Genomic DNA, 49,424 nt, shown 5'->3' with positions numbered 1-49,424 from the left:
TTCAAACCCTTTATGCTGTCCTTGGAGGCGCTGAAATATCCGGCCGTCTCCGACGAGCTATGGATTCAACACCTCCGGACCCATCAATTAGAAGTGCTGGCGCTGAGCCGCGGCGGAATTGAGGAATCACGTTTAGAGGACTATGTGGTTAGCGGCCTGGTTGATTTCGATGATATTTCCTATGACGACCATGCCGATCTGCTCTATGATCTGGCCGCACAGACAGTGGAACATTTTAAAACCTATCTTTCCGAGGAAGACACGCGCAAGGTGCTTCGCTGCTATCAGCGTGATATCGCGCGGTTTATACACTCGCAGATGCTAACCCATTACTGGGAGGATGTGGCCGGGTACGAAGTGATCATCAGCAAAGGCTATACCGAGCTTAAGGAAAGCGCCTATACATATTCCATAACGGAGCCGCCCCTTGATTACCATGTGTCTCCCTCAGATAAGAGCAACATGGCGAAATATCTCTTCAATGGTTTCACCCGGTGCCTCTATCCCGTGCAAAAGTTCGCCTCGGAGGCGGAACGTAAGCTGGCCGTGATCCTCGACAGGGATACCATCAAATGGTTCAAACCCGCCAAGGGCCAGTTTCAAATTTTTTATCGTGTTGGCGCCGATCACCTCGAATATCAGCCGGATTTTGTGGCCGAGACGTCGGAAACGATTTTCATGCTCGAACCAAAAGCCAAGAACCAGATGGAAGATGCCATCGTTTTGGCTAAAAAGAAGATTGCCGTTGCGTGGTGCGCCAACGCATCGAACCATGCCCTCAGTAACGGAGGCAAACCCTGGCGTTATCTGCTCATTCCTCATGATGAGATCGCGGAAAACATCACTTTGGATGGCTTAGCTAAGAGATTTTGTCATTCCTCGCGGTGTTTGTTATGAGATTACCAGCGACGCCGATAGTTTTTTTATAATTTCCAGAAAAAGCCGGTGATGTTTTCTAAAAGGAAAATTTTTCCGGTAGATAATATAAAAATGTCTCTCCATGGAACAGGCGGCGATGTCCACCGGCATGAGCAAACCTTGCTCCAGCTCACGCTTGATGGCAAAAACAGAAAGAATCGAAATGCCGAGACCGGCCAAGATGGCTTCCTTCACGGCCTCGGTGCTTCCCATTTCACAAATCACGCTAAACTGGGACAGGCGATTGCCGCCCTGCTGCTGGAGGAAGCCTTCAAAAATAGCCCTCGTTGCGGAACCATGCTCCCGGATGACAAAGGCTTCCTGAGCAAGCTCGGCAATGGTCACGGACGGTTGCCCGGCAAGCCGATGCTGCGGGGGAACGGCCAGCACGAGTTTATCCCGGCAAAGTCGCACCGATTCAATTTTTTTATTTGCTGTCTCCTTCCCGATGAAACCGATCTCGGCCTGATTGTTAAGCACCATCTGTAAAACTTCTTCGCTGTCATGCATCTGGATATGTACTTTTATCTCCGGATGCGCGGGCAGCATATATGTCAGCAATTGGGGAAGAATATAGGTCGCCGGCGTCGTGCTGGCGGCGATGTAGATATGACCGGAATCCTGATTTTTCAGTCGTTCCACGCGCTCTCGGGCTTCGTCCCGCAGTCGCGCTGCCCGCTTGGCATAGCCGTAAAGAACCTGCCCTTCCGGCGTCAGGGTAATTCCGGCGCTGCTCCGCTGAACAAGCTTCGTTCCTGCCGCGTCTTCCATGTTTTGAATATGTTTGGTCAGGGCAGACTGCGAGAGAAAGAGACTAACCGACGCTTTGGTATAGTTGCCCACTTCAACCAGGGCAATGAGACTTTCCAATTGCTGGAGGGTGATGTTCTTGAAATTATTCATTGGATACCGTACTCCTTGAGTTTATTTTGCCGGGTGCGGCGGTTGATGCCGGAGGCCCGGGTGCGATCGTCACCGGTCTCCTGCAGGGTCTTTGAAATCGGCGCCTTTCCCCTCGCCGCCAGACTGATGCCCGTGGTCATCCATGTGTGGAGTATATGAAGCAAGCTGTGCGCTGTCAAGTAAAAGGGTTTTCCTGCTTGACACAGGTCGCCGGTTGCAGATATGTGGAACAGGGTTGATAATTAAGACTATGGGAATAATCGCGCTCAATGATATTTCGGTAAGCTTTGGCGGGCCGCTGCTTTTAGACGGCGCTACCCTGCAGATTGATGCCGGCGAGCGAATCGGGCTGTCAGGCCGCAACGGCGCCGGTAAATCCACGCTCCTGAGGCTGATCCGCGGCGATATCGTTCCCGATCAGGGCGCGATCATCAGGGCCGTCAATCTCCGCGTCGCCATGCTGCCCCAAGAGGTCCCCGACGACCTGCCCGGAACGGTCTATGATGTAGTGGCCTCGGGCAGTCAGGAGCATCTGGATCTGCTCCGGGAATACCGCACCCTGACCAACCAGATGACCCAGACAAGCGATGTCGGCCTGCTCAAAAAGCTCGCCGAGATTCAACACCGGCTGGAGACATCCGGCGCCTGGCGCTACCACCAGCGGGTCGAGGCGGTAATGGCAAGGACGGAACTGGATGCCAACGCCCTCTTCCAATTCCTGTCGGCCGGATTGAAGCGCCGCGTTTTTCTGGCCAAGGCGCTCGTCAACGAACCGGACCTCCTGCTGTTGGATGAGCCAACGAATCACCTCGATATCAATGCTATTTTATGGCTTGAAGACTTTCTGCTGAAGTATGACGGGACAATCATCTTCGTAACCCATGACCGGGCCTTTCTCCAGAAATTGGCCACCCGCATCGTGGAGATTGACCGGGGCCACCTGCTGTCCTTTGCCTGCGATTACGCTACATACTTAGAACGCCGCCAGGCCATGCTGGAGGCGGAAGAAAAGCAGCGGCACGATTTCGATAAAAAGCTGAATCAGGAGGAGGCCTGGATCAGGCGCGGCGTCAAGGCCCGCCGTACCCGGGATGAAGGTCGCGTGCGGGCTCTCCTGCAGATGCGTAAAGAACGGGCCGGCCGGAGGGACCAGGATGGCAGCGTCAGACTGGTAATCCAACAAGCCGAGCGTAGTGGCAAGCTCGTTGCGGACGTCGAAGAAATCAGCTTCTCCTATGACGACCGTAAGATCGTTGCTCAGTTCTCCACCAACATCATCCGGGGGGACCGGGTAGGGATAATTGGCCCCAACGGTTCGGGCAAAACCACCCTTATCAAGCTTCTGCTCGGCGAGCTGGCGCCACAGCAGGGCAATATCCGCTTAGGCGCCCGCCTCAATATCGCCTACTTCGATCAACTGCGGAACAAACTTGATGAGAAGCTGACCATAAAAGAGAATATCGCCGGCGACAGCGACCAGGTCTTTGTCGGCGGCACACCGCGCCATGTCATCGCCTACCTCAAGGATTTTCTCTTCTCGCCCGCTCAGATCATGGCCACCGTCAAGAGCCTCTCGGGCGGCGAACGCAACCGCCTGCTTTTGGCGAAGCTCTTCAGCGTCCCCTCGAATGTCCTGGTTCTGGATGAGCCTACCAACGACCTCGATGCCGAAACCATGGAACTGCTGGAAGACAGGCTCCTGGAATACGGCGGCACCGTCCTTTTGGTCAGTCACGACCGGGCCTTTCTCAATAACATGGTCACCTCGACGATTGTCTTTGAGGGCGAGGGCCGTCTTCAGGAATACGTGGGCGGCTACGACGACTGGCTCCGCCAGCGGTCCGCCGCAGCCTGGCCATCCCAGACCTCGCTGAAACCGGGGAGTAAAAAACAACCCCGACCACCCCGGGAGAAGCGCAAACTTTCCTATAAGGAGACGCACGAACTGGAAGGGTTGCCACAGAAAATAGCCGCGTTGGAAAAGGACATCCAGAACCTGACGGCCACCTTAAATTCCCCTGATTTCTACGTCAAGAATGACGTCCTGAAAATAAAGGCCGCCAATGAACAATTAGCAGCGTTGACAAGGGAGCTCGATGAGACCTACCGGCGCTGGGGTGATCTGGAGGAACTGGCCGCGAAATTTGACCGTTAGTAAGTTAGAGATTGCTGCATATCGCAAGGAAAATGCGAAAGTTCAATTGCGCAACGCGAAACAATAAATTCAGCATTCAGCAGTTAGCGGTCAGCCGGGAAAAACAAATTTGGTTGTTTTTTGCCAATCGCTAACGACTTGAAAATGGAGGAAACAGAATGAAAGGTGTGCTTCCGGTTTATAAGGATTCGTTCTTTTGCGGATTTAACAGGGAAGACGGATTAAGGCTTCGGATGATGTATGAACCCGGGCTGGTCTATTGTGATGTGAACCTCGACAACCGCTTTGAGGGTTATACGGATGTTTTGCACGGTGGGATGATTTTCGGCATTCTGGATGTCATTATCTGGTATGTAATCTTTATGGAAACGAAAAAGATCAGCATGACAAGACAAACTAAGATGGAATTTTTTAAACCTGTAATGTGCGGCAGTCCTTACATTGCCAAGGGCCGGTTTCTAAGAATTGAGGACAGGGATATCCATGCAACGGCATGGCTGGAAAACGATCAGGGCGAGGTTTGTGCCAGGATAGACGCCCTCTTCAGAGAGGCTAAAGATTTACCTATAGAACATTTCATCAATAAATTTGACTTCAGCCACGCATCGCCGGAGATTAAGGAATATTTTCTGTCACTATTCGGATAATACAACTTTAGTGGTCTCATTCGCCGATTCGCCAGCTCTCCGATTCGAATTTTTTCCTCAGTTGTCCGAATCAATCTGTCAATCCCTCTCTTCCACTGAAAAAACAACCGGCAGTTTTTGCCCGCGTTCCGCTGGCCGGTGATCGCTACGTTAGCCTAAAAAATTTATTGACTCTATGTATAACGAAGGTATAATAATTATACTATGGAATTTGAATTTAATCCGATAAAAAGTAACAGCAATAAGGAAAAACATGGGATTGACTTTTGTGAAGCTCAAACCCTGTGGAATGATCCTGATCTAATTGAGATTCCGGTTATAACCAGCGATGAACCAAGATTTCTGGTAATCGGCAATATTTCAGGGAAGTACTGGTCAGGCGTTATTACTTATCGGTCTGAAAAGATAAGAATTATTTCGGTGCGGCGATCCAGAAAAGAGGAGGTTGATATATATGAAGGCTCGTGAGTTTGACAAAAAATTTGATGAGGGCGGGGATATTTCCGAGCATCTTGATATGTCAAAGGCAAGACGGCCGGAGCAGGGACAGAAAAGGGTGAATGTAGATTTTCCCGTGTGGATGATTCAATTACTGGATAAAGAAGCAAGGCGTTTGGGTGTACCCAGACAATCTATTATCAAATTTTGGGTAGCAGAGCGTCTTGAAAAGGCGTCTTGAATAATAAAATCTCTAACTAATCACTCCACCTGACCGCCCAAAAGCGCGTGGCAGGTGAGCTTTGTGTTCATTTTGTAATCAAATAACAAGGAGGGGACAGTATGAAAAAAATCAAAATTGAGAGTTATTCGGCTTTTTTATATCCAATGCCGATGGTATTGGCAGGCTCTGTTGTTGAGGGGAAAGTAAATTTCATGGCTGTAGGCTGGGTTTCAAGAGTCAATTCCAAGCCGCCTTTGTTTGCGATAGCATTAGGACCGCATCATACAAATAAAGGCATTGAAGAAAACAAAGAATTCAGTATCAATATTCCCGATGTTTCGTTAATTGAGAAAACCGATTATTGCGGACTGGCTTCCGGAGGTAAAACAGATAAATCCGAATTTTTCAATGTTTTCTACGGTGATTTAGGCAAAGCGCCACTGATTGAAGAATGTCCGGTTTGTATGTCATTTTCTTTATATGATACAGTCAAACTGCCGTCTAACACGCTATACATAGGGGAGCCTAAAGAGGTTTTTACAGAAGAAAAATATATGACGGATAATATGTTGGATATTAAAAAAGTAAATCCGTTCACACTGACAATGCCGGACAATCATTACTGGTCTGTCGGTGAAAATCTCGGCAAGGCATGGAATATCGGAAAGAGTTTAAAAAAATAAAGGTTTCGGAAGATGATAACCAGTCAATCAAGCGGACACGGCTATCTCCGTGCCGCTTATCTCGCTGTTATGCTTCAATCGCGATCACGGAAGGGACGCCTTAGAAATGGTAGGCTTCAGGCAGCGGGCCGCTGAGGGCCTTCAAGTAGGGGACTCATTCAGAACCTCACGAATCTTTACAGATGATGACGTTATTCGTTTCGCCAAGATATCGCGAGACTATAACCCGGTTCATTTCGATGCCCGCTTTGCTAAAGCGCTGAATCTCCCAGCACCGATTTGCCATGGACTGCTAACGGCAAGCATGGTTACCGAGATTGGCGGGCAGATTGGATGGCTGGGGTCTGCCATGAATTTCCGATTCAAAGGACCTGTGTATGTCGGTGAAACGATCACATGCAGTTGGGTAATCACGACTATAGGTCAAAATGGTCGAGCCAAAGCATCCGTCACAATTACCAAAGAAGATGGTGCTACCGTGATTGAAGCAGAGATCAGCGGTATTGTGCCTGGAGTTGAAGAGCGTAAGGTCCTAAGTCAAATGCTGTCGGAGGGGGATCCAACAAATGGGTTAACCGATTTAGCGGTATATTAGCATTTATGTATTCCCTAATTGGCCAGAATTAGGTAGCAGTTTAATCTTCTGGTTCCTTATCTGTTTCTCCAAGACTTGCCCCGATCTTATCGTAAAGATTTTTCCGGCTTATACCTAAAAGCCGGGCAGCTCTGCTTTTATTACCTTTAACAGAACTCAAGACGCTTTGAATATATTCATCTTCCATCCGGGCAAGCGTTAGTATCCTGCCTTCTGACTGTGGTTTCTCAGTATCTATTATGCATGACACCTCATTTTTAAGTCCTTCGGAAAGATCATCTGCAACTATCTCCTCACGATGGCTGCTTATCAGGACAGATCTCTCAACGACATTGGCAAGCTCCCGGACATTGCCAGGCCATTCGTATGCTGTAAGTATATCTATCGCCCCTTGGGAAAACCGTTTTTTCCTGCCCCCTTTGGTAAATTTATTAACAAAATAGTTAATCAGCAGGGGAATATCCTCTCTTTTCTCCCTCAGGGGCGGAAGATTGATAACAAAGGTGTTTATCCTGAAAAAGAGATCCTTACGAAACTTGCCTTCCTCGACTTCTCTTTTGAGTCCCTTATTGGTTGCAAATATGAAGCGGACATCCACCTTTGTCTCCTTTGTGTCTCCCAGTTTTCTGAATACACCCGTCTCAAGTGCCCGTAAAACCTTTGCCTGGATGCTCACGCCCATATCGCCCACTTCGTCTACAAAAAAGGTGCCATGATTAGCTATTTCGAGAAGGCCAAGCTTGTCACTATCTGCCCCTGTAAATGCCCCTTTTTTACGCCCGAAGAGCTCGCTCTCAAGCATGGTCTCCTGTAATGCGCTTGAGTTTATGGAAACAAATGGTTGGCGAGATCGTGGACTTAGGTCGTGTATGGCCCTTGCAACAAGTTCTTTTCCTGTGCCCGTTTCACCCAGGACGAGCACAGGGGCATTAGAAAGGGCCACCAGCGAGACGAGATTCCTTACCTTTTCCATTTCCTTGCTTGTCCCGACAAAGTCGTCGTGAATCCCCATCCTGTGGAGATGTTCTTCCAGCACGATAGTTTTTACCTGCAGCATCTTTTTTTCATACGCCCTTGAAATTACGCTGGAAAGCTCCGACATTTTACATGGCTTGGTCAGATAATCATAGGCGCCGAGTTTCATGGATCGAATGGCTGTGGCTACTGATGCAAAGCCGGTAAGCATTATCACTTCTGTAGTGGGTTCCATCTGCTTAAGTTTCAAAAGCAGTTCGACACCATCAGTGTCGGGAAGCCGTATATCGAGAACCACAACATCAATGTTCTCTTTCTTCAATACAGAAAGGGCCTCCCGCGCACTGGACGCAGTAAATATTTTCATTCCCTCTTCGGTTAAATGCACCGTAAAGGCATCAACAAGCCTTGTTTCATCGTCTACAATCAGAACACGGATCATCTTTGTTCATCCTTCTAAATTTTTAGTGCCGGGAAAGAAATGGTGAATGTTGTTCTGTATCCGGGCTTACTTTTTGCCTTGACAGTCCCTCCCATGTCGTTCACAAGATCATAACACAGGAAAAGACCGAGCCCTGTACCTTTTTTAGGCTCTTTTGTTGTAAAAAATGGTTCAAAAATCCTATCAATGATCGAAGCAGGGATACCCGTTCCATTGTCATCTATCTCAACAACCACCAGATTGTTGGCCAGTTTTGTCCGCAGCCATATTGTCGCATCTGTTCTCCCTTCGGTAGCATCCATTGCATTGTGTATGATATTTACAAAAACCTGTCGGAGGGCATTTCTGTCACCCATAATAAAAGGTAAAGGCGAAGACACTTCCATAATAAATCTTATATTCGATTTATCCGTATTCATGAGTTCAAGAATAGTGCTGAGAAGCTGATTGACGTCTATCCTGGTGATTTCCAGGCCTTCTTTTTGAAACAGGCTGAGGATATCAGTGGTTACATTTTTGCATCGGAAGGCTTCTTCCTCAATTACTTTAAGATACCCCTTAAGTTTTTGTAATTCAGATTGTTTTGTCGCTGGCCCCCGAAGCGACGTAAAACAGTTGCCGGCAAGTTCAGAGTAAGCCACCAGTGTGCCAAGAGGGTTGTTCAACTCGTGGGCAATGCTGGCAGCAAGCTTTCCGATAGCAGACATCTTTGCTTCCTGCATCAATTTTGCCTGCGTCTTCACTCGGTCCGTTGTTTCCTCAATAATACAGAGAAGCCCTTCAATTTCTCCGTTTTTCCCCTTTAAAGGAACCCCTTGAAAATCAATGAAGATGTTTCTGTCACCCCTGTAATTCATAAAAGGGAAATTCGATAACTGGAAGGGTTCACCACGCAATCCCCCCTCGATATGTCGGGCAAGACCGCATTGTATCGTGTATTGGTTTCTAAGCCAATTGAATCCGATGAGTTTTTCTTCAGCCTTCAAACCCAGGCCTGAAAGAGAGGCAAGGGCAGGATTTATACTGGTGAACATGCCATCTTTGTTAAGGGTAAAAATAGCAACGGGGGCATTATCAATAATGGCCTTATTGAACTCGTTGAGAATACGCAGATCGTTTTCCGCCTTTTGCTTTTCGGTAATCCGACGGTCCATCTCAACCAGCTCCTGTAAGAGCTGCTGTTTTGTTTTTCTCCTGTTATCCATCATCGGCAATAATTGACCATAGAATCATGTAATTTTGCAATCAATATATTATTATATGTGGCTATTTTCAATACACCCCCCTGACCGTTTTGAATACATCGTGTATTCACTTTATACAGCAAAACGTCCTGACCGGAAACCAGAAAACGCTTGGAACATGGTCTATTATTAGGAAAAATCATTTTGGCATCATAATTGCTCAATTAAACATAAGAGTTAATATTAATCCCAAAAAGGAGGGACGCCCCATGTCAACAGGAAGAACATTTTCTACAATACGAACGTTGCTAAACAGAAATGCAATGTTATATCCGGACAAGATCGCAATGAAAGAAGTGGAAGGAGATAGAACTTTAACCTATCAGGCGATGAAGGATAGGGCAAACAGGGTGGGAAATGCATTGTATGAAATAGGGGCAAGAAAAGGTGACCGTGTGGCTATACTTAGCCAGAACAGCTTAGAATACATGGAATCGGCAATTAACATACCGAATGCAGGGCTTATCTTCGTTGTATGTAATTTCAGGCTGGCGCCGCCGGAAATAGCTGCCGTGCTTGCTGATGCAGAGCCAACGATACTCTTAGTTCAGCAACAGTTTGTTGAAATTGTAGAGAAGATAATAGAGTTTATCCCTTCAATTAGACACTTTATATATTTTTGTATACAAGCGGCACAACAGGACTTCCTAAAGGGGTCATGCAAACCCACGCGAACTTTTATCATGCTGGCCGCGTATGTTCTAAAAACAATGATTTAACCATGGATGACCGTATGTTCATTATCTGTCCCATGTACCACATTACTGCTCACTACACCTTTTTCGGGAGTTTCTACACGGCATGTCCGGCTTATATCTTTGCGCGGTGGGACGTGAACCTCTTCTTATCAAACACCGAAAAAGAAAAATTAACAGCCGGCATGTTTGCAACACCCATGGTAATGATGATGCTCGATTCCCCCGATTACAAAAAGTACGATGTTTCAAGCTGGAGAACCCTCTGGTTTGCCGGCGCGGGCATTATACCGTCTGTTTACAAACAGTTTATAGATACCTTCGGCAATATCTTAGGCGAACACCATGGAACCACAGAATCAACGGGTGTTACGACAAACCTCTCGATCCGGGATATCAAAGAAGCCTTCGAGAGGGGGGATTACAATATCCTTGAATCCTGCGGCAGAGCAAGCTACGACATGGAAGTTCTCGTCGTTGACGAAAATAATAAAGCGGTTCCGAATGGTGGTGTTGGTGAGATGATCATACGGGGGCCCGGCATGTCTCTCGGCTACTGGCGAAAGGAAGCAGCAACTAGGAAGGCTTTTGAAGGAGAATGGTTTCATACGGAGGATGTGTGTTCCATTGATGAAAAAGGATACATCAGGGTCATAGACCGGCTAAAAGATATGATCATTACCGGTGGAGAGAATGTTTATCCTGCGGAAGTGGAAAAGGTTCTGCACACCCATCCGGCTGTCAAGGAGTCATGTGTAATAGGCGCACACCATCCCGTATGGGGGGAAGCAGTTGCGGCCATTATTGTTCTTAAGAATGGAAACGAAGTGGAACTTAATGAATTCACTAATTTCTGCAAAGGGAAGATTGCAGGATATAAGGTGCCGAAGATAGTTCATATCGTTCCTGAGTTGCCCCGTAATGCCGCCGGCAAGATTCTGAAAAGGGAACTGAGGGAGCAGTATGCGAACGCGAAATAGCAGCAACGATAGGTAATGCTTACAGAGAAACTCGAAAATCTTCAGGAGGGTAAATGTCATCACCAGAAGAAAGATGGGCAAGCGGTGCCCCTGTGCCTGTTGCCAGCCACTAAAATTGACTTGCAACCATATAATAGTGATTCTAAACATTACACACTAAGGAGATATACATGGAACTAAACCGGGAGCAATTGGACATTAGAAAGGCAGCACGTGAATTTGCCGAAGGAGAGTTCAGGGAAAGGGCAAAGGAATTTGATGAGAAAGAGGATTTTGATTTATCTATATGGAAAAAGGCCTGTGAAAACGGTTTTGTGGGCACGTTTATAAAAGAGGAGTATGACGGAGCAGGTTTGGGATATTTTGAACACTCTTTAATATCAGAGGAATTCTGGCGGGTTGACCCGGGATGTGGACAGGCCGTTCTTTCCTGTACCTTTGGTTCTGAAATGATACAGGCCTTTGGCAGTGAAGAGCTGAAAAAGAAATATCTGCCACCCCTTGCAAATGGAGAGGCCATTATGGGGTTCGGTATCACCGAAGCGGATGCAGGCAGCGATGCAGCAGGCATCAAAACACGGGCTGAAAAGCAGGGTGACAAGTATATCATCAACGGGTCAAAGATGTTCACCACAAACGGGTCTCTGGCAAATTATCTCCTTCTCCTCTGTCTCACCGACCCTGACGAAAAGAATACGCATAAAAGACATAGCGCAATACTTATAGATACGAATCAGCCAGGATATGAGGCAACGAAGATACACGGGAAACTGGGTATCAGGGCATCAAATACAACAGAAATAAGCCTGAGCAACGTCGAAGCGCCACTAACAAACCTCGTGGGAAAGCAAGGGCAGGGTTTTTACCAGCTTATGGATTTTTTTAACAAGACACGAAATCACGTTGCAGCTCAGGGTGTTGGTGTTGCTCAGGGGGCGCTCGAACTGGCCATATCCCACGTAAAGAAGAGGAAGGCCTTCGGGGGGACACTTTCCCGCTTGCAGGGAATACAGTTTATGCTTGCAGAGATGGCAACAAGGATTGAGGCTGCCCGAGGCCTTTACTGGAGAGCAGCACATTCGGTGGATAAAGGGAAACCCGACCCGATGCTAATCTCCATGGCAAAATGGAATGCAGGGGATACAGCGGTATATGTAACAAATCAGGCCTTGCAGCTCCATGGCGGATACGGATATATAAGTGAGTATGATATACAGAGGTTTTACAGAGATGCAAAGATCGTCGAAATCTATGAAGGTTCGAAAGAGGTTGAAAAAGCCATAATTGGAGCAGAATTGTTAAAAAAAGTATGGTGAACTAAGTAGGGATTACAAAAAATCTTGACCTTTGCAAAATTGTAGTTTGCCCATTATTTGCTGAAAAATTGTCTATTTTTTTAGATTTTCCCTTGGTATATAAGTTGCGGAATATTATGATTAGTGCAAATAGAGAGGTGCAAACAGTATGGTTAATCAGACCCAGACCAGGGTATTAACCTGCATCCAGTGCGGGAAATGTACGGGCAGTTGTCCGGAAGCAGGAAAAACTCCCTTCAATACCCGCCTGCTCATGAGAAAAAAACAATTTGAGCGCGTGGTTGAGGAATCGCTTCCCTGGTACTGCACGTCATGCGGCGCTTGTACCCTTAGATGTCCACGGGATGTAAAACCTTCGGAAGTCATTATCGAAATGAGGTCTGCTTTGGTGGAAAACGGAGCGATCCCGGCAACTATCCAGAAAGCCCTTGAAAACACTTATGTGCAGAAGAACCCCTGGGGTCGTTCGCGAGCAAAGAGAGGAGCTTGGTTCGATAAACTCGATATTGCAGTCCCCCATATCAGCGAAACGGATTCGAAGATACTGCTTTTTACCTGTTGCATCCAGGCCTATGATCCCCGCTGCATGGTTATACCGCAAAACGTGGCGAAGATACTTAACAAAGGCGGCATAGAGTTCGGTGTGCTTGGTGAAGAAGAGGCTTGCTGCGGAAATGAGATACGCAGGATCGGGGAAACGGGTCTTTTTGAAGAACTCCAGGAAGAGAACAAGGCTGCCTTGGAAGAATATGGCGTCAAGGAGATTATTGCGCTCTCCCCGCACTGCATGAATGCGCTCAAAAAGGAGTATGGCGACCTGGGCATCAGGATTGTCCATTACACGGAAGTGTTGGCGGCAATGATCAAGGCAGGCTCTCTGGCGCCCAATGGATCGTTCGGTAAAAAAGTTATCTATCATGACCCCTGTTTCCTTGGGAAACAAAACGGCATCTTTGACGAACCACGATATATACTCAATTCGATAGAGGGGCTTAGCCTCCTGGAATTTCAGAGGAACAGGGAGAACTCCATATGCTGCGAAGGCGGTGGCGGCAGGATGTTTTTTGAGGTGGAGGCTGCCTATCAGAGAAACGCCGAGGTGCGAGTTCTTGAGGCAGTGGAAAAAGGAGCTGAAGTGATTGCCACGAGCTGCCCTTTTTGCCTTATGACCCTGGAAGACCCGGCAACGGAAAAAGGGATCGCGGTGAAAGAGCTGTCCGAGATTTTAATGGAGGTATTATAAAATGAATATGTTGGTTTTCACGAAAAGAGTGCCGGCAACACAGGAAGAGGAACTCCGCATTATTGACGACGGGAAGGTGGTTGATCTATCGAAAGTGCCCTTCAAAGTAAATGACTGGGACAACTACTCGGTTGAAGAGGCTGTCCGTATCGTTGAAAAGACGGGCGGCACGGTGACCGCGGTCTCCATCGGGGATGCCGAGTCCGACGAGGTCTTGCGCAGGGCTATCGCCATGGGCGCCAATGATGGCTTTCTAATTGAGACGGGCGATGTCCTCCACGATCCTGGTACACGGGCAACCTTGATACGGAATTTCCTGAAAAAGGAAAGCGTTCCTTTTGATGCGATTTTTACGGGCGTACAGTCCGAGGATGATCAGTTCGGCGCTATGGGCGGTATTCTTGCCGCCAGGCTCGGACTTCCCTTCGTGTCCATGGTGATCGGCATTGATGCCGTGGAAAGCGGTCACTTCATCGTGAGAAGAGAGCTCGAAGGCGGCCTCCAGGAGCGGGTAAAGGTCATGCTTCCCTGCGTTATTTCTATTCAGACCGGAATCAATGAGCCGCGGTACGTCTCCATCATGGGAGTGCGGAAGGCCTCAAAAGTTGAGCGGAAAGTCTTCAAGGCGGCAGATTATCGGGAAAATGTGGTGAGCAAGATAGAGGCCGTAAAATGGATTTACCCGCCCAAGATGACCGGGGCAATAATGCTCTCCGGGGGCATTGAAGACGCCTGCAAAGAGCTTCTGGGAATTTTGAAGGAAAAGGGGGTGTACCAATGAGTTATGCACTCGTTGTAGCAGAGGTAAGACGCGGTGTCTTTGAAGAAAGGAATTTCGATGCTATTGGTCTGTGTGCCCTAATGGAAAAAGATATTTCTCTTCTCGTCGCTGACGGCGCCTACGCTATGAATGAAAAGTTGGTTAACGCCATCGTCAGGGTAAAAATAGAAGAAGCCCTCTTTCTGAACCCGTTAAACATGGTGGGCGTCCTGCAAACAATGATGGATTCCCGGGAAAAACCTGACGTCATAGTCTTTACGCATTCGTCTTCAGGGGCCGAGCTTGCATCGTACGTGGCCGGGTATTTCGACCTGCCCCTGATCACGGACGTGAACGGCTTTGACAAAGAAAGGAATGTTTTTTCTAAGAGTTACTATTCCGATAAAATTTTCGGGGAATTTAGAAATGCCGGGCCGGGGCCTTTTGTCATCACCGTCAGGAGCGGCAGTTTTAAAGAGCATGCCGTTGAAAAGTCGTCGTCCCCAGTTATTGAGACAATGGAAGGGTTGCCTGTTGCCGCAGGGAGAACCTTCCTGGAATACGTGGAGGAAGAAAAGGGAGAAATTGATATTACCAAGGCCAAATTTCTTCTTTCCGTGGGCCGGGGGATCGGGAACAAGGATGAAATACCGGACTATGAACAACTTGCCGATCTTTTAAAGGCAACGCTTTCCGGTTCACGGCCGGTGATTGATAAAATGTGGCTTCCCAAGCCACGCCAGGTCGGCACTTCGGGAAAAACCGTCAAGCCGAAAGTGTACCTCGCCATGGGTATCAGCGGCGCATTTCAGCATATTGCCGGCATGAAAGATTCCGATTGCATCATTGCCGTGAATAAAGACCCGGACGCACCAATTTTTCAGTACGCGCATTTCGGCATCATTGCCGATATCCACAAGGTAAGGGATAAACTGAGAGATATTGTTAAAGGTTAATATGGTATTGAATGATAACATGAAACACGTCCTTGTCGTTGGTGGAGGTATCGGCGGTATCACCGCAGCCCTTGAGCTGGCATCGTGCGGGGTCCACGTGACCATGCTGGAAGTTGGTCCATCCATTGGCGGCAGGATGATCCAGCTCGACAAAACCTTTCCCACGCTCGACTGCTCCACCTGCACCCTTTCACCAAAAATGTCCGAGGTTTCCTTAAATCCCAATATATCCCTATTTACCATGGCGAAACTGGTCGGTATGCAACGAAGCGGGAAGGGCTTCGATATCCGCATACAGAAGAAACCGCGCTTTGTGGACATGAAAAAATGCACTGCCTGCGGACTTTGTTCAGAGTCATGCATCATGAAAGGCCGGCTAAGCGACGAATTCAATCTGGGTTTGTCAAAGAGGGCGGCGATTTACTTGCCCTTTCCCCAAGCGGCGCCACAGAAATACCTTGTTGATGCTGAAGGCTGCCTCTTTCTCTCCAGGGGGAAATGCAAGCAACCCTGTCTCGATGCGTGCGAACCAAAGGCCATAAATTTTGATGAGCAAGAGGAAATTGTTGAGCTATACTTTGATGCTGTTGTGCTGGCACCAGGTTTTGACCTCTATGACGCCGCTGAAAAGAAGGAATACGGCTATGGCACGTTGGAAGGTGTTGTTACGGGCATCGAGTTCGAGCGGATCTGCTCGGTTACGGGACCGACAGGCGGCGATATTGTATTAAACGGAAAAGCCCCGCAACGATTCTATTTTATCCAGTGTGTCGGCTCCCGGGATCGACAAAGCGATGCCCGGTTCTGTTCCCGGGTATGCTGTATGTACACGGCCAAACATGCCAGTATCGTAAAGGACAGAATCAAAGGTGCAGAGATTTACGTATCCTACATAGACGTCAGGGCTTATGGCAAGGGCTACGAAGAGTTTTACAAAAGCACCCAGGAAAGTGGGGTCTTTTATATACGGGGGATTCCCGGAGAGATCACGAAGAGCGAAAATGGATTGCTGGTCAGGGTGGAGGACATGTTCAGCGGTGAAATGCGCGAGATTGAAGTGGATATTGTCATTCTTGCCAACGGGGTGAGGCCTCGCCCGGGGACCGAAGAACTCTGCAATATTATGGCTATAGAACAAGATGCATACGGTTTCATTAAAGTGGACTCGATGACGCCATCACGAACAAATGTGGACGGAATATTTGTCTGCGGGATGGCCTCGGGGCCGAAAGATATTCCCGATACCGTCGCCTCCGGCGGAGAAGCGGTGGCAAGCTGTATGGAGTATATAACTCAGTGAATAGTGAACTGTCATGAAAACCGGAATCTTTATCTGTCATTGCGGTCATAATATCAAACACACCGTTGATGTGCAGCAGTTGAGTGAACACTTCAAACAATGCCCCAATGTAACTGTATCAAAGGATTATGTTTTTTTGTGCTCCGAGCCCGGCCAGGAGCTGATCGGCAAAAACATTGCCGAAGAAGGGCTGGACCGCGTCATCATCGCCGCCTGCACACCTTCGCTGCACGGCGAACTGTTCCAGGATGTTTTGAAAAAATCAAATCTCAACCCCTTTCTCCTGCGAAGGGTCGGTATCCGGGAACATTGTTCCTGGATCGGGGATGATATTGAAAAAAATACGGAAAAGGCAAAGCGGCTGATTCTGGCAGGGTTTTATTCGGCGGCCCACTACGTTCCTCTTGAGGAGAAGATGGTAGCCGTCAAGAAGGCCGCCCTGATCATTGGTGGCGGTGTAGCAGGTTTAAGCGCGGCCCTGTTCCTGTCGCGAATGGGCATACAGGTCTATCTGGTAGAAAAAAAAGCTGAATTGGGCGGCCAGGTAAAGAACCTGAAAAATATCTGGCCTGCAGGAAAAGACGGCAAAAGCATCATCCTCGCAATGAGCGAAGAATTGGCCGCAAGAGATAACGTTGAGCTATTCACTTCAACGACCATCAGTGGCTTTGAGGGTTCCTTCGGCAACTATGCAGTGACGCTCGATACCCCGCAAGGCGAGCAAAAACTGACCGTAGGAGGAGTGATTGTCGCCATCGGGTTTTCACCCTTTGATCCAATCATCAAGCCGGAATTAAATTACGGGAAGGATGAAAGAATCATCACCACCCTGGAGTTCGAGCACGGCGGCGACACTTTGCAGCTTCCCGAAAAGCCGAGGGTGGCCATCCTCCATTGTGTCGGATCGCGTGATGAACAGATCGGGAAACCTTACTGCTCCAGAGTTTGCTGTATCAATGCGTTACGCGTCGGGGAAGCAATCAAGGATAAATATAGGGACTCATACGTGGAGTCCTTTTACTTGGATGTGCGGGCCCATTCCCGCGGCGGTGAGGAGTATTTCGAGGATACGCAAGAAAAGGGAGTGCTCTTTACGCGGGCAAATGTTGCGGAGATCAATCCGTCACCAACGGGCATTGTAATCCGTGGAGAGGATACGCTTTTTGGCGAGACTTTTGAGCGAGAGTTCGATCTGGTAGTGCTCTCCATCGGTATGTCTCCCCCCGTGGACAACCGGTTGATCGCCTCACTCCTCAAGATTACCCTTGATAAGGATAAATTCTTCCTGGAGGCCCATATCAAGCTTCGGCCCTTTGACACGGCGGTGAAAGGGATCTTTATCGCCGGGTCATGTTCGAGCCCCAAGGATGTGGAAGAATCGCTCAACCACGGCAGGGCGGCGGCGGTGAAACTTTTTGGCTTCCTGAATCTCGGCTATGCAGCGGTTGATCCCTTCATTTCCTGCGTTGATCCGAAGCGGTGCAGCGGCTGCCGGATGTGCGAGCAGGCCTGTGTTGCCAAGGCGATAACGTTTGACGAGACAACGCGGGTTGCCCGGGTGGAGGAAGCGGCCTGCACGGGGTGCGGCCTCTGCAACAGCACGTGCCCCTCATCGGCGATAAGTTTAAAAGGCTATGGGGACAGCATGATTGATGACGAGATAAGCGCCTTTACGGAGGCGGATAAGATTAACAGAGGAGGTAATTGCTAAACTCCCAATTCTGTCATTCCCGCGACTCTTTTGGGCGGGAATCCAGTTTGTAGCTGTATGAAATCATGGATGCCCGACAGAAACATTCGGGCATGACAAAACGTTTAGCAATTGGCTCGGAAGGAAGGCTATGGAAGATCAAACCCGGAATAACCCCGAGATCATCGGTTTCGCCTGTTCGCACTGCACTTTTAAGGCGTCCGAGATGGCCGGAAGCTTGAGAATGAAATACCCGGATGGGGTGAAGCTCATCCAGGTGCCCTGTTCCAGCAGGGTTGATCCGGCCTTCATTATCAAGGCCATAACTGAGGGGGCGGATGGCGTCTTTGTCGCCGGCTGCCACCCCGGAGACTGCCACTATATCAAAGGCAACTATTACACGCGCAGAAAGATAGCGGCCCTGAAAGAGATGTTCGACGCCTTCTCCATGAAGGATAGACTGAAGCTTTTCTGGGTAAGTGCGGCGGAAGCGCGGCGCTTTGTGGAGAAGGTAACGGTCATGCACGCAGAGCTAAAGGAAAAGAAAAATGCAGGCAAAAAAGCTTAAGAACGGTGCGGTAGAAGGCGCGCTCACGGAGTTTCTGAAGGATGAACAACACCTGGTCCTCGGTTTTGAAAAGGACAAGAATGGGGTAAGTCATCGGATATTCAAAAACAGCCTCGAACAATACTCCCTATTAAATCCGCTTTTCAGCGTAAGCGGCGCCTTGTTTCTGCGCCGTCTCTTTGCCAAAGGGGCGCAGATCATCCTTCTGCTGAGACCTTGCGAGATTCGGGCGTATGTGGAGCTGGTCAAACTTACCCAGATTGAACGCGAGGATATCATCGCTGTTTCCGTTGATTGTCCCGGCACGGTTTCCACAAAAGAGGAGATTGGCGCAATACCGACGGAGGCGCGTGAGCTTTTTACCTACATGCAGGAAACCGACAAAATGCGGTGGGCCTGCCAGGTCTGCCGGGAACCAAGAGGTATTGTGGGAGACGCCGGGATCAGAATTGATAAACGCGGGGCCTTCTGGGCCTTTTCTTACACGGAAAAAGGGGAGACCTTTCTTTCCCTGATGGAGGGCAACCTCGAAGAAGCTCCCAAAGAGATGCTTGTCGGCGAGAAGGAACCGCCTCCCCAGTTCCAGACCGATATGGACGATTTTGCGAAGGATTTTTCAAAGTGCATCATGTGCAAGAACTGCATGGCGATGTGCCCGGTATGCTACTGTATTGACTGTGTTTTTCATGGCGATGAATACCTGCCCAAAGGGGATGCGCTCTTGAACAAGGTTCTGCGGACCGGTTCCACCACTATGCCGCAGGGCAAAGAACTCTTCCAACTGATCCGGATGTTTCATGTTTCCCAAACCTGCGTGGGCTGCGGAGCCTGCGAAGAGGCCTGTCCACAGGGCATCCCCCTGACGAAATACTTCAAGGGCACCTCGGAGAGGCTCCAGGGCATGTTTTTTTATATGTCCGGGCAGAATTTCGATGACCCCATACCGTACCTTACCTTTCTTGAGGATGAGCTGAAAGATGCGGAAGATTGAGAGATTAAGTGAACCGGCCAATTTTTCTTCCTTTACACATTGGACGAGGATGGAATGAAAAACAATGACCAGAGCAGGGTCTTTGCTTTAACGGATTACGAGCGACAGGATTTCTCTGTCTGTCTGGGCTGTAAAATCTGCGCCTCAGTTTGTACGGTGAATGATCTTGCGGAAAATACCAACCCGCAGGAAATTCTCCAGCAGCTCTTTCTCGGCAATAACATTCTTGCCGATGATCCTCTCGTTCGTTACTGCACGGGGTGTTACCGCTGCACCGACGCCTGTCCGTGGAATATACGGATTCCGGAGGTTATCCGGGCGCTCCGGGAAGAGCTCGCCGCTGCGTCGCCCTTTGAAAAGGCCTTTAAGGACTCTGTTTCAATCTGGGGAAGGGTTTACGAACCATACGTGATTATCAAGGCGATCCCTTTCCTTCTTAAGGGAGGATACATAAAACACCTGTCTAAATGGCTGGAATATGCGGGCATTCATCTTCCCCACAACGTAAAGAGGACTAAATGAACTACGGTTATTACCCGGGCTGCTCCCTCACCGGCTCAGCCCGCAAACTGGATACAGGGCTACGCAAGGTCTTCGGGAAACAGGGGCATACCCTCAAGGAAATCCCGGACTGGAACTGCTGTGGCGCTTTTGAATACGGCGACAGAAAGGAATTGACGGAATTCTCAAAGAAGAACCTGGCCAAGGCCGCGGGTCTCTTCATTGAGATCGTCGCTCCCTGTCCCGCCTGCTACAAGAATCTGCGCGAGGCCGACGAGCAAAAAGAATTCATCATTTCCCACCCCCTCGACCTTTTCGATGATGCCTTCCTTTCTTCCCTAAAACCGGCGCGGGATCTGAAGGAGCAGGTCTTTACGCCATATTATGGCTGCATCCTCCTGCGCCCACGGGAAACGGCAATTCAGAGGAATACGGTCATGGAAGAGGTAATTAGCCGTTTCGGCGGTGAAGTGGCCGGTGAAAAGGTGAAAGACCGCTGCTGCGGCGGCAACCAGATTTTCATCAACAAGTCCGTCACGGAAAAGCTGTCCAAACTGATTCTGGAGAAGTCACAAGGAACGATCGTTGTCTTCTGCCCGCTCTGTCACATGGCGATGAAGACATTCTCGAACACGAGAAAGGTCATCTACTTCACGGACCTCCTCCTCTATATAATGGGAGAGAAACAAGCCTTATGAGCGTATTGATAATAGGCGGCGGCATCAGCGGCATCTCGGCGGCGAAGGTCGCCCTGAAGGCAAACCATACCGTCACCATCCTTGAGTCCTCGGCGGAACCCGGCGGTCTCATGGCCCGCATTGCCAATTGCCGCATCGGGTTCAAAACATTTTTTGACGAGATAAGGGATGATCCCCGTTTGACGGTGGTAAGGGAAGGGAAAATTGTCTCCGTCGCTAAAAAGGACAATCTTTTCATCGTGACTTTGGAAGATGGACGGACGCTCACTGCCGACAGGGTGATCATCGCCACCGGGCTTTTGCCCTACGATCCCGTTGAATACAAGGGTAAGAGGGTCATGACGAGCCTTGAATACGACGCGCTCATTGACCAGCGGCAAGGAGAGCTTCCCCGCGATTTCCACAAGATCGGTTTTTTTCTCTGCGTCGGGTCCCGTTCTCAGGAAAATCCCCTCTGCTCATCAGTATGTTGTTCCTATACGATCCGTGAAATCAAGTGGACGCTCCAGAGGGCAAAACCGGAGATGACCGTATTCTACAACGACCTCCGGCTGTTCGGCCAGGAATATTACATGGAGCAGGCTTACCGCGATGCAGGGGTGCGGTTTATCCGGGCCAATTCCCGGTATTTCGAGGAGGATGAGGACGGTGTGACGGTAAGGTATTACGCCGGCGGACAATTAAGAGAAGAGCGCTTCAGCTACGTTGTTCTGGCCATCGGACTCCGGCCCAACCCCGAGCTGGCAGAGTTGAGCAAGCTGTTCGGTTTTTCGTTGAATGCCCATGGATTTGTCAATGAAAAGGCGCCGCTTCAGACGGATGTCGAAGGTGTTTACGTCTCCGGCGGGGCCCTGGAGCCGATGAATATCAAGGATGCTATTCTCACGGGGTTTGGCGCCGGATTGATCGCTGTCAAAGGGCCGGAAATCCTCGCCAAAGCCGAACGGCAAGACGAGCGGCTTTACCGTGAAGATGAACCTGATTTTGCTCTTCCCGAGGGAGGATCCCCAACCTATCTCTTCTATCTGGGTACAGATAATCCCGGTTACGCCATATTCTCTGAATTCATCTCCGCAAAGTTTATTGAGGCAGCGAGAGCCCTAAGAAAAGCCGGTAAGACCGTCTACGTGTTGACGCGCAACATGGTTACCCCTTCTTACGGTGAGCTTGCCTATGAATTGGCAAGAAGGGAAGGTATCATCTTCATCCATCTTGAGGAGGATGAACGTTTTTTCTTTACTGGTAACCGGGTCTCTATTACGCGGGGAGACAGGGAACTGGTTATCAACGCCGACACAATCGTCCGCTTCGACGACTACGCCGAGCGCTTGCAGGGGAGGGAATTTCTCTCCCTCTACCGGTCCGAGCCCCAGCTCCGGTGGTCGCCCACAAAATGGGGAAGAAAGAAATACCATGCGGGATTTATCCGGCATCCCCGGGAGCTGCGCTGGGAGAAAAGGGAAATCCTCGGCGCCCTGGGCGAGATGCTCCTCGATAACGAAATGGATCGCGTATTGCCCCAGGTAAATGAGGAACGTTGCAGTGGCTGCGGCTCCTGCAAGGAGGCCTGTCCTGCCAGTGCAATAGAGATGGAAATGCAAGAACGGCAGATCGCGATCTTCGGCCCCCTGACACCCGCAGGTGTACCTGTTGCTCACGTCAAGGAAGACACCTGCACAGGCTGCGGCCTATGTGCATCCAACTGCCCAGCGGATGTAATCAGCTTTCCCTGAAAAGCATCTTCCGCCCAGGAGATTTACTTCTTCAATTCCCTCCTCAGGATATTTCCCTGCGGCGATTTAGAGCCAACAGCGATTAACTAATTGATATTGATTGATAATTATTAATTATTTTGTTGACGTGCAGCACATAAGATGCTAAGGCCCCTGCCATGCGAGAAGTTGATACGATTATTGCTGGCGGGACGATCCTGACTCTGGATGAGCAGGATACCAGGATTGTCAATGGCGCCCTGGCTATTGATGGTGACACCATCGTGCAAACAGGCAGCTCGGCGGCCATCAAGAGCCAGTTTGTCGGCCGCACGCTGCTGGAGGCTGAGAATTGTCTGGTAATGCCCGGTCTGGTAAACTGCCACACCCATGCTGCCATGACCTGTTTCAGGGGTGTAGCCGACGATCTGGAACTTATGATCTGGCTTAATAACTACATCTTCCCCCTCGAGGCCAAGCACATCAACCGGGAGATGGTCTACTGGGGAAGCCTGCTGGCCGCCGCGGAAATGATCAAGTCGGGAACGACAACCTTCTGCGACATGTACCTGTTTGAAGATGAAGTGGCGCGGGCGGCTAAGCAGGCCGGGATACGCTGCGTGCTGGGCGAAGGATTGCTGGATTTCCCTTCGCCCGCTGCGGCAACAACGACCGACGGGTTGGTCTGCACCCGCAAGCTCATTGAAAAGTGGGGAGACGAGCCGCTGATAAATATCATTGTGCACCCACACTCGCTTTATGCCTGCTCGCCCGCGGCGCTTACCGCTGCCAAAGAAATTGCCGACGAATATAATTTGCCCTATGCCCTGCATTTGCTGGAAAATAAGGCGGAAAGTGTGAAACTGCAACAAATGTTCGGCCAAAAGGCCCTGGCATTCCTGAAGAATACAGGATACCTGACGGATCGCTTCTTGGCTTATCACTGTGTCGTCATGGATGAGCATGATATTGAACTTTTTGCCGATCAGGGCTGCAAAGTGGTTCACACCCCGGAAAGCAACATGAAACTGGCCTCCGGCGTCGCCCCGGTGCCGGCGATGCTGGCCGCCGGCATTACGGTGGGGCTGGGCACCGACGGCTGCGCCAGCAATAATGATCTCGATATGTTTAGGGAAATGGACATGACGGCCAAGCTCCATAAGATAAACAGTCTGGACCCCACGGTCATGGATGCCAGAACGGTCCTCCGGATGGCCACTTGCGAGGGAGCCAGGGCCTTAGGTCTGGAGAAGATGGCAGGGACGCTTACGGCCGGGAAAAAAGCCGACCTCATCATTATCCCTTTGAACAAGCCTCATCTGACGCCGCTTTACAATGAATATTCGCACCTGGTATATGCCGCCGGCGGCGCCGATGTGGATACGGCCATGATCAACGGGAGGCTCGTTATGAAAAACCGTCATCTGCTCACGATTGATGAAAGAGAGGTCATGGCGCAGGTAAGGCAGATTGCCGAGCGCATCAAAAAAGATTTGCCAAAGTAACCAGATAATAATAAGCGAATAAAATATCTTGACGGTTTTTCCCGCCTGTGATTTGAAGGGATTAGAAAAGAGGATGACCAATGCAGCATAATCCGTGGATTGTCGTGAAAACGCAATCCGAAGCCGAGGAAGCCAGACAGGATATCGGCAGCTCGACCGTGATCTGTATGGACACGGAGTACGACTCCCTGCGCTACTTTCGTGAAAAACTATGCCTGATTCAGATAAGAGCAGACAGAAAAACCTATCTCTTTGATCCGCTCGGCAACCTGGACCTTTCCTTCCTGGGCCAGTACTTTGCCGCTCCTTCCCTGTTAAAGGTTGTGCATGCCGGGGACAATGACATCCGCATCCTGAAGCGGGATTATGGTTTTATCTTCAAAAACATTTTCGATACCTATCGGGCCGCCTCGCTTTTAGGCTCCAGCCATCTTTCTCTGGTGAACGTCGTGGGCCAGTATCTGGGCATTGAATTTGAGAAAAAGAAAAAGATGCAGCGTTCCCGCTGGGATTTACGTCCCTTGACGGAAGAACAACTGCATTATGCCGCTTTGGACACGGCCCATCTCCCGGATTTATACCACCGGCTGGAAGAGGAGCTGCAGCAGGCCGGGCTGGGCGATGAGGCGGCCCGAATTTTTGCGGACATGACCAAGATCAAGTGGCACAAAAAGGATCTCGATAACGACGGCTATAAAAAAATCGCGCGCTACTATACCTTAACGGACACCCAGAAAGAACGCTTAAAACACCTTTTCCGGTGGCGGTATGGGAAGGCCAAGGAAATTAACCGGGCAATCTTCATGATCTTATCGGATCAGGATCTGGTTTTGCTTTCCGCTCTGGAGGTAGATTCTGTCAATGAGCTGAAGGAGAGAGGCTTGTTGCCGGGTGAGAAGTTGCATCTTTTTGGCGCCGAACTGGTGGATTTATTGGGTGGGTATCGGGAAAATACCGGGCTCCTGTCTTGATGAAAGTTGTATCCGCCTCTCAAGGCCATGTTTAAAGCAGTTGTCTCATGGTTTGAATGATCTCCTCTTCTCGCGCACTATGTAGATTCTAAAACCTCTGGGGATGTAACTTTCTGAAAGTATCCCGTTACTGTGTAATACGCTGCACGATCAAAAAAATAGACAAGCCTTTCGCCAAGCTCAAACATGCGGTAGATGTCCAATGCCTTTTCCCAGACGCCGAAGGAATATGTAAACATCCAGATGTGTTTTTTCAACAGGCTCAGGGAGCTCATAATCTCCTCGAGGGGTATCCCGTCTTTGCGCCGGTGGGAACCAAGATCTGTATAAAACTTCTTGAACTCGCTCTCACTCTTTTCCCCTTTAAGCCATACCCCAAACTGACCTATGACGAACATAGCTCTTTGAAAAAGATCCTCTTTGTCAAATTGGTGATATCCTCTCGTGGTGGGATTCGTAAAGATATCATTAAGCCAGAGGCTCACAATTTTTTCTGAGTTTTGCTGGACTGCATTGATAAGCTCATCAGAAAGGAGGTTGCTCGGGTATATGATTTTGTTCTGTATAATCCCCTCGACAAACATTTCCAATGAATCATGCAAGTTCCAGAGGTCCTTTTTGAGTCCAATAAACTTTTCTATCGCCCTGACCTGTGAATCAAAGGCAAGCTTCGGAAGACTCATAACCGGGAAATACCTGCAGTCCGATGCATCATCACCTGGTTCCTCTTCCCCACCGATCTTCTCCGCCTCAAAACTGACAATGAGGAGGTCGCCGTAAAATGGATTTTTGTGAGTACTTACATCAATAAGCTGGACTATTTTCCCTTCCACGCCGGTTTCTTCCTTAAGCTCTCTCAGCGCAGCATCTTCAATGCTCTCACCAACCTCGGCAAAGCCGATGGGGAAACACCACATGCCTTTAAAGGGCTCCCTGGCCCTTTTTACCAGGAGAATTTCCCTGTTTAGGCCTGGCAGGATAACAGTTGCAACCGGCAAGGGATTTTCGTAAAAAACCTCTCTGCAATTTGAGCAGACCTGCCTTTCCTTACCATCAAGTGTATCGGTTTCGAGCGTCTTGCCGCACGTTGTGCAATAATTCTTTTTTTTCATTTTCTTGCCAGAAATATCCGGTCGTCCTTATTAAACCTCATGGTCCCTTTTCTTTTCAGTTCATTGAGAATTGTTGTCAAGACCCTTTCCGGGTCTACATCTCTCGATATGTATTCCCTCTTGAAATCTATATAATCGGCAAGGTCCTTCTTCTCGGGTCTGCTGAAGACGATGGCATTCCTGTAATCAATGTATTGGACATTCCGAAAGTGTGCCCTCAGGGCTTCCTCGCCGTTTTCGGCAGAAAAATTCCTGATCACTTGCCGCAGGTTTGTAAAATCGAAAAACCTTTCTCCCTCCTGAAGCATTGACTCACTGTGTGTTATGGCAAGAAAAATACCCGCGGGTCGTAAAACTCTCTTTGCTTCTTCTATCTCTTCGGGGAAAAAATACAGTGAATAGGCAGAGACAACAAGATCAAAGGAGCCGTCAGGCACATCTATGGGGCAGGGAAGGACACGTTTTTGAAACAGTGCGGTTTTCGATATTCCGCGAGCAGCCTTCAAAAAGGGGGTCTCGTTTTCGGCAAGGCAGTCAATGCCGCTTACAATATCGAATCCGCCCCGCAATCCCTCTTCGAACCATCCATAACCACACCCGAGATCGAGAACGTCTTTTATCCCGTCCCAAGCGATCATTTTAACCACTATTGACCGTATGTCATCCTTGTTCTCGGAGTGCCTCTTTATCATCTCGCCGATGGTTCTGTGGAAACCCGTGTCGGAATAACTGTGTATGATTTCCGTCATTTTCATATATATCGCAATCTTCCTTTTTATTAAAATTACCTCAGTCTATCCCTCACGATGCCTTGACCGGAGTCCTCTTTCCACATCCCTCATGTCGTCTTTCTTCTTCATATCCTCCCTTTTATCGTAAAGCTTTTTACCCTTGCCAACGCCGATCTCTACCTTGACCTTGCCGTTCTTGAAGTATAGTTTTAGTGGAAAAAGCGACATGCCCCTTTCCTGCGACTTGCCATACAGACGTTTTATCTCCCTTTTATGCAACAGCAATTTTCTCACCCGCAAAGGCTCATGATTGGCACGGTTACCGTGCGAATAGGGGCCGATATGCAGATCATAGAGAAAGACTTCCCCGCGCTGCACGAGGGCATAGCTGTCTTTTACATTCGCTTTCCCCGCGCGTAGCGCCTTCAATTCCGTACCAACCAGCACGATCCCTGCTTCATAGGTATCGTCAATAAAATAATTCAATCTCGCTAATTTATTCTGGCAGATGATCTTCTGAGCCACATCCTCTTTACCCAATCTGTTCCTTTTCTCCCCTTCAAAAATTAGTTACCCGCTTGCCATTCCCGGATATTACCTGACCTTGACAATCATATCAAGCTCATTTAGACCCTTACGACTTCATAATTGCCTTGAAAATTATCAAGTAATGTTTTAGTTCTCTACACAATTCTCACAAATTGTCCCGCCCATGCAGGACGGAATTCCGCAACTAGGTATTGCTAACCCCAACAAATAGGAGGAAATATGACGGAAATCATCAATGTAACGGCCAGAGAAATATTGGATTCAAGAGGAAATCCCACTGTCGAGGCTGAGGTGACGCTGACCTCCGGGGTAACCGGGCGGGCTGCTGTCCCCTCCGGCGCCTCGACGGGAGAACATGAAATGCTGGAGCTGAGGGACGGAAATAAGAGTCGCTTCCTGGGTAAAGGTGTGGAAAAGGCGGTAAACAATGTTAAGGAAAAGATCGGGCCAGAGATTATCGGCATGGATTGCCTTCGCCAGAAGGAAATTGATTATGCCATGATTAACCTGGACGGCACCGAAAACAAGGGCTCTCTCGGCGCCAATGCCATCCTCGGCGTATCCCTGGCCTGTGCCAGGGCGGCGGCAACGGTCATGGAAATGCCGCTTTACCGTTATATCGGCGGCATCATGGCCACAGATATTCCTGTGCCCATGATGAATATCTTGAACGGCGGCGCTCATGCCGATAACAACGTGGATATTCAGGAATTTATGGTGATGCCGGTAGGCGCTCCCAGCTTCCGGGAAGGTTTGAGGATGTGCGCCGAGGTTTTTCATAATTTGAAAGCGGTGCTCAAAGGCAAGGGGTGCAATACGTCGGTAGGCGATGAAGGCGGATTTGCTCCCAATCTAAAGTCAAATGAAGAGGCCCTCTCCGTGATCATGCAGGCCATTGAAAAAGCCAAATACCGGCCCGGCCAGGATATTTTCATCGCTCTGGACTCGGCGGCCAGCTCTTTCTATGTGGACGGCAAATATGTCATGGCCGCAGAAAAAAAACCTAATAAAACAGCCGAAGAGATGGTCAGCTTTTATCAGGGGCTCGTGAAAAAATATCCCATTATTTCCATAGAAGACGGACTGGCCGAAGATGACTGGGACGGTTGGAAACTGCTGACGGAGAAATTGGGCGGCAAGGTCCAGATCGTCGGCGATGACCTGTTCGTTACCAACCGGACCAGACTGGAGAAGGGCATCAAATCAGGGGTGGCCAATTCTATTCTCATCAAACTCAATCAGATCGGCACCCTGACGGAGACCTTGGAAACGATCCAGCGCGCTAAAGAAGCGGGGTACACCACCGTTGTCTCTCACCGTTCCGGAGAAACGGAAGATACCTCCATGGCCGACGTGGCGGTAGCGGCCAACTGCGGACAGATAAAAAGCGGTTCCGTATCCCGGAGCGAACGTCTGGCAAAATACAATCAGCTCCTGAGGATCGAAGAGGAGCTGGGCGAAATGGCCGTTTATCGCGGGAAAGCGGCATTCTACTCGATCTCAATGAAATAAGTAACAGGTGAGGGGCGTGGCTCGCCATGCCCCTTGCTCCCGCCTGATTTAATTTATGAGAATCTGGCCAAGTGACTCTGGAGAGTTGCCAAGCCTTCTTTGTCTATTACCGCGCCGATGCCTTCAGCTTGTTCTTCCGCACGTGAACTGGCCGGGCTTATAATCGCTTCCACCCGCAGGAATTTCAAGGCATTTGCATAAGTCACCCCGGACATGGACTCGGCCCGGACTATCTCGCCCCGAGCGTACATTTTTTCCGCCCATTCCCGCATGTAACTGAGCTGGTCTTTCTCTATTTCCAGTTCATGATGAAACTGCGAACAGACCTTAATTACCACCCGGTAAGATTCCAGATAGCTTCCCACAAGTCCGGAAAATATTGAAAGCCGTTCCCGGGCGCCCTCCCCCAATTCCCAGTCATCCTTTCCCTCGTCCATTTGCAACATACCGCAGCAACGCAGGTAAGCGAGAGATTCCTCTAATTCACCGTCATGATCGTCCCCCATCATGAACTCCAGCGAAAAAATTCTTTTTAAAAAAATGTAGTCATCTCTGACGAGTCGGAAGGATATTACTGCTTCCGGACAGGCGAGAATTGCTGTGGCCAGGAAGCTTAGGGAAATAAAATGGTGGATAATGTTATTTTTATAATATTCCATGCGTAAACGCTTGTCATCGGGGAGCAGATATGAATCCGCCGCCCCATTTCTTTCATCCGGATTTTCCTTACGGACCAGACAGGCCCACTCAATAAAGGTTTGTATGGCAGCAGCCAGGGCATTGTCCTTCATGACCAGCGAGGGGGCCATATTAACCCTTCTGTACTTTAAGTAATCATGGAAGGCGCTGAATGTCTCCGCCAGCACACTGCCTTTCGTCTCTCGGCCTCCATGGCAGAGGAGAGCAGACGCCACAATAGCAACCGGTGTCACCGTGGCAATCCTGTTGATCTCGGCAACCACCCGGTAACCGACATCTCGGTAAGTGGCCTGCTGCTCAGCCGCGGTCAATTCGGCAAAATTTTTCGTCTGCGCGGCAAAGTAAGACTTCAAAGAGATGGGGGCGCCAAAATTCACATAGACGCGACCGTAACGATGCATCATTATTCTCGTATGCTTTATTACATCCAGCGCCGATTCACTTTTTTTCGCCGCCCCGCTCAACTCCGCAAGATAGGAATGTTCCTCGATGATGCGATCATAACCGAGATAAACGGGAAGCAAGGCGATATCGTCACTGACATTATCCTGATAGGCGCGCAGGATCATGGAAATCATGCCATACTTGGGCATCACCATTTTTCCCGTGCGGCTTCTCCCCCCTTCCAGGAAAAACTCTATCGGCACGCCTTCTCTCAACAGGGTCTCCACATAAGTCGCAAAGACATCCGCATAAAGATCATCGCCCTGGAAGCGGCGACGCAAGAAAAAGGCGCCTGATTGTCGGAAGACGTATCCTAAAGGCCAGAAATTCATGTTGTCGCCGGCGGCAACATGGGGCAAGGGGATTTGATGCTGGTAAAAGATGTAGGATAGAATGAGATAATCTACGTGACTTCTGTGACAGGGAAGGATTACACAGGGCATCCGGCGGGTGATTTCCCGGATATTGGCTATACCGTCTTGATCTATGATGAAATCATCGTATATGTTACGCCACAGACGGCTTAAAGTCCTCTCCCAGATGCCGAGCCATCGCTCACTGTAGTCGGAGGCAATTTCCAGAAAACATTTTCGGGCCCTTTCCCGGCAGGTTTGCTCATCTCCATCTCCAACTCCGGCTAATCTTGCTATCGTTCGCTGCAACCCGGGGGCCGCCAGAACCATTTCCATCATTTCTTTTCTGGACTTCAAGTAAAATAAACCCCTTAGTGAGTTAGAGCATGCTTTCGACAGAAAGCATGCTCTTTAAGGAACTTATCCCGTTTATCGGGGTCAAGAATTACCATTATTTTCTAAGAATTCTTCGGGGAATCGCTCGCGCATGTATCTTTCCACATACTCCCGAATCTCGGCAGCCAGAGAAAAAGTCATAACCTTGTCCAGCAACTGCTTTGATTCTTGACGAGACGACCCCCTGATGATCTTTTTCATCCGCGGGATAGCGGATGGGGTCATACTCAATTCATCCAGTTCGAGGCCCAGCAGTATCATGGCATAGGACGGCTCACCGGCCATCTCACCACACATTGCCACCTTGATTCCCGCCTCGTGACCAGTTTTCACAACCTGCGACACAAGCCGCAAAACTGCCGGATGAAGGGGCTCATAAAGATAGGCAACACGCTCATTGACGCGGTCAATCGCCAGGGCATACTGGATCAAATCATTTGTTCCAATACTAAAAAAATCAACTTCCTTCGCCAGTTCGTCGGCAATAACAACCGCCGCCGGCACCTCTATCATGACTCCGATTTCTATGTCCTTACCAACGGGGACACCTGCCGCGTCAAGTTGGTCACACACTTCCTGAAAGGTCTGCTTCGCCTGACGAATCTCTTCCACACCGGAAATCATCGGGAAGAGCAACCTCGTCTTCCCGTAATAACTGGCCCGGGCTATGGCCCTCAGTTGCACTTTAAACAATTCGATTTCTTTCAGGCAGAAGCGGATGGCCCGGAGCCCCATTTGAGGATTCATTTCTCTGCCCAGCTTGGGATCGGAAAAAAATTTCTCCCCTCCCAAGTCGAATGTACGGATGGTTGTCCATGCCAAGCCGGGCACGCCGACAATAGATCGGTAGTGGGTAAAATGCTCCTCCTCGGTGGGCAATCGCTCTCGATTTATATAAATGAATTCAGTCCTGTAAAGACCGATGTTTTCCGCTCCGTGCTCCAGGGCGGAGGGCATTTCTTCGGTAAACTCAATATTACCCCCGATATCTACCCGGCAGTTATCCCGGGTGACAGCAGGCAAGCCGGCGTCACTGATGGAAATCGCCTTCACATCGGCATAATGTTTTTTCTTGCCTTCATATCTCTTTAATATTTCCGGATCAGGGTTCACAATCACCACCCCGGACGAACCGTCAATAATGAGATCATCGTTGGTCTTTACTTCCCGGGTTATCTTCTCCAGACCAACAACGGCGGGAATGCCCATTGACTGGGCGACAATCGCCGTGTGGGAAGTTCTCCCCCCAAAGTCGGTGGCAAAACCGAGAAATTTATCAATCTTGATTTGCGCAGTGTCGGCCGGAGAAAGCTCTTTGGCCACCAGAATCACCGCTTCGCCAATGTCCTTAGCAGTTTCCCGCTTTTCCCCCGCCAGATTTCTCAGGATCCCCTGGCCAACGAACTGAATATCGCTGATCCGCCCCCGCAGATAATCTTCTTCCATTTTATCAAATATTTCCCGATACTTATCTATCGTAATGCGGAGCGCCCATTCAGCATTGACGGACTGCTCGCGAATGTTTGCCACCGTCGTTTCGATAAACCGGCGGTCTTTCATGATCATGATGTGAACATCAATGATATACAGCGGCTCCATGCCGCCCAGATCACTAAGCTTATTTTTCAATTCCTGGAGCTGTATTTCTGTTTCCTTGAGAGCGGCCTTGAATCGCCTTATCTCCTGAGAGACAAGTGCCTTGTTTCTCAAATGATACAAGGGCACCTGCGTATCGAAACGATCGAAAAGATAAGCCTTGCCGATCACAATTCCGGGCGATACACCAACCCCTTTAATCACCATCGTCCGCTTGGCATCACGAGATTCCATCAATCTTCTCCGAATTTATCCTCAATCACTTTCCCCAAAGCCATGACGGCTTCCCGGGCATCCCTTCCTTCGGCCCGGATCGTAATCCTGCTGCCCTGGGGGCAGGCCATGGTCAAAACACTAAGCATGCTTTTGCCGTTAATCTGCTGACCATCCCTCTCAAAAAAAATCCTGGCTTTATATTGAGTGGATATACTTACTAATTTGGCAGCCGGACGGGCATGCAGTCCAAATTTATTTATTATCTCAAATGTTTTTATTTCTACCATATCAATAGGATAACATGAAACTGATAATAAACATCCCGTAGATTATCTTTACCTGGGATATCCCGTTCCTAATCCCCCAATAACAAAGAATAATCAAGGACAAAATAGCAACCGGCGCAAGAAACTCAAGCGGGCGCCCCAGCGAGGGGGTGTGGATAGAGTGGCTGATCAGGGCAGCTATTGCCGAAAGTCCCGATAAAGAAAGCCACCTTATCCGCCCCGTAAGCCAGGGAAGTTCCAGATACCTGATAAAATCTATCCCTTCTTTACCGCGACGATACCCTTCTATAAATCCCCGAACTCTCACCCAGAGATGGCCGGGATTATATATGAGAAGCAAAGCCAAAGGCGCCAGAAGATATTCCTGCAAAGCGAGCAGAACGCCAAATACAGCAGCCAATGGTTTCAAGGCGCCCCAGAAAAAGGAATCCCCTAAGGCCGCATAAGGCCCCATAAGTGCATTTTTTAAATTTACTGCCGCCGCACCGGTCTTGTCCGCTTCCATATTGTCCTCTTCCATACGGGCAACGGAACCAATAATGGGCGCGGATAAATAAGGATGGGTATTAAACAACTGCAAATGCCTCGTTAAGAGGGCGGCCAGACGTTCTTCATCGCCCGCCAGCCGCCTCGCCAGAGGCAGCAGGGAAAAGGCAAACCCCAAATTCTGCATGCCGCGATAATTAAACGAAGACTGGATAAAAAGGGAGCTTAAAAAAATTTTGCGCGCCACGCCGGCGCTTCCACGGGCCTGGCAAAATAAGGATATTTTCTCTGGTGGATGAATTCCATCGCCCGATGGTTGATTAGAAACCTGCACAATACTCACTATCACCTTTAGATTACTGCGGATTACCGCCTCTTTGCTGCGTTGGCGAGTTCATTAACATAATTATCCCGGGAAGTCAAAAATCAGGGTCTGAAACGGGCTAAAAACAGTCATTGGGAAATATAACTGGCGGCGAATATTTTCCCTTGACAGGCGCCCTGATATTTGTTAGTCAGCGCTCCGTTTTGACGTCTTCGTATCATCGGGGCCAAAAATAATAATAAACTGAAGGAGTTGATTTACCATGATTTGTCAAACCATCAAAGAAGGAAAGGACTGCAGCTTCATGACCAAGAAAGGTTGTGGATTCAATGGCGGAAGCTGTCATACTATTTTGGAGTTGTGCGGTGATTGTAGCAAGGTATTGGCTGTTCCCACCGGCAAGTACTGCCTGGTTTACCCCAACCCGGCCAGCAAATGGACGACCGGAAAATGCCCGACGGCTACGCACACCAAAAGCGCAATCATAGAGAGCACTCAGAAAATCAATCCGCTTAAGGCATCGAAGCGGGCCAACAAACATTAAAACAGAACACGCAAAGCTGAGAAAAAGCCGGTTAAAATCTATTTTAACCGGCTACACGATCTAACTCACGATTTTTCTGAGTTCCTGGAGACCTTCTTTAATCGCCGTCAGCAGTCTTTGCTCACTGCCTGCGGCCTCAACTTGTTCCTTAATTTCCGTCAAACGCTTTTTCGCGCCGCTGATCGTAAATTTTTCGCTATAGAGGAGCTCCTTGATGGCCATCAGCTCCTCTACGTCTTTTTTCCTGTAGAGCCGCTGATCGGACTTGGCCCTCATGGGTCTGATTGATTTGAATTCCGATTCCCAGTACCTTATTACATAAGGAGCCACACCGAGTAGCTTGCTTACCTCGCCAATGCGAAAATACGACTTCTCGGGAATTAAATCAACCATACTGCTAAAGAATAATTGCTAGCTTACTTCTAATTCAGCGCTTTGCGGAGCACCTGGCTGGCCTTGAAATTCAGCACTCGGCGGGAAGATATTTCTATCTCCTCTCCCGTCTGGGGATTCCTGCCGCGACGAGAATTCTTTTGCTTCACCACAAAATTACCAAAGCCAGAAATTTTTATCTTCTCACCCTGTGCCAGGCTATCCTTGATGATTTCAAATACCGACTCGACAATGGCCGTCGAATCCTTTTTGGAAAACCCCAATTTTTCGTTCACATTCTTAATGATATCAATTTTAGTCATTACCGTTCCTCCCCTTTTGTAAGTTAAAAATTACTCTTTTTATTAGTTCAACTATCCCCTGATACAGGCCCCTGTTGCCGAGATAACTCTTTCTACAATTCTGCTGTGTATGCCGGTAATTTCATCATCCGTCAACGTCTTTTCAGGGGAACGATAGGTGAACCTCAACCCTAAACTCCGCAGACCTTCTGAAACCCCCTTCCCTTCATATACATCAAAAATGCACACTTTTTCAAGCAATTCTTCACTTCCCTCGCGAACCAAGGACAGCACTCTATCCGCTTCGATCTGCTTGGTAACCAACAGAGCCACATCCCTGTTAATGGCAGGAAAACGGGAAACTTCCCGGAAGGAAATTTGACTGGAAAACACGTCTGTGATTACGTCCAGATCAACTTCCATGACGAAAGCGGTATTATTAAGATCGAAAGCCTCCAGAACATCGCCATGCAGTTCGCCCAGAAAACCGGCATATCTTGACCCAACCATAATCCCGCTGGACTTTCCCGGGTGGAGAAATGGCTCCTTGGTACCAGAGCTGAATTTAACAGCTCCGATTCTGAGAGCGGCCAGGATGCTTTCCGCGCATCCCTTCAGGTCGTAATAATCGGCAACTTTTTTTGACTGCCAGGAGTCTTCGTCCTGTATCCCCGTCAGCAGACAACCCAAGTGGTTCCTTTCGCGGGGAAGCTCGTCTTTCCCCTGGGCGATAAAAACCTTCCCTGTCTCAAATATCTTCAGATCACATGAGCTCAGACGTACGTTTCTTTTCATGGTTTCCAGGAGACCGCAAAGCAGGGTGGTGCGCATAACTGATTGATCTTCGGTAAGCGGGTTCTTAATGTGTACCAGACGTGACCGATCATCACCTTCCTCAATACCCAGACGGCGAATCCATTGCGGTGAAACAAAACTATAGGTAATGACTTCTGAATAGCCATTGCCCGTTAAATTCCCCTGGATCATGTCCTCAACGATTTTTCTTTTCCCCCGCCGGACCGGTTCAAGAGTAACTAACGGCAAGGTCGCCGGGATGGATTCGTATCCACGGATCCGGACGATCTCCTCAATCAAATCTATTTCCCGTTCAATGTCCCTGCGGAAAGTGGGAGGTGTGACCAGGTAGGCGTTTTCGGCCTGATCGTCTTTACGAACCTTCATCTCCAAGCTTTCCAGGGCTGTAACAATTTCATCGGCCTTGATCTCGGCGCCGACGATTTCGCCGACCCGCCTGACTCGCAGAGGAATGTTTGCTGCTGTCTTGACCTGACTCGGGTAACAATCAATAATGCCCCGGCAGATCGTCCCGGAGGATAGTTTGGCCATCAGACGGGCAGCGCGGTTTTGCGCCTTGATCACTCCTTCCGGATCAATGCCCCTTTCGAACCGGAAGGCGGCATCGGTACTCATGCCCAGCCATTTGGCCGACGTGCGTATGGAGGCGGGATCAAAATAAGCGCTCTCCAGAAGGACGGTTTCCGTATCATCATTAACTTCGGAATTAATGCCGCCCATGACGCCGCCGATGGCCACCGGCTTTACACCATCACAGATAAGCAGCATGTCGGGTTTGAGCTCCCGCTCTTTGCCGTCCAATGTGGTGAATATCTCCCCGGCCCTGGATCTTCTTACTACGATACGCCCCTCCGTCAGATAACGATAGTCGAAGGCATGGAGAGGCTGGCCCATCTCCAGCATCACAAAATTGGTGACATCAACTATATTGCTGATCGCCCGCATGCCTGACCCTTCCAGCCTGAGCCGCATCCAGAGAGGGGAAGGCTTAATCTCGATGTTCTTGACGATACGGGCGGAATAACGCGGGCAAAGATCCGGATCATCAACCGTAACTGACGTCAACTGCTCTACTTTCTCTCCATTCTCCGCCAGGGCAGTTTCGGGCAGTTTCAGTTTTTTACCCGTCAGAGCCGCGATCTCCCGTGCTATCCCTATAACGGAGAGACAATCGGGACGATTGGGCGTGATGCCGACGTTTAATATTATATCCTGCAAATCCAGTGCGCTGCTTAATTCCTCGCCCAGGGTCAAAGGCTTCTTATCCACTTCGGATGTGGCAAAACTACATCCGTCCAGACTTCCATCACCGGACGGACGCCACAGTATCATAACTCCAGAGGATTCGCTGCTAATACCCAGTTCCACTTCCGAACAGAGCATGCCGACAGAAAGCTCGCCCCTGATCCTGGTTTCCTTGATAGTTGCCCCGCCCTGAAGCAGGGCGCCTGTCTTGGCCAAAGGGACAATATCGCCTGACAGGATATTCGGCGCCCCGCAAACGACGGAATAAACATTCTCACCATCGGTAACATCGCACAGAGACAGTTTATCCGCATTTGGATGCTGTTTTTTGGCAAGAATTTTTGCCACCACCACGCCACTAAAGGCGGGCTGCCTCCTTTCGACGGCCTCCACCTCCAGCCCGGCCATGGTCAGCTTCTGGGCCAGAGTCTCCGGCGCTATATCAATATCAACGTAATCTTTGAGCCATCTGAGACTTACTTGCATAATTTAAAATTGCTCTAAAAATCTTTTATCATTCTCAAAAAACATTCTGATATCCGAGATACCGTACTTCAGCATAGCGATTCGTTCCAATCCCAGCCCAAAGGCAAAACCGGAAAATTCCTCGCTATCGTAACCCACATTCTGGAAAACTGCCGGGTCAACCATGCCCGACCCCAGAATTTCCAGCCAGCCGCCTTGACCGCAAACGCGACAACCCGTACCGCCGCACATGACGCACCGGATGTCCACCTCCGCGCTAGGTTCGGTGAAGGGGAAAAAACTGGGCCGGAATCGCAGCTCCGTGTCCCCCCCGAACATATCTTTCAAAAAGGCCGTAAGAAGCCCCTTCAGGTCGCTGAAGGTAATGCCTTTGTCAACCAGCAAACCCTCTATCTGATGAAACATGGGGGTATGGGAAATATCGGAATCACGGCGGTAGACCCGTCCGGGCGAAAGTATGCGCAGGGGGGGCCTTCTTTTTTCCATAGTCCTTACCTGCACGGGTGAGGTATGGGTGCGCAGGACAATATTTTCCTCAACATAGAAGGTATCCTGCATGTCCCGGGCGGGATGATTCCGAGGGATATTCAGCGCCTCGAAATTATAGTAATCCAGCTCAATTTCCGGCCCTTCTTCTATAGAAAACCCGAACCCGGTAAAGAAAGCGCAGGCCTCGTTAAGAACCTGAGTTATGGGATGGAGTCTTCCCGGTCTGACACCACGACCCGGCAGCGTAATATCAATTCCTTCCTGCAGGAGCAGTTTCGCTTTTGCTAAACGCGTCTTTTCCTGCAGGGCCGAATCTATCGCGGCGGTAAGTAAATCTTTAATCTCATTACAGCGCTTACCAAAGAAAGGGCGTTCCTTGGGGTCAACACTGCTGATGTCGCGCAGCATTGTTGTTAAAAGCCCCTTCCTGCCCAGGTACCTTATCCGAATAGCCTGTAGATCTTCTTCCGTGTCGGCTGCCGACAGTTCTGTTTCCGCCGCTCGTTGAAGATCAGAAAGCGCCTTCGTCATGCTGCCAACTCACCCTTGGCAATGTTGACGACAGCGGCAAATCCTTGCGGATCGTGGACAGCTAAATCCGCCAGAATTTTACGGTCGAGGGCCACGCAAGCCTTGTTCATCCCGTCTATCAAACGGCTGTAGGAAATATCGTAACCACGGGCAGCAGCATTAATCCTCGCAATCCACAGTTTGCGGAACTCCCGCTTGCGCACCCTTCTGTCACGATAGGCGTATTTCATGGCCCGGTCAACGGCTTCCGTAGCCGTTCTCAATAAACGACTGCGGGCGCCAAAAAAACCCTTGGCCATCTTAAATATCTTTCTTCTTTTCTTCTTGGCAGTAATGCTTCTTTTAACTCTCGGCATTTTACATATCTCCTTCTAACTGCATTCCGGCACTAAAAAATATTTGTTATTAAAGATAAGGCAGTATTTTTTTAATCGCCTTCGCGTTGGCCTTATCCATAACGGCAGATTTTCTCAAATTCCTCTTCCGTTTGGTAGTCTTCGTTGTGAGGATGTGGCTGGCAAAGGCCTTATTGCGCTTTACCTTGCCTGTTCCGGTCAGGGAAAAACGCTTGGCGGCCCCTCGATGTGTCTTTATTTTCGGCATTATCTCACCTCGTTATAATTTTTGTCCATCTGTGATTCATTTCTTCGGCGCGACGATCATAATCATATTTCTACCCTCCAGCCGTGGTTGTTGATCTATCGCGCAGAAACCATCCAGGGCTGTCTTTATCTCCTCCATCATCCTTCTGCCAATATCGGTGTAAGCGATTTCACGACCTCTAAACATCATCGTTATCTTTACTTTATCACCCTGGCTGAGGAATTTTTTAATATGTTTTATCTTTACCTCTAAATCGTGTTCCTCGGTCTTCGGTCTGATCCTGATCTCTTTAACCTGGATCGTCGTCTGGCTTTTCCTGGCATCCTGAAGTTTTTTACTTTGCTGATATCTGTACTTCCCGTAATCCATGACCCGGCACACAGGCGGGGCAGAATTGGGAGCTACCTCGACCAGATCAAGCCCGACTTTTGCTGCCATGGCCAATGCATCCGCTATGCTCAGAATGAACTGGTCGCCTTCATCAATGACTCTGACCGTAACTGCCTTGATATCACGATTGATTCTTAAATCCTTAGCTATACATCACCTCCTGAATGTAAGGGCGATTTATGAATCGCCACTACTCATATTGACGACACTTTTCGGTTACCAGCGCGATAAACTCGCCGATGCTTAAGCTGCCCAGATTCTTGCCATCCCTCTGGCGGGGGGAAACTTTTGCCCCTTCTACCTCCCGGTTACCGATAACGAGCATATAGGGAATTTTCTGTACCTGCGCCTCTCTGATCTTGTACCCCAATTTTTCATTACGGAAGTCCTTCTCGACCCGGATTCCGGCCTCCAGCAAATCCCTGTAAACCGTCTCACCATAAGGGATCTGGCTGTCTGTTACCGTTACGATGACGGCCTGCACCGGGGAAAGCCAAACCGGAAAGGCGCCGGTATAATGCTCAATTAAAACTCCCATAAACCTTTCTATCGCACCGAGAATTACCCGGTGCAACATGACGGGGCGGTGTTTTTCACCATCCGCGCCAATATAGGCGAGCTCAAATCGTTCCGGCAAGGTAAAGTCACACTGTATCGTAGCGCATTGCCATTTTCTTTTCAGGGCATCCTTCAGTTTGAAATCAATCTTCGGCCCATAAAATGCGCCATCACCTTCATTGATGTCATAGGCAAGACCCTTATCGTTCAAGGCCTGCCGCAGCGCCGCTTCCGCCATTTCCCAGTCGAGATCTGATCCGATCGAGTTCTCCGGCCTGGTACTCAGCTCCACTTCATAATCAAAGCCGAATACCGTCATGGCATAATCAACAAAATCCACGACTGCCTTGATTTCTCCATTCAACTGCTCCGGCGTGCAGAGGATATGGGCGTCATCCTGGGTAAACTGCCGCTCCCGCAGCAACCCGTGCAGGACTCCTGTTTTTTCGTGGCGGTGCACCGTGCCCAGTTCAAAGAATCGCAGCGGAAGGTCGCGGTAACTCCTCGTCTTTGCTTTATATATCAGCATGTGGGCCAGACAGTTCATGGGCTTGATGCCGTAGTTCTGCCCCTCCACCTCGGTAAAATACATATTTTCCCGATAATGATCAAAGTGGCCGGACTTCTTCCACAGGTCTACTTTGAGAATCTGAGGCCCCATGACCAGGTCGTAGCCCCGTTTTTGATGCTCCTTTTTTTCCCAATCTTCGATGATAGTCCTCAAGAGGGCGCCTTTGGGGTGATAGATGATCAGACCCGCCCCGGCCTCTTCATTAACCTGGAAAAGGTCCAGTTCCTTGCCTAAGCGCCTATGGTCCCTCTTTTTAGCTTCTTCAAGCAGATTGAGATACTCTTGTAACGCCTCCTGATCGGCAAATCCTGTTCCGTAGATGCGTTGCAGCATCTTGTTGCGCTCGTCGCCCCGCCAATAGGCGCCGGCAATATTCAACAATTTAAACGCCTTGATCATACCAGTGGCAGGTATGTGCGGCCCCCGGCAAAGATCCAGATAGCCTCCCTGGCTGTAAATACTAACAGTGGCAACATCCGCGGGCAGATCATTGATCAGCTCCACCTTGTATAACTCCCCCCTTGTTTGAAAGAGAGAGCAGGCCTCTGCCCGGGATAATTCGCGACGCTGAAAAGGATGATCAGCAGCGATGATCTCGTTCATCCTGGCTTCGATCTTCTCCAAGTCTTCCGGCGTAAAGGATTCCGCATAATCGAAATCGTAGTAAAAACCATCGTCAATGGCCGGCCCGATAGCGATCTGAACTCCCTTAAAGATTTCCTGGACCGCCTGGGCCATGACATGGGCGATACTATGGCGGAGAATCTGCAAACCTTCCCGGGAGGAAGACTTGATTATTTCGAGGTTAACCGCCTCACGCAAGGGATAGCTTAAATCCACCAAGTCCCGATTCATCCGGGCGGCAACGGCAAATGCCAACTCACCTTGATCCCACTTCGCAATTGCTTCCCTGATGGTCGTATCGAACTGACAAGGCACCTTGGCATTGGCGGGCAGGGTAATTTCAAATTTCTCAATACTCAATTTTCAAGCCTGCAAAACTTCTCAATAAATATTAAAGACACAAAAAAATGGTAGGCACGCAGGGATTTGAACCCTGGACATCCACCGCGTCAGGATGGCGCTCTCCCACTGAGCTACGTGCCTACGGTATTTCCTCTCAAAAAAAGTCCGCATCCCTAACAATAAAACGTTGTTATGTCAAGGCAAATGTCATAAATTTTCTCCTTTGCCTTTCCCATACTTATGAGTTATTGATGGCCTTGATGCCCCTCAGAATATAGTGAAATCCAGAAATGGTAGTGAATCCTGCCGTCAGCCAGTGCAGGGAATGGATTAATAAGGGTTGGCCATCACCCCCCAGCGTTTTCAATGCCAGGGCAAGAAAAACCGTAATAATTTGCACTGCCGTAGTTACCTTACTGACAAATATCGGTCGAATTTCAAACGGAACCGACACCATAAAAAAAATGGAAATACCGAAAAGAATGATGAAGTCCCTGCTCACCACGATCACGGTGAGCCAACCGGGAATGATGCCCAGGATAGATAACGTCACAAAACAGCTCGTAAGCAATGCTTTGTCGGCAATGGGATCCAGGTAGGCGCCCAGGACGGTTTTTTGACTCAAGACCCGAGCCAGAAAACCATCCAGGGCATCAGTCACACCCGCCAGAGTAAAAGTCGCCAGAGCGGTTGAAAACGATCCGTCAATAAGGAGGATCACCGTGACCGGAACAAGAATAATCCTGAACAGGGATAGGAAATTAGGTATGCTCACGTTTCACAACTCACTTATTTAATTAGTCGAGGCCGCTGTCCCGTTTTTTATTCCAGTCAACCCAGGCATCGCGATCTTCCTGCTCCGTAAAATCCCTCGGCTTCTCGGGTGTGCCATCGCCTCTGATCACGATCTGCTGCATCGCCTTGATGATGAATGTCCATTCTTCCATGGTGACTTTTCTCGGGCCGGCAACGGTATGGGGCCCGGCAATCTTCTGAGGCGGACCAACAACCGTAGGGGGCGCAAATGCCGGCCCACCGCCGGCAACATTGACCGTCCCGTCATACACCTTAATCAACGCTGATTTGTCTTCGTTGACATTCATCCGGTAAACAGTGCCTCGGACACCGGCAACGGCATTTTCGCAGGTCAACTCAAAATTGCTTTTACCGGCAATTGACTTACTGACATTAGCCCAGGCTTTGCCGATAGCCACATGCACCTTTACATCCCTCGCCTGTTCCTCACCAGCATCCATCTGCACCAGCCTGAAACGTGAATTATCGGCAAAGCGCAATTGGGATTTATCGGGCATAACGAGCTCCAGCTTTGCTTTCGGTCCGGTGCTTACCTCATCTCCTTTTTTCAATAAATCATTGACTTTAAGCGCCCGGGGACCATCCTTACCCTCTGATAACACCTGCACCGAACCTTCAAGATGGGCAACCGCGACCTCACCCCTGCCGATCTTGACGGTCATGACTCTGGCGGCATCACCTTGCTGCGCCCACAATAAAACCAGCAGGTGGCAAAGAACCATCACGATTATCTTTTTCATTACAATCTTCTCCTTATATCTCCTCATAAGTAGTTACGAAAGATCGGGGCCATCGGGAATTGTTTCCATGAATTTATTCACGATTTTTTGAATCGCCGCTTCGTAAACCTGTACTGCCTTCCTTCCCGCATCATAACGGGAGTAGCCAAAATTCCGTTCCACAATGCCGTAGCTTCCCTTCCAGAAGATTTCGCCTGTTTTCGCACTCTTAAGCTCACACAAGGCGGAGATGGAAGTGGGGGCATAAAGGAAATGTTGCGAGGTGCTGCTTTTACTCAAAGTGCAGTACATGACGGCGTCTACTTTCAGCAGGTCCCCCACCGCCTGAGGGGTGATATTCCCCTGGCCAAGTTTAAGAAGCTGCGCATCTATCAGATCTAGGGGAATTTTAGGATAGCCTTTGTAATAGAGTTCTTCCAGCATCTTTTCCCGTAGCATCCGCGCCGCTGTTTTATCGTTGGCCTGATCGTTAACGGGCATCAAAACCACCAACCTGGTTTTTTTTGCGTACTCAGGCACAGCAACAGGTGTCGCCCGGAACCAGCACCCGGCCAGCAAAAAAACAACCCCTAACAGAACCGCTCTTTTCACCATCCTTGCGTCACCCATCACCTTACAAAAACAACTTCTATGGCATTATCCCCTGCCATGGTTGTTTTGATAGGGAATTGTTTTACTTTGACCAATTCAGCAGCCATGACGGCGGCGCCTCCTTGAATATACACTTCCATGCTTGCCGTCCCCCAAGCGATGCTGCGGGGATGAATCTCGTCCACACCTTTGATACCAGTCTTCATAAATTCTCTAAACTGCGAATAATCCTGATAACTTTTAATACCGCGAATAGTAATAAAAACGGGCGCCGATGGTAATCCAGGGGGCAACTCTTTCATCAGACCAAGGGTGCGGATATCATTTTTTATACTTTCCAGGGAAACGGTAACCCGGACAATGACGTTATAAACACCAGCAGAGGCTCTTTCACTTAAAATACGGTAATTCAGTATATACTGATCGGCCTTGAGAAAGATGTTTCCCCTTAAGGTTTTGCCCTTCTCTCTCATGATTTCCGGCGTCAGCAAGCTGCCCGTTGCCTGTTCCACCGCCTTCTGCAATGCACCCTGAATGGCATCGCTGCGGGCCTCCGCCACAGCTTCATTTTTCACCGGGGCGCTGCTTTCCACATCGGTAACAACAACAGCATTTTCCGAGGGAAATGATTCGCCGGGGAAGAAGGCACATAATATCATGAGGGAAAAAAGGCCTGGCAAAATATACCGCTTCATTATCTATTCTCAAAACCAACCCCGATAACCGGGATAAAACTAAACACCTTTATCAAGATCACTTTTCAATTTTTCGATCTCTGCCCTGATAACCCGTTCGGCAATTTCCGGGATGAGCTCTCGGGCAATCTTTTCCGCCATTGCCAGCACAATTTTTCGGGTCTCCTCATCCATAGCCCCCTCACGGAGGCTGGACCCCGGCCCTTCCGCAAATACATCATGGAGGTTGTATATCTTATCTTCCGGTCTTAAAACCCGATCGTAGCCACGACCATCAATGACGATTACTTCCTGCCGGTCCTTTGTTTCCGGTGATTTGCCTTCCACCACGTCCACAAGATCGTAAATCTGATCTGTTGGTTGTAACAATCTTTTTTCAGCTAACATGCCGTCCGTCCGCCTTTCTCAACCGTCAATCGTATTGCCCGGGTCGGCAATATATCCCTGTCAACGTTGACAATGGTGCCTTGTCTATCATACCGCCCTTAACAGTTCAAGGGAAATGAAGCCCTTTTATATTCGGCCTTTAGCCTTCATGACGATCCGGTACACCATCTTTCGGGGCGCCCCCGTTTCCTGTGCTATTTTTTCAATCAGGTCTCTTTCGGGAAGTTCGGTGCTTTCCTTGTACCGCCGCAGCAGCTCCTGGATATCACCTTCGGAACAGGGCGCATCAGATTTATCTTTCCCCGCCACAACAAGGGTTATTTCCCCCTTTAATGCCCTGCCGCACCAGGCATCAATTACCTGGGCCAGCATGCCCCTGGCCGTTTCCTCATATATCTTTGTCAATTCCCTGCTCACCGCCACCTGCCTGTTTCCCAGAATAGCCAGCAGGTCTCGCAGAGTCGTTATAAGCCGGTTGGGTGATTCGTAAAAAATCATGGTCTTTGTCTCATCCGCCAGGGATTTGATAAAATGCTGCCGCTTACCGGCTTTGGCCGGCAAAAAACCATGGAAAACAAAGCTGTCCGTGGGCAATCCGGAAATACTCAGAGCGGCGATGGCGGCACAAGCGCCCGGGATGGAAATAATGTTAATATCATGGACCAGCGCCTCCTTAATAAGCAGATAGCCCGGATCCGATATGCCCGGTGTGCCGGCGTCCGAGACATAAGCCACATCCGCACCGGCCAGTATTTTCGCAATCACCGCGCCGCTTTTTTTAAGTTCATTATGCTCGAAAAGGCTGGTCAGAGGCGTGTCGATTTGACAGGCGTGCAAGAGTTTTTTTGTCCGGCGCGTATCCTCGGCCGCAATCAGATGAACCTCCTTTAGAACCTTTATGGCCCGTAAGGTTACATCCTCCAGGTTGCCGATAGGAGTGGCCACGATATATAATGAGCCTGGCCCGTTTGCTACGGGCCCCGGCCCGGTTGATTGTCCGGCTAACTTCTTACTATTATACATAATTGCCTGACCAAGTTATTTATTGACATACGACAGCATTTCAGGCTTTAATAACAAAGTTACGAGGTAATTGCCACTAAATACAAAAGAATTTGAGGTTATTGATCATGGAGCGGATTCTCATCACCGGTGGCGCCGGTTTCCTGGGTTCTCATCTCTGCGAACGTCTTATGCAGGCAGGACATGAGATTATCTGTCTGGATAATTTTTTTACCGGTAACAAGCTGAACATCCTCCCCCTCCTGGGAAACCCCCGTTTTGAGCTGATCCGTCACGACATCATAAATCCCCTTTATCTGGAGGTGGACCAGATCTACCATCTTGCCTGTCCGGCCTCTCCGGTGCACTACCAGCACAACCCCATCAAGACCATTAAAACCAATATCATGGGCACCATAAACGTCCTGGGACTGTCCAAGCGCCTGAACGTGAAAATCCTTCAGGCTTCCACCTCGGAGGTTTATGGTGATCCCGAAGTCCATCCCCAAAGGGAAGATTACTGGGGCAAGGTCAATCCGATCGGCATCCGGAGCTGTTACGACGAGGGGAAAAGGGCGGCCGAATGCCTGATGATGGATTATCACCGCCAAAACCGGGTTAAGGTTAAAATTGCTAGAATATTCAATACCTATGGAACACGCATGGCCATCAACGACGGACGGGTGGTAAGCAATTTCATCGTCCAGGCCCTGAGAGGGGAAGACATTACTGTTTATGGCAATGGATTGCAGACCCGGTCCTTCTGCTATGTGGACGATCTGATCTCGGGCCTGATTAAAATGATGGCTACCGACGATGACGTCACCGGTCCCGTCAATATCGGCAACCCTACGGAGTTTACCATTATGGAGCTGGCGGAGGCGATCATCCGTCTGGCCGGCAGCCGCTCCAAAATAATTTTTAGCCCCCTGCCCCCCGACGACCCGACGCAGCGCAAACCGGATATTTCTCTGGCCGCACAGTTACTGGGGTGGCAACCGGAAATCGGCCTGGTAGAGGGATTAAAAAATACCATTGATTATTTCCGCACTATTATTTGAGAGGCTCCCATGACGTTTACAAAAAAAATCCTCTGCATCGGCGCCGGTTATGTCGGCGGTCCCACTATGGCCATCATCGCCCAGAAATGCCCCCACTGCCGGGTAACGGTGGTTGATATAGATGAAAAAAGAATCGCGGCCTGGAACTCGGATAATCTGCCCATTTATGAACCGGGCCTCGCTGAAATTGTGCAGCAGGCAAGGGGTAAAAACCTTTTTTTCAACTGTGATATCGAAGGCGGCATCCAAGAAAACGATATCATTTTCGTCAGTGTGAACACGCCCACCAAGACATTCGGCATGGGCGCCGGGATGGCGGCCGATCTGCAATACTGGGAAAAAACCGCCCGCCTGATCCTGGAACACTCCCAATCTTCCAAGATCGTGGTAGAAAAAAGCACCTTGCCCGTCAAAACCGCCCAGGCGATGGAAATAATCCTCAAGAGTGCGCCGGAGCATCTGAAATTCGAGGTCCTATCCAATCCGGAATTTCTCGCCGAGGGCACCGCCATAAAAGACCTGGAACAACCGGATCGCATCCTCATTGGCTCCCGGGAAACGGAAAGCGGCTTAAAGGCAAGACAGGAACTCGTGGACATCTACGCCCATTGGGTTCCAAAAGATAAAATCGTCACCTCCAATATCTGGAGCAGTGAATTATCCAAACTCGTGGCCAATGCCTTTCTGGCCCAGCGCATATCTTCCATCAACGCCATCTCCGCCCTCTGCGAGAAAACGGAGGCCAATGTCGGCGAGGTGGCCCGGGCCGTCGGTATGGACAGCCGCATTGGTCCCAAATTCTTAGCCGCCAGTGTCGGTTTCGGCGGTTCCTGTTTCAAAAAAGACATTCTGCACCTTACCTACCTCTGCCAGCAGTATGGTCTCAACGAGGTGGCCGCCTACTGGGAAAGTGTCGTCAGAATAAACGATTATCAACGGGAGCGTTTTGTCTCGACCATGCTGCAAGCCATGTTCAATACGCTAAACGGCAAAAAAATATGCCTGCTCGGCTTTGCCTTCAAGGCCAATACTGGAGACACCCGCGAAAGCCCGGCGATCTATATTGCCAAACGCCTGCTGGAAGAAAAGGCCGAACTCATCATTTCCGATCCCCATGCCCTGCCCAATGCCCGGAAGGATCTGGAGGGGGTGGAAGGAACGATCAGCTATCAACAGGATCCCTATGAGGCGGCCCGCGGCTGCCACGCAATTGCGGTCCTCACGGAATGGCCAATCTACAAGGAGCTTGATTTCCAGAATATTTTCGAACAGATGGTAAAGCCTGCCTACATTTTCGATGGTAGAAACATTATTGATCACCAGAAATGTTTCGATATTGGCTTTAATGTCTACCCGATCGGCAAGGCCGCCCTTACGCATTTTTAGTAAGTTAGAATTTGCTTAATTCCGATGATCAGGGGTATTAGTTACTTCCTGAAAGTTGCAAAACGCTGGCCTTGATAAAAATGCAAGACTTCGAACGGTTATCAATGATGTCCTTCCCTCAATAATTGTGATATGGATGACTGAAAAGAAGGTCATCCATGCATTCTCTGCTGCTCAGCATCACGAAATACTCTTACTTCGAAATTTTCATTGCCCTGGGACTTGGCATCGTCGGTTTGCCTGTTCCGGACGAGACATTGATGGCATATGCTGGTTTTTTGGTTTTTCAAGGCAAACTGAACTATCTTTATACCATCCTGGTTGCCTTTATGGGAACTTCATGCGGCATTACGATTGGGTATGTTCTTGGCAGGACATTGGGCAACCCGCTCATAAAAAAATGTGCAGCGAAGATGCACGTAAATCCTGACGACATTCACGATGCAGAAATTCTTTATAACCGATATGGAAGATTCGCCTTATTCATCGGCTACTTTATTCCCGGGGTACGGCACTTGACGGCAATTATTGCCGGCACTTCCCTTATGCCCTACCGTACCTTCGCACTGTTTGCCTACACAGGTGGTTTATTATGGACGATTACTCTGGTGAGTCTTGGTTATTTCCTGGGAGAGAAATGGCACCATGTCTATATGTACTTACACCGGTTCATCATTCCTTTGGTTCTATTATCAATTATTGTTTTAATCATAGGCATCTACTGGAATACGGTAAAAGCAAAAAAGGAATAAAGAGATCTTATCAAATACGATACGGGTGAATACGATACTTCATTTTTTACATATATTTATTATCGCTTTAACTAATAATATCGACAACATCGGGGTGAGGATTGCCTACACCATCCGAGGAATAAAGATATCTACTATAATATGAGCCTCTTGCAAAATGAGCATTGTTACGAGGGTTATCACGATTCCCTTGCTGTTTTTCTGCCGTTCTCACTTCAGAGAGGGTGACTGGTTATTATTTACCCGTATTTTCGCAAATAGCCCATATTGATGGGCGCACCTCTCCTGCAGAGCAGAGCATCTTCG

The 49,424-nt window shown here is 49.3% G+C and carries 51 protein-coding genes, 1 tRNA gene and 1 pseudogene; 27 read left to right on the top strand and 26 right to left on the bottom strand.

Annotation, left to right across the window (positions count from 1 at the left end):
* A partial coding sequence (locus NT140_02850) for a type III restriction endonuclease subunit R (protein ID MCX5830823.1) occupies nucleotides 1–897 on the top strand: 897 nt, incomplete at its 5' end.
* Here NT140_02850 and NT140_02845 read toward each other — a convergent pair.
* Nucleotides 892–1,821, bottom strand: coding sequence for a selenium metabolism-associated LysR family transcriptional regulator (locus NT140_02845; protein ID MCX5830822.1), 930 nt, complete (start codon nucleotides 1,819–1,821; stop codon nucleotides 892–894). The genes NT140_02850 and NT140_02845 overlap by 6 nt on opposite strands.
* Nucleotides 1,818–2,000 carry a hypothetical protein gene (locus NT140_02840; protein ID MCX5830821.1) on the bottom strand — a complete coding sequence of 61 codons (183 nt, stop codon included), beginning with the start codon at nucleotides 1,998–2,000 and terminating at the stop codon, nucleotides 1,818–1,820. The genes NT140_02845 and NT140_02840 overlap by 4 nt, the downstream gene beginning before the upstream one ends.
* A gap of 71 nt (nucleotides 2,001–2,071) precedes the next feature.
* Here NT140_02840 and NT140_02835 point away from each other — a divergent pair, with 71 nt between their 5' ends.
* From NT140_02835 to NT140_02810, 6 genes are all read left to right on the top strand, one after another.
* A complete protein-coding gene (locus NT140_02835; GenBank protein ID MCX5830820.1) occupies nucleotides 2,072–3,976 on the top strand; it encodes an ATP-binding cassette domain-containing protein in 1,905 nt (634 codons plus the stop codon).
* Nucleotides 3,977–4,134: 158 nt separating this feature from the next.
* Complete coding sequence (locus NT140_02830) at nucleotides 4,135–4,623, top strand: PaaI family thioesterase (GenBank protein MCX5830819.1); 489 nt, start codon at nucleotides 4,135–4,137, stop codon at nucleotides 4,621–4,623.
* 204 nt (nucleotides 4,624–4,827) lie between these two features.
* Entirely contained in the window at nucleotides 4,828–5,091 is a 264-nt protein-coding gene (locus NT140_02825; GenBank protein ID MCX5830818.1) for a BrnT family toxin, read from the top strand.
* Nucleotides 5,078–5,302 carry a CopG family transcriptional regulator gene (locus tag NT140_02820; protein ID MCX5830817.1) on the top strand — a complete coding sequence of 75 codons (225 nt, stop codon included), beginning with the start codon at nucleotides 5,078–5,080 and terminating at the stop codon, nucleotides 5,300–5,302. Before NT140_02825 ends, NT140_02820 begins: the two co-directional genes overlap by 14 nt.
* A 101-nt stretch (nucleotides 5,303–5,403) precedes the next feature.
* Nucleotides 5,404–5,967, top strand: coding sequence for a flavin reductase family protein (locus tag NT140_02815; protein ID MCX5830816.1), 564 nt, complete (start codon nucleotides 5,404–5,406; stop codon nucleotides 5,965–5,967).
* Nucleotides 5,968–6,073: 106 nt separating this feature from the next.
* On the top strand, nucleotides 6,074–6,562 hold the full coding sequence (locus NT140_02810; protein MCX5830815.1) for a MaoC family dehydratase: 489 nt from the start codon (nucleotides 6,074–6,076) through the stop codon (nucleotides 6,560–6,562).
* A 40-nt stretch (nucleotides 6,563–6,602) separates the two neighbouring features.
* On the opposite strand, the gene NT140_02805 is transcribed toward NT140_02810, so the two are convergent.
* Nucleotides 6,603–7,979, bottom strand: coding sequence for a sigma-54 dependent transcriptional regulator (locus NT140_02805; protein ID MCX5830814.1), 1,377 nt, complete (start codon nucleotides 7,977–7,979; stop codon nucleotides 6,603–6,605).
* 14 nt (nucleotides 7,980–7,993) lie between these two features.
* The gene (locus NT140_02800; protein ID MCX5830813.1) at nucleotides 7,994–9,133 is read right to left on the bottom strand and encodes an ATP-binding protein; all 1,140 of its coding nucleotides are present in this window, start codon (nucleotides 9,131–9,133) and stop codon (nucleotides 7,994–7,996) included.
* Between the two features lie 299 nt (nucleotides 9,134–9,432).
* Between NT140_02800 and NT140_02795 the strand changes: the two genes are divergently transcribed.
* From NT140_02795 to NT140_02725, 15 genes are all read left to right on the top strand, one after another.
* Nucleotides 9,433–9,942: an AMP-binding protein gene (locus NT140_02795; protein MCX5830812.1), complete on the top strand. Its 510-nt coding sequence runs from the start codon at nucleotides 9,433–9,435 to the stop codon at nucleotides 9,940–9,942.
* The gene (locus NT140_02790) at nucleotides 9,882–10,898 is read left to right on the top strand and encodes an AMP-binding protein (protein MCX5830811.1); all 1,017 of its coding nucleotides are present in this window, start codon (nucleotides 9,882–9,884) and stop codon (nucleotides 10,896–10,898) included. Before NT140_02795 ends, NT140_02790 begins: the two co-directional genes overlap by 61 nt.
* Before the next feature lie 170 nt (nucleotides 10,899–11,068).
* Nucleotides 11,069–12,214, top strand: a complete 1,146-nt coding sequence (locus NT140_02785; GenBank protein MCX5830810.1) for an acyl-CoA dehydrogenase family protein — start codon at nucleotides 11,069–11,071, stop codon at nucleotides 12,212–12,214.
* Nucleotides 12,215–12,362: 148 nt separating this feature from the next.
* Nucleotides 12,363–13,457 carry a (Fe-S)-binding protein gene (locus NT140_02780; protein ID MCX5830809.1) on the top strand — a complete coding sequence of 365 codons (1,095 nt, stop codon included), beginning with the start codon at nucleotides 12,363–12,365 and terminating at the stop codon, nucleotides 13,455–13,457.
* Nucleotide 13,458: 1 nt separating this feature from the next.
* Nucleotides 13,459–14,238 (top strand): electron transfer flavoprotein subunit beta/FixA family protein, encoded by a 780-nt coding sequence (locus tag NT140_02775; protein MCX5830808.1) that lies wholly within the window; start codon nucleotides 13,459–13,461, stop codon nucleotides 14,236–14,238.
* Nucleotides 14,235–15,173: an electron transfer flavoprotein subunit alpha/FixB family protein gene (locus NT140_02770; protein ID MCX5830807.1), complete on the top strand. Its 939-nt coding sequence runs from the start codon at nucleotides 14,235–14,237 to the stop codon at nucleotides 15,171–15,173. The genes NT140_02775 and NT140_02770 overlap by 4 nt, the downstream gene beginning before the upstream one ends.
* A gap of 19 nt (nucleotides 15,174–15,192) precedes the next feature.
* The gene (locus NT140_02765; protein MCX5830806.1) at nucleotides 15,193–16,473 is read left to right on the top strand and encodes a CoB--CoM heterodisulfide reductase iron-sulfur subunit A family protein; all 1,281 of its coding nucleotides are present in this window, start codon (nucleotides 15,193–15,195) and stop codon (nucleotides 16,471–16,473) included.
* Between the two features lie 13 nt (nucleotides 16,474–16,486).
* Nucleotides 16,487–18,184 (top strand): CoB--CoM heterodisulfide reductase iron-sulfur subunit A family protein, encoded by a 1,698-nt coding sequence (locus NT140_02760; protein MCX5830805.1) that lies wholly within the window; start codon nucleotides 16,487–16,489, stop codon nucleotides 18,182–18,184.
* A gap of 130 nt (nucleotides 18,185–18,314) precedes the next feature.
* Nucleotides 18,315–18,731 (top strand): hydrogenase iron-sulfur subunit, encoded by a 417-nt coding sequence (locus NT140_02755; GenBank protein ID MCX5830804.1) that lies wholly within the window; start codon nucleotides 18,315–18,317, stop codon nucleotides 18,729–18,731.
* Nucleotides 18,712–19,722, top strand: coding sequence for a 4Fe-4S binding protein (locus tag NT140_02750; protein ID MCX5830803.1), 1,011 nt, complete (start codon nucleotides 18,712–18,714; stop codon nucleotides 19,720–19,722). Before NT140_02755 ends, NT140_02750 begins: the two co-directional genes overlap by 20 nt.
* A gap of 54 nt (nucleotides 19,723–19,776) precedes the next feature.
* Nucleotides 19,777–20,244, top strand: coding sequence for a 4Fe-4S dicluster domain-containing protein (locus NT140_02745; protein ID MCX5830802.1), 468 nt, complete (start codon nucleotides 19,777–19,779; stop codon nucleotides 20,242–20,244).
* Nucleotides 20,241–20,921 (top strand): heterodisulfide reductase-related iron-sulfur binding cluster, encoded by a 681-nt coding sequence (locus NT140_02740; protein MCX5830801.1) that lies wholly within the window; start codon nucleotides 20,241–20,243, stop codon nucleotides 20,919–20,921. The genes NT140_02745 and NT140_02740 overlap by 4 nt, the downstream gene beginning before the upstream one ends.
* Nucleotides 20,918–22,654 carry an FAD-dependent oxidoreductase gene (locus tag NT140_02735; GenBank protein ID MCX5830800.1) on the top strand — a complete coding sequence of 579 codons (1,737 nt, stop codon included), beginning with the start codon at nucleotides 20,918–20,920 and terminating at the stop codon, nucleotides 22,652–22,654. Before NT140_02740 ends, NT140_02735 begins: the two co-directional genes overlap by 4 nt.
* Before the next feature lie 158 nt (nucleotides 22,655–22,812).
* Nucleotides 22,813–24,138 carry an amidohydrolase gene (locus tag NT140_02730; GenBank protein ID MCX5830799.1) on the top strand — a complete coding sequence of 442 codons (1,326 nt, stop codon included), beginning with the start codon at nucleotides 22,813–22,815 and terminating at the stop codon, nucleotides 24,136–24,138.
* Between the two features lie 80 nt (nucleotides 24,139–24,218).
* Entirely contained in the window at nucleotides 24,219–25,109 is an 891-nt protein-coding gene (locus NT140_02725) for a ribonuclease D (protein ID MCX5830798.1), read from the top strand.
* 77 nt (nucleotides 25,110–25,186) lie between these two features.
* Here NT140_02725 and NT140_02720 read toward each other — a convergent pair whose 3' ends face one another.
* From NT140_02720 to smpB, 3 genes are read right to left on the bottom strand one after another with little or no spacing between them, the layout of a single operon-like run.
* Entirely contained in the window at nucleotides 25,187–26,221 is a 1,035-nt protein-coding gene (locus tag NT140_02720) for an NUDIX hydrolase (GenBank protein ID MCX5830797.1), read from the bottom strand.
* Nucleotides 26,218–26,976 carry a class I SAM-dependent methyltransferase gene (locus NT140_02715; GenBank protein MCX5830796.1) on the bottom strand — a complete coding sequence of 253 codons (759 nt, stop codon included), beginning with the start codon at nucleotides 26,974–26,976 and terminating at the stop codon, nucleotides 26,218–26,220. Before NT140_02715 ends, NT140_02720 begins: the two co-directional genes overlap by 4 nt.
* Before the next feature lie 39 nt (nucleotides 26,977–27,015).
* A complete protein-coding gene (smpB, locus tag NT140_02710) occupies nucleotides 27,016–27,477 on the bottom strand; it encodes an SsrA-binding protein SmpB (GenBank protein ID MCX5830795.1) in 462 nt (153 codons plus the stop codon).
* 243 nt (nucleotides 27,478–27,720) lie between these two features.
* Here smpB and eno point away from each other — a divergent pair, with 243 nt between their 5' ends.
* Nucleotides 27,721–29,013, top strand: a complete 1,293-nt coding sequence (eno, locus tag NT140_02705; GenBank protein MCX5830794.1) for a phosphopyruvate hydratase — start codon at nucleotides 27,721–27,723, stop codon at nucleotides 29,011–29,013.
* A gap of 53 nt (nucleotides 29,014–29,066) precedes the next feature.
* On the opposite strand, the gene NT140_02700 is transcribed toward eno, so the two are convergent.
* The 4 genes from NT140_02700 to NT140_02685 form a co-directional block, all read right to left on the bottom strand.
* Nucleotides 29,067–30,866, bottom strand: coding sequence for a 1-acyl-sn-glycerol-3-phosphate acyltransferase (locus NT140_02700; protein MCX5830793.1), 1,800 nt, complete (start codon nucleotides 30,864–30,866; stop codon nucleotides 29,067–29,069).
* Nucleotides 30,867–30,947: 81 nt separating this feature from the next.
* Entirely contained in the window at nucleotides 30,948–32,735 is a 1,788-nt protein-coding gene (gene ptsP, locus NT140_02695; protein ID MCX5830792.1) for a phosphoenolpyruvate--protein phosphotransferase, read from the bottom strand.
* The gene (locus NT140_02690) at nucleotides 32,735–33,004 is read right to left on the bottom strand and encodes an HPr family phosphocarrier protein (protein ID MCX5830791.1); all 270 of its coding nucleotides are present in this window, start codon (nucleotides 33,002–33,004) and stop codon (nucleotides 32,735–32,737) included. The genes ptsP and NT140_02690 overlap by 1 nt, the downstream gene beginning before the upstream one ends.
* 1 nt (nucleotide 33,005) lies before the next feature.
* Nucleotides 33,006–33,737, bottom strand: coding sequence for a PTS system mannose/fructose/sorbose family transporter subunit IID (locus tag NT140_02685; protein ID MCX5830790.1), 732 nt, complete (start codon nucleotides 33,735–33,737; stop codon nucleotides 33,006–33,008).
* A gap of 340 nt (nucleotides 33,738–34,077) precedes the next feature.
* Here NT140_02685 and NT140_02680 point away from each other — a divergent pair, with 340 nt between their 5' ends.
* Nucleotides 34,078–34,359 (top strand): PxxKW family cysteine-rich protein, encoded by a 282-nt coding sequence (locus NT140_02680; protein ID MCX5830789.1) that lies wholly within the window; start codon nucleotides 34,078–34,080, stop codon nucleotides 34,357–34,359.
* 60 nt (nucleotides 34,360–34,419) lie between these two features.
* Here NT140_02680 and NT140_02675 read toward each other — a convergent pair whose 3' ends face one another.
* From NT140_02675 to rsmI, 15 genes and pseudogenes are all read right to left on the bottom strand, one after another.
* Nucleotides 34,420–34,752, bottom strand: a complete 333-nt coding sequence (locus NT140_02675; protein MCX5830788.1) for a MerR family transcriptional regulator — start codon at nucleotides 34,750–34,752, stop codon at nucleotides 34,420–34,422.
* Nucleotides 34,753–34,784: 32 nt separating this feature from the next.
* Nucleotides 34,785–35,054: pseudogene (locus NT140_02670) on the bottom strand (integration host factor subunit alpha).
* 51 nt (nucleotides 35,055–35,105) lie between these two features.
* On the bottom strand, nucleotides 35,106–37,580 hold the full coding sequence (gene pheT, locus NT140_02665; protein MCX5830787.1) for a phenylalanine--tRNA ligase subunit beta: 2,475 nt from the start codon (nucleotides 37,578–37,580) through the stop codon (nucleotides 35,106–35,108).
* Nucleotides 37,581–37,583: 3 nt separating this feature from the next.
* Nucleotides 37,584–38,600, bottom strand: a complete 1,017-nt coding sequence (gene pheS / locus NT140_02660; protein MCX5830786.1) for a phenylalanine--tRNA ligase subunit alpha — start codon at nucleotides 38,598–38,600, stop codon at nucleotides 37,584–37,586.
* Nucleotides 38,597–38,956, bottom strand: coding sequence for a 50S ribosomal protein L20 (gene rplT / locus NT140_02655; protein MCX5830785.1), 360 nt, complete (start codon nucleotides 38,954–38,956; stop codon nucleotides 38,597–38,599). The genes pheS and rplT overlap by 4 nt, the downstream gene beginning before the upstream one ends.
* Before the next feature lie 49 nt (nucleotides 38,957–39,005).
* Nucleotides 39,006–39,203: a 50S ribosomal protein L35 gene (rpmI, locus tag NT140_02650; protein ID MCX5830784.1), complete on the bottom strand. Its 198-nt coding sequence runs from the start codon at nucleotides 39,201–39,203 to the stop codon at nucleotides 39,006–39,008.
* A gap of 36 nt (nucleotides 39,204–39,239) precedes the next feature.
* On the bottom strand, nucleotides 39,240–39,743 hold the full coding sequence (gene infC, locus NT140_02645; GenBank protein MCX5830783.1) for a translation initiation factor IF-3: 504 nt from the start codon (nucleotides 39,741–39,743) through the stop codon (nucleotides 39,240–39,242).
* Nucleotides 39,744–39,783: 40 nt separating this feature from the next.
* On the bottom strand, nucleotides 39,784–41,700 hold the full coding sequence (thrS, locus tag NT140_02640) for a threonine--tRNA ligase (protein MCX5830782.1): 1,917 nt from the start codon (nucleotides 41,698–41,700) through the stop codon (nucleotides 39,784–39,786).
* A gap of 54 nt (nucleotides 41,701–41,754) precedes the next feature.
* Nucleotides 41,755–41,829: transfer RNA gene (locus tag NT140_02635), tRNA-Val, on the bottom strand.
* 97 nt (nucleotides 41,830–41,926) lie between these two features.
* The gene (locus NT140_02630) at nucleotides 41,927–42,463 is read right to left on the bottom strand and encodes a CDP-alcohol phosphatidyltransferase family protein (GenBank protein MCX5830781.1); all 537 of its coding nucleotides are present in this window, start codon (nucleotides 42,461–42,463) and stop codon (nucleotides 41,927–41,929) included.
* Nucleotides 42,464–42,485: 22 nt separating this feature from the next.
* Complete coding sequence (locus NT140_02625) at nucleotides 42,486–43,244, bottom strand: FecR domain-containing protein (GenBank protein MCX5830780.1); 759 nt, start codon at nucleotides 43,242–43,244, stop codon at nucleotides 42,486–42,488.
* 33 nt (nucleotides 43,245–43,277) lie between these two features.
* Entirely contained in the window at nucleotides 43,278–43,838 is a 561-nt protein-coding gene (locus tag NT140_02620; protein MCX5830779.1) for a DUF799 family lipoprotein, read from the bottom strand.
* Nucleotides 43,839–43,852: 14 nt separating this feature from the next.
* Complete coding sequence (locus tag NT140_02615; GenBank protein MCX5830778.1) at nucleotides 43,853–44,530, bottom strand: hypothetical protein; 678 nt, start codon at nucleotides 44,528–44,530, stop codon at nucleotides 43,853–43,855.
* Nucleotides 44,531–44,569: 39 nt separating this feature from the next.
* Nucleotides 44,570–44,917, bottom strand: coding sequence for a hypothetical protein (locus tag NT140_02610; GenBank protein ID MCX5830777.1), 348 nt, complete (start codon nucleotides 44,915–44,917; stop codon nucleotides 44,570–44,572).
* 126 nt (nucleotides 44,918–45,043) lie between these two features.
* Nucleotides 45,044–45,940, bottom strand: coding sequence for a 16S rRNA (cytidine(1402)-2'-O)-methyltransferase (gene rsmI, locus NT140_02605; GenBank protein ID MCX5830776.1), 897 nt, complete (start codon nucleotides 45,938–45,940; stop codon nucleotides 45,044–45,046).
* A 107-nt stretch (nucleotides 45,941–46,047) separates the two neighbouring features.
* Here rsmI and NT140_02600 point away from each other — a divergent pair, with 107 nt between their 5' ends.
* From NT140_02600 to NT140_02590, 3 genes are all read left to right on the top strand, one after another.
* Nucleotides 46,048–46,980 (top strand): SDR family oxidoreductase, encoded by a 933-nt coding sequence (locus tag NT140_02600; protein MCX5830775.1) that lies wholly within the window; start codon nucleotides 46,048–46,050, stop codon nucleotides 46,978–46,980.
* A gap of 9 nt (nucleotides 46,981–46,989) precedes the next feature.
* Nucleotides 46,990–48,366, top strand: a complete 1,377-nt coding sequence (locus tag NT140_02595; GenBank protein MCX5830774.1) for a nucleotide sugar dehydrogenase — start codon at nucleotides 46,990–46,992, stop codon at nucleotides 48,364–48,366.
* Nucleotides 48,367–48,524: 158 nt separating this feature from the next.
* The gene (locus NT140_02590) at nucleotides 48,525–49,118 is read left to right on the top strand and encodes a DedA family protein (protein ID MCX5830773.1); all 594 of its coding nucleotides are present in this window, start codon (nucleotides 48,525–48,527) and stop codon (nucleotides 49,116–49,118) included.
* Nucleotides 49,119–49,424: the final 306 nt, after the last annotated feature.

This window comes from Deltaproteobacteria bacterium (assembly GCA_026388415.1).
Classification (GTDB): domain Bacteria; phylum Desulfobacterota; class Syntrophia; order Syntrophales; family JACQWR01; genus JAPLJV01.
Note: the sequence above shows the minus strand (reverse complement) of the source record. Positions and strands in the feature narration are given on the sequence as shown.

Coding starts and splice junctions, on each gene's coding strand:
- NT140_02845 (MCX5830822.1), bottom strand. CDS start 1,821: ATGAATAATTTCAAGAACATCACCCTCCAGCAATTGGAAAGTCTCATT.
- NT140_02835 (MCX5830820.1), top strand. CDS start 2,072: ATGGGAATAATCGCGCTCAATGATATTTCGGTAAGCTTTGGCGGGCCG.
- NT140_02830 (MCX5830819.1), top strand. CDS start 4,135: ATGAAAGGTGTGCTTCCGGTTTATAAGGATTCGTTCTTTTGCGGATTT.
- NT140_02825 (MCX5830818.1), top strand. CDS start 4,828: ATGGAATTTGAATTTAATCCGATAAAAAGTAACAGCAATAAGGAAAAA.
- NT140_02820 (MCX5830817.1), top strand. CDS start 5,078: ATGAAGGCTCGTGAGTTTGACAAAAAATTTGATGAGGGCGGGGATATT.
- NT140_02815 (MCX5830816.1), top strand. CDS start 5,404: ATGAAAAAAATCAAAATTGAGAGTTATTCGGCTTTTTTATATCCAATG.
- NT140_02810 (MCX5830815.1), top strand. CDS start 6,074: ATGGTAGGCTTCAGGCAGCGGGCCGCTGAGGGCCTTCAAGTAGGGGAC.
- NT140_02805 (MCX5830814.1), bottom strand. CDS start 7,979: ATGATCCGTGTTCTGATTGTAGACGATGAAACAAGGCTTGTTGATGCC.
- NT140_02800 (MCX5830813.1), bottom strand. CDS start 9,133: ATGGACCGTCGGATTACCGAAAAGCAAAAGGCGGAAAACGATCTGCGT.
- NT140_02795 (MCX5830812.1), top strand. CDS start 9,433: ATGTCAACAGGAAGAACATTTTCTACAATACGAACGTTGCTAAACAGA.
- NT140_02790 (MCX5830811.1), top strand. CDS start 9,882: ATGCAAACCCACGCGAACTTTTATCATGCTGGCCGCGTATGTTCTAAA.
- NT140_02785 (MCX5830810.1), top strand. CDS start 11,069: ATGGAACTAAACCGGGAGCAATTGGACATTAGAAAGGCAGCACGTGAA.
- NT140_02780 (MCX5830809.1), top strand. CDS start 12,363: ATGGTTAATCAGACCCAGACCAGGGTATTAACCTGCATCCAGTGCGGG.
- NT140_02775 (MCX5830808.1), top strand. CDS start 13,459: ATGAATATGTTGGTTTTCACGAAAAGAGTGCCGGCAACACAGGAAGAG.
- NT140_02770 (MCX5830807.1), top strand. CDS start 14,235: ATGAGTTATGCACTCGTTGTAGCAGAGGTAAGACGCGGTGTCTTTGAA.
- NT140_02765 (MCX5830806.1), top strand. CDS start 15,193: ATGAAACACGTCCTTGTCGTTGGTGGAGGTATCGGCGGTATCACCGCA.
- NT140_02760 (MCX5830805.1), top strand. CDS start 16,487: ATGAAAACCGGAATCTTTATCTGTCATTGCGGTCATAATATCAAACAC.
- NT140_02755 (MCX5830804.1), top strand. CDS start 18,315: ATGGAAGATCAAACCCGGAATAACCCCGAGATCATCGGTTTCGCCTGT.
- NT140_02750 (MCX5830803.1), top strand. CDS start 18,712: ATGCAGGCAAAAAAGCTTAAGAACGGTGCGGTAGAAGGCGCGCTCACG.
- NT140_02745 (MCX5830802.1), top strand. CDS start 19,777: ATGAAAAACAATGACCAGAGCAGGGTCTTTGCTTTAACGGATTACGAG.
- NT140_02740 (MCX5830801.1), top strand. CDS start 20,241: ATGAACTACGGTTATTACCCGGGCTGCTCCCTCACCGGCTCAGCCCGC.
- NT140_02735 (MCX5830800.1), top strand. CDS start 20,918: ATGAGCGTATTGATAATAGGCGGCGGCATCAGCGGCATCTCGGCGGCG.
- NT140_02730 (MCX5830799.1), top strand. CDS start 22,813: ATGCGAGAAGTTGATACGATTATTGCTGGCGGGACGATCCTGACTCTG.
- NT140_02725 (MCX5830798.1), top strand. CDS start 24,219: ATGCAGCATAATCCGTGGATTGTCGTGAAAACGCAATCCGAAGCCGAG.
- NT140_02720 (MCX5830797.1), bottom strand. CDS start 26,221: ATGAAAAAAAAGAATTATTGCACAACGTGCGGCAAGACGCTCGAAACC.
- NT140_02715 (MCX5830796.1), bottom strand. CDS start 26,976: ATGAAAATGACGGAAATCATACACAGTTATTCCGACACGGGTTTCCAC.
- eno (MCX5830794.1), top strand. CDS start 27,721: ATGACGGAAATCATCAATGTAACGGCCAGAGAAATATTGGATTCAAGA.
- ptsP (MCX5830792.1), bottom strand. CDS start 32,735: ATGGAATCTCGTGATGCCAAGCGGACGATGGTGATTAAAGGGGTTGGT.
- NT140_02690 (MCX5830791.1), bottom strand. CDS start 33,004: ATGGTAGAAATAAAAACATTTGAGATAATAAATAAATTTGGACTGCAT.
- NT140_02680 (MCX5830789.1), top strand. CDS start 34,078: ATGATTTGTCAAACCATCAAAGAAGGAAAGGACTGCAGCTTCATGACC.
- NT140_02675 (MCX5830788.1), bottom strand. CDS start 34,752: ATGGTTGATTTAATTCCCGAGAAGTCGTATTTTCGCATTGGCGAGGTA.
- pheT (MCX5830787.1), bottom strand. CDS start 37,580: ATGCAAGTAAGTCTCAGATGGCTCAAAGATTACGTTGATATTGATATA.
- pheS (MCX5830786.1), bottom strand. CDS start 38,600: ATGACGAAGGCGCTTTCTGATCTTCAACGAGCGGCGGAAACAGAACTG.
- rplT (MCX5830785.1), bottom strand. CDS start 38,956: ATGCCGAGAGTTAAAAGAAGCATTACTGCCAAGAAGAAAAGAAGAAAG.
- rpmI (MCX5830784.1), bottom strand. CDS start 39,203: ATGCCGAAAATAAAGACACATCGAGGGGCCGCCAAGCGTTTTTCCCTG.
- NT140_02625 (MCX5830780.1), bottom strand. CDS start 43,244: ATGAAAAAGATAATCGTGATGGTTCTTTGCCACCTGCTGGTTTTATTG.
- NT140_02620 (MCX5830779.1), bottom strand. CDS start 43,838: ATGGTGAAAAGAGCGGTTCTGTTAGGGGTTGTTTTTTTGCTGGCCGGG.
- NT140_02615 (MCX5830778.1), bottom strand. CDS start 44,530: ATGAAGCGGTATATTTTGCCAGGCCTTTTTTCCCTCATGATATTATGT.
- NT140_02610 (MCX5830777.1), bottom strand. CDS start 44,917: ATGTTAGCTGAAAAAAGATTGTTACAACCAACAGATCAGATTTACGAT.
- rsmI (MCX5830776.1), bottom strand. CDS start 45,940: ATGTATAATAGTAAGAAGTTAGCCGGACAATCAACCGGGCCGGGGCCC.
- NT140_02600 (MCX5830775.1), top strand. CDS start 46,048: ATGGAGCGGATTCTCATCACCGGTGGCGCCGGTTTCCTGGGTTCTCAT.
- NT140_02595 (MCX5830774.1), top strand. CDS start 46,990: ATGACGTTTACAAAAAAAATCCTCTGCATCGGCGCCGGTTATGTCGGC.
- NT140_02590 (MCX5830773.1), top strand. CDS start 48,525: ATGCATTCTCTGCTGCTCAGCATCACGAAATACTCTTACTTCGAAATT.